Origin of the sequence: Mesorhizobium prunaredense, assembly GCF_900156895.1 — a bacterium.
Lineage (GTDB): Bacteria > Pseudomonadota > Alphaproteobacteria > Rhizobiales > Rhizobiaceae > Mesorhizobium > Mesorhizobium prunaredense.
In genome coordinates, this window is sequence record NZ_FTPD01000014.1 from 53,234 (window position 1) to 102,898 (window position 49,665).

The 49,665-nt window shown below is 62.1% G+C and carries 55 protein-coding genes, 1 tRNA gene and 1 pseudogene; 31 read left to right on the forward strand and 26 right to left on the reverse strand.

Features of this window, described 5'->3' with window-relative positions:
- The first annotated feature begins 162 nt into the window (after nucleotides 1–162).
- The 11 genes from eno (at nucleotide 163) to BQ8794_RS12670 (ending at nucleotide 10,474) form a co-directional block, all read left to right on the forward strand.
- Nucleotides 163–1,437, forward strand: a complete 1,275-nt coding sequence (gene eno, locus BQ8794_RS12620) for a phosphopyruvate hydratase (RefSeq protein WP_077377663.1) — start codon at nucleotides 163–165, stop codon at nucleotides 1,435–1,437.
- A 183-nt stretch (nucleotides 1,438–1,620) separates the two neighbouring features.
- The gene (locus tag BQ8794_RS12625; protein WP_077377666.1) at nucleotides 1,621–1,944 is read left to right on the forward strand and encodes an FtsB family cell division protein; all 324 of its coding nucleotides are present in this window, start codon (nucleotides 1,621–1,623) and stop codon (nucleotides 1,942–1,944) included.
- A gap of 172 nt (nucleotides 1,945–2,116) precedes the next feature.
- Entirely contained in the window at nucleotides 2,117–3,163 is a 1,047-nt protein-coding gene (gene pdhA / locus BQ8794_RS12630; RefSeq protein WP_077377669.1) for a pyruvate dehydrogenase (acetyl-transferring) E1 component subunit alpha, read from the forward strand.
- Nucleotides 3,164–3,178: 15 nt separating this feature from the next.
- On the forward strand, nucleotides 3,179–4,567 hold the full coding sequence (locus BQ8794_RS12635; RefSeq protein ID WP_077377672.1) for a pyruvate dehydrogenase complex E1 component subunit beta: 1,389 nt from the start codon (nucleotides 3,179–3,181) through the stop codon (nucleotides 4,565–4,567).
- Nucleotides 4,568–4,623: 56 nt separating this feature from the next.
- On the forward strand, nucleotides 4,624–4,866 hold the full coding sequence (locus BQ8794_RS12640) for a DUF5076 domain-containing protein (protein WP_077377675.1): 243 nt from the start codon (nucleotides 4,624–4,626) through the stop codon (nucleotides 4,864–4,866).
- A 9-nt stretch (nucleotides 4,867–4,875) separates the two neighbouring features.
- Nucleotides 4,876–6,288 carry a pyruvate dehydrogenase complex dihydrolipoamide acetyltransferase gene (locus tag BQ8794_RS12645; protein WP_077377678.1) on the forward strand — a complete coding sequence of 471 codons (1,413 nt, stop codon included), beginning with the start codon at nucleotides 4,876–4,878 and terminating at the stop codon, nucleotides 6,286–6,288.
- 146 nt (nucleotides 6,289–6,434) lie between these two features.
- The gene (locus BQ8794_RS12650) at nucleotides 6,435–7,073 is read left to right on the forward strand and encodes an SGNH/GDSL hydrolase family protein (protein ID WP_077377681.1); all 639 of its coding nucleotides are present in this window, start codon (nucleotides 6,435–6,437) and stop codon (nucleotides 7,071–7,073) included.
- 19 nt (nucleotides 7,074–7,092) lie between these two features.
- Nucleotides 7,093–8,556, forward strand: a complete 1,464-nt coding sequence (lpdA, locus tag BQ8794_RS12655; protein ID WP_077377684.1) for a dihydrolipoyl dehydrogenase — start codon at nucleotides 7,093–7,095, stop codon at nucleotides 8,554–8,556.
- Between the two features lie 96 nt (nucleotides 8,557–8,652).
- A complete protein-coding gene (locus tag BQ8794_RS12660) occupies nucleotides 8,653–8,910 on the forward strand; it encodes a GlsB/YeaQ/YmgE family stress response membrane protein (protein WP_077377687.1) in 258 nt (85 codons plus the stop codon).
- A 127-nt stretch (nucleotides 8,911–9,037) separates the two neighbouring features.
- Nucleotides 9,038–10,003 carry a lipoyl synthase gene (gene lipA / locus BQ8794_RS12665; RefSeq protein ID WP_077377690.1) on the forward strand — a complete coding sequence of 322 codons (966 nt, stop codon included), beginning with the start codon at nucleotides 9,038–9,040 and terminating at the stop codon, nucleotides 10,001–10,003.
- Nucleotides 10,004–10,015: 12 nt separating this feature from the next.
- Nucleotides 10,016–10,474 (forward strand): type II toxin-antitoxin system RatA family toxin, encoded by a 459-nt coding sequence (locus BQ8794_RS12670; protein ID WP_077377693.1) that lies wholly within the window; start codon nucleotides 10,016–10,018, stop codon nucleotides 10,472–10,474.
- On the opposite strand, the gene BQ8794_RS12675 is transcribed toward BQ8794_RS12670, so the two are convergent.
- Nucleotides 10,450–10,959, reverse strand: coding sequence for a CinA family protein (locus tag BQ8794_RS12675; RefSeq protein ID WP_077377696.1), 510 nt, complete (start codon nucleotides 10,957–10,959; stop codon nucleotides 10,450–10,452). The genes BQ8794_RS12670 and BQ8794_RS12675 overlap by 25 nt on opposite strands.
- On the reverse strand, nucleotides 10,956–12,185 hold the full coding sequence (locus BQ8794_RS12680) for a bifunctional 2-C-methyl-D-erythritol 4-phosphate cytidylyltransferase/2-C-methyl-D-erythritol 2,4-cyclodiphosphate synthase (RefSeq protein WP_077377699.1): 1,230 nt from the start codon (nucleotides 12,183–12,185) through the stop codon (nucleotides 10,956–10,958). The genes BQ8794_RS12675 and BQ8794_RS12680 overlap by 4 nt, the downstream gene beginning before the upstream one ends.
- A 219-nt stretch (nucleotides 12,186–12,404) precedes the next feature.
- On the opposite strand from BQ8794_RS12680, the gene dusB reads away from it, so the two are divergent.
- From dusB to hflX, 8 genes are all read left to right on the forward strand, one after another.
- Nucleotides 12,405–13,433, forward strand: coding sequence for a tRNA dihydrouridine synthase DusB (gene dusB / locus BQ8794_RS12685; RefSeq protein ID WP_077377702.1), 1,029 nt, complete (start codon nucleotides 12,405–12,407; stop codon nucleotides 13,431–13,433).
- Nucleotides 13,430–14,572 carry a two-component system sensor histidine kinase NtrB gene (locus BQ8794_RS12690; protein ID WP_023799225.1) on the forward strand — a complete coding sequence of 381 codons (1,143 nt, stop codon included), beginning with the start codon at nucleotides 13,430–13,432 and terminating at the stop codon, nucleotides 14,570–14,572. Before dusB ends, BQ8794_RS12690 begins: the two co-directional genes overlap by 4 nt.
- Complete coding sequence (gene ntrC, locus BQ8794_RS12695; RefSeq protein WP_023799224.1) at nucleotides 14,569–16,029, forward strand: nitrogen regulation protein NR(I); 1,461 nt, start codon at nucleotides 14,569–14,571, stop codon at nucleotides 16,027–16,029. The genes BQ8794_RS12690 and ntrC overlap by 4 nt, the downstream gene beginning before the upstream one ends.
- A 169-nt stretch (nucleotides 16,030–16,198) precedes the next feature.
- Nucleotides 16,199–18,484, forward strand: coding sequence for a sensor histidine kinase NtrY-like (locus BQ8794_RS12700; RefSeq protein WP_167378719.1), 2,286 nt, complete (start codon nucleotides 16,199–16,201; stop codon nucleotides 18,482–18,484).
- A complete protein-coding gene (ntrX, locus tag BQ8794_RS12705) occupies nucleotides 18,474–19,835 on the forward strand; it encodes a nitrogen assimilation response regulator NtrX (protein WP_027153990.1) in 1,362 nt (453 codons plus the stop codon). The genes BQ8794_RS12700 and ntrX overlap by 11 nt, the downstream gene beginning before the upstream one ends.
- 193 nt (nucleotides 19,836–20,028) lie before the next feature.
- Nucleotides 20,029–20,889 (forward strand): D-amino-acid transaminase, encoded by an 861-nt coding sequence (locus BQ8794_RS12710; protein ID WP_077377705.1) that lies wholly within the window; start codon nucleotides 20,029–20,031, stop codon nucleotides 20,887–20,889.
- Nucleotides 20,890–21,034: 145 nt separating this feature from the next.
- Nucleotides 21,035–21,280 carry an RNA chaperone Hfq gene (hfq, locus tag BQ8794_RS12715; RefSeq protein WP_006202172.1) on the forward strand — a complete coding sequence of 82 codons (246 nt, stop codon included), beginning with the start codon at nucleotides 21,035–21,037 and terminating at the stop codon, nucleotides 21,278–21,280.
- Nucleotides 21,281–22,672 (forward strand): GTPase HflX, encoded by a 1,392-nt coding sequence (gene hflX, locus BQ8794_RS12720; protein ID WP_077377711.1) that lies wholly within the window; start codon nucleotides 21,281–21,283, stop codon nucleotides 22,670–22,672.
- A 6-nt stretch (nucleotides 22,673–22,678) separates the two neighbouring features.
- Here hflX and mazG read toward each other — a convergent pair whose 3' ends face one another.
- The 3 genes from mazG to BQ8794_RS12735 form a co-directional block, all read right to left on the reverse strand.
- Entirely contained in the window at nucleotides 22,679–23,503 is an 825-nt protein-coding gene (mazG, locus tag BQ8794_RS12725) for a nucleoside triphosphate pyrophosphohydrolase (RefSeq protein WP_077377713.1), read from the reverse strand.
- Nucleotides 23,504–23,587: 84 nt separating this feature from the next.
- Nucleotides 23,588–24,772: an amino acid aminotransferase gene (locus tag BQ8794_RS12730; RefSeq protein ID WP_077377716.1), complete on the reverse strand. Its 1,185-nt coding sequence runs from the start codon at nucleotides 24,770–24,772 to the stop codon at nucleotides 23,588–23,590.
- A gap of 181 nt (nucleotides 24,773–24,953) precedes the next feature.
- Nucleotides 24,954–26,093 carry an OpgC family protein gene (locus tag BQ8794_RS12735; protein ID WP_244554928.1) on the reverse strand — a complete coding sequence of 380 codons (1,140 nt, stop codon included), beginning with the start codon at nucleotides 26,091–26,093 and terminating at the stop codon, nucleotides 24,954–24,956.
- Nucleotides 26,094–26,466: 373 nt separating this feature from the next.
- On the opposite strand from BQ8794_RS12735, the gene BQ8794_RS12740 reads away from it, so the two are divergent.
- The 3 genes from BQ8794_RS12740 to BQ8794_RS12750 are packed head-to-tail and all read left to right on the forward strand — an operon-like array spanning nucleotide 26,467 to nucleotide 28,505.
- Nucleotides 26,467–26,985 (forward strand): sigma-70 family RNA polymerase sigma factor, encoded by a 519-nt coding sequence (locus BQ8794_RS12740; RefSeq protein WP_244554929.1) that lies wholly within the window; start codon nucleotides 26,467–26,469, stop codon nucleotides 26,983–26,985.
- Nucleotides 26,986–26,993: 8 nt separating this feature from the next.
- Nucleotides 26,994–27,767: an anti-sigma factor family protein gene (locus tag BQ8794_RS12745; protein ID WP_077377809.1), complete on the forward strand. Its 774-nt coding sequence runs from the start codon at nucleotides 26,994–26,996 to the stop codon at nucleotides 27,765–27,767.
- Between the two features lie 21 nt (nucleotides 27,768–27,788).
- Nucleotides 27,789–28,505 (forward strand): Bax inhibitor-1/YccA family protein, encoded by a 717-nt coding sequence (locus BQ8794_RS12750; protein ID WP_077377724.1) that lies wholly within the window; start codon nucleotides 27,789–27,791, stop codon nucleotides 28,503–28,505.
- 334 nt (nucleotides 28,506–28,839) lie between these two features.
- Here BQ8794_RS12750 and BQ8794_RS12755 read toward each other — a convergent pair whose 3' ends face one another.
- A complete protein-coding gene (locus tag BQ8794_RS12755) occupies nucleotides 28,840–29,787 on the reverse strand; it encodes a homocysteine S-methyltransferase family protein (protein WP_077377727.1) in 948 nt (315 codons plus the stop codon).
- 243 nt (nucleotides 29,788–30,030) lie between these two features.
- Between BQ8794_RS12755 and BQ8794_RS12760 the strand changes: the two genes are divergently transcribed.
- Complete coding sequence (locus BQ8794_RS12760; protein WP_077377730.1) at nucleotides 30,031–30,684, forward strand: TetR/AcrR family transcriptional regulator; 654 nt, start codon at nucleotides 30,031–30,033, stop codon at nucleotides 30,682–30,684.
- An 80-nt stretch (nucleotides 30,685–30,764) separates the two neighbouring features.
- Here the strand turns inward: BQ8794_RS12760 and BQ8794_RS12765 are convergent, their stop codons facing one another.
- From BQ8794_RS12765 to BQ8794_RS12800, 8 genes are all read right to left on the reverse strand, one after another.
- A complete protein-coding gene (locus tag BQ8794_RS12765; RefSeq protein ID WP_077377733.1) occupies nucleotides 30,765–31,235 on the reverse strand; it encodes a YbaK/EbsC family protein in 471 nt (156 codons plus the stop codon).
- A 15-nt stretch (nucleotides 31,236–31,250) separates the two neighbouring features.
- Nucleotides 31,251–32,069: an MBL fold metallo-hydrolase gene (locus tag BQ8794_RS12770; protein ID WP_077377736.1), complete on the reverse strand. Its 819-nt coding sequence runs from the start codon at nucleotides 32,067–32,069 to the stop codon at nucleotides 31,251–31,253.
- Nucleotides 32,070–32,072: 3 nt separating this feature from the next.
- Nucleotides 32,073–32,867 carry a TatD family hydrolase gene (locus tag BQ8794_RS12775; RefSeq protein WP_077377739.1) on the reverse strand — a complete coding sequence of 265 codons (795 nt, stop codon included), beginning with the start codon at nucleotides 32,865–32,867 and terminating at the stop codon, nucleotides 32,073–32,075.
- The gene (gene metG / locus BQ8794_RS12780; RefSeq protein ID WP_077377812.1) at nucleotides 32,867–34,420 is read right to left on the reverse strand and encodes a methionine--tRNA ligase; all 1,554 of its coding nucleotides are present in this window, start codon (nucleotides 34,418–34,420) and stop codon (nucleotides 32,867–32,869) included. The genes BQ8794_RS12775 and metG overlap by 1 nt, the downstream gene beginning before the upstream one ends.
- Before the next feature lie 81 nt (nucleotides 34,421–34,501).
- The gene (locus tag BQ8794_RS12785; RefSeq protein WP_077377742.1) at nucleotides 34,502–35,557 is read right to left on the reverse strand and encodes a DNA polymerase III subunit delta'; all 1,056 of its coding nucleotides are present in this window, start codon (nucleotides 35,555–35,557) and stop codon (nucleotides 34,502–34,504) included.
- Nucleotides 35,554–36,225, reverse strand: a complete 672-nt coding sequence (gene tmk / locus BQ8794_RS12790) for a dTMP kinase (protein ID WP_077377745.1) — start codon at nucleotides 36,223–36,225, stop codon at nucleotides 35,554–35,556. The genes BQ8794_RS12785 and tmk overlap by 4 nt, the downstream gene beginning before the upstream one ends.
- A 63-nt stretch (nucleotides 36,226–36,288) precedes the next feature.
- Nucleotides 36,289–37,455, reverse strand: coding sequence for a D-alanyl-D-alanine carboxypeptidase family protein (locus BQ8794_RS12795; RefSeq protein ID WP_174654425.1), 1,167 nt, complete (start codon nucleotides 37,453–37,455; stop codon nucleotides 36,289–36,291).
- Nucleotides 37,456–37,562: 107 nt separating this feature from the next.
- The gene (locus BQ8794_RS12800; protein WP_077377748.1) at nucleotides 37,563–38,783 is read right to left on the reverse strand and encodes a septal ring lytic transglycosylase RlpA family protein; all 1,221 of its coding nucleotides are present in this window, start codon (nucleotides 38,781–38,783) and stop codon (nucleotides 37,563–37,565) included.
- 567 nt (nucleotides 38,784–39,350) lie between these two features.
- On the opposite strand from BQ8794_RS12800, the gene BQ8794_RS12805 reads away from it, so the two are divergent.
- From BQ8794_RS12805 to BQ8794_RS12820, 4 genes are all read left to right on the forward strand, one after another.
- A tRNA-Ser gene (locus BQ8794_RS12805) sits at nucleotides 39,351–39,440 on the forward strand.
- Between the two features lie 87 nt (nucleotides 39,441–39,527).
- Nucleotides 39,528–40,028: a hypothetical protein gene (locus tag BQ8794_RS12810; protein WP_143744533.1), complete on the forward strand. Its 501-nt coding sequence runs from the start codon at nucleotides 39,528–39,530 to the stop codon at nucleotides 40,026–40,028.
- Nucleotides 40,021–40,323 carry a hypothetical protein gene (locus tag BQ8794_RS12815; protein WP_077377753.1) on the forward strand — a complete coding sequence of 101 codons (303 nt, stop codon included), beginning with the start codon at nucleotides 40,021–40,023 and terminating at the stop codon, nucleotides 40,321–40,323. The genes BQ8794_RS12810 and BQ8794_RS12815 overlap by 8 nt, the downstream gene beginning before the upstream one ends.
- Complete coding sequence (locus tag BQ8794_RS12820; RefSeq protein WP_077377756.1) at nucleotides 40,320–40,514, forward strand: hypothetical protein; 195 nt, start codon at nucleotides 40,320–40,322, stop codon at nucleotides 40,512–40,514. Before BQ8794_RS12815 ends, BQ8794_RS12820 begins: the two co-directional genes overlap by 4 nt.
- 131 nt (nucleotides 40,515–40,645) lie before the next feature.
- Here BQ8794_RS12820 and BQ8794_RS12825 read toward each other — a convergent pair whose 3' ends face one another.
- From BQ8794_RS12825 to BQ8794_RS12835, 3 genes are all read right to left on the reverse strand, one after another.
- On the reverse strand, nucleotides 40,646–41,104 hold the full coding sequence (locus tag BQ8794_RS12825; protein WP_077377760.1) for a M48 family metallopeptidase: 459 nt from the start codon (nucleotides 41,102–41,104) through the stop codon (nucleotides 40,646–40,648).
- A gap of 167 nt (nucleotides 41,105–41,271) precedes the next feature.
- The gene (locus BQ8794_RS12830; RefSeq protein ID WP_077377762.1) at nucleotides 41,272–41,919 is read right to left on the reverse strand and encodes a hypothetical protein; all 648 of its coding nucleotides are present in this window, start codon (nucleotides 41,917–41,919) and stop codon (nucleotides 41,272–41,274) included.
- Nucleotides 41,916–42,317 carry a hypothetical protein gene (locus BQ8794_RS12835; RefSeq protein WP_077377765.1) on the reverse strand — a complete coding sequence of 134 codons (402 nt, stop codon included), beginning with the start codon at nucleotides 42,315–42,317 and terminating at the stop codon, nucleotides 41,916–41,918. The genes BQ8794_RS12830 and BQ8794_RS12835 overlap by 4 nt, the downstream gene beginning before the upstream one ends.
- Nucleotides 42,318–42,554: 237 nt before the next feature.
- Between BQ8794_RS12835 and BQ8794_RS12840 the strand changes: the two genes are divergently transcribed.
- Entirely contained in the window at nucleotides 42,555–43,280 is a 726-nt protein-coding gene (locus tag BQ8794_RS12840) for a recombinase family protein (RefSeq protein WP_077377768.1), read from the forward strand.
- 155 nt (nucleotides 43,281–43,435) lie between these two features.
- On the opposite strand, the gene BQ8794_RS12845 is transcribed toward BQ8794_RS12840, so the two are convergent.
- Nucleotides 43,436–43,759: a hypothetical protein gene (locus BQ8794_RS12845; RefSeq protein WP_077377771.1), complete on the reverse strand. Its 324-nt coding sequence runs from the start codon at nucleotides 43,757–43,759 to the stop codon at nucleotides 43,436–43,438.
- Nucleotides 43,760–44,111: 352 nt separating this feature from the next.
- Here BQ8794_RS12845 and BQ8794_RS34625 point away from each other — a divergent pair, with 352 nt between their 5' ends.
- Entirely contained in the window at nucleotides 44,112–44,330 is a 219-nt protein-coding gene (locus BQ8794_RS34625; RefSeq protein ID WP_143744534.1) for a hypothetical protein, read from the forward strand.
- Nucleotides 44,331–44,449: 119 nt separating this feature from the next.
- On the opposite strand, the gene BQ8794_RS37005 is transcribed toward BQ8794_RS34625, so the two are convergent.
- Nucleotides 44,450–44,578 (reverse strand): hypothetical protein, encoded by a 129-nt coding sequence (locus BQ8794_RS37005; protein ID WP_280174582.1) that lies wholly within the window; start codon nucleotides 44,576–44,578, stop codon nucleotides 44,450–44,452.
- Nucleotides 44,579–44,685: 107 nt separating this feature from the next.
- Nucleotides 44,686–45,123: a terminase small subunit gene (locus tag BQ8794_RS12850; protein ID WP_143744535.1), complete on the reverse strand. Its 438-nt coding sequence runs from the start codon at nucleotides 45,121–45,123 to the stop codon at nucleotides 44,686–44,688.
- Nucleotides 45,124–45,286: 163 nt separating this feature from the next.
- Between BQ8794_RS12850 and BQ8794_RS12855 the strand changes: the two genes are divergently transcribed.
- The gene (locus BQ8794_RS12855) at nucleotides 45,287–45,769 is read left to right on the forward strand and encodes a DUF992 domain-containing protein (protein WP_077377777.1); all 483 of its coding nucleotides are present in this window, start codon (nucleotides 45,287–45,289) and stop codon (nucleotides 45,767–45,769) included.
- A 61-nt stretch (nucleotides 45,770–45,830) separates the two neighbouring features.
- Here the strand turns inward: BQ8794_RS12855 and BQ8794_RS12860 are convergent, their stop codons facing one another.
- The 4 genes from BQ8794_RS12860 to BQ8794_RS12875 form a co-directional block, all read right to left on the reverse strand.
- Nucleotides 45,831–46,784: a class I SAM-dependent methyltransferase gene (locus tag BQ8794_RS12860; protein ID WP_077377780.1), complete on the reverse strand. Its 954-nt coding sequence runs from the start codon at nucleotides 46,782–46,784 to the stop codon at nucleotides 45,831–45,833.
- 114 nt (nucleotides 46,785–46,898) lie between these two features.
- Nucleotides 46,899–47,210, reverse strand: coding sequence for a hypothetical protein (locus BQ8794_RS12865; RefSeq protein WP_143744536.1), 312 nt, complete (start codon nucleotides 47,208–47,210; stop codon nucleotides 46,899–46,901).
- Nucleotides 47,211–47,295: 85 nt separating this feature from the next.
- The gene (locus tag BQ8794_RS12870; RefSeq protein ID WP_077377785.1) at nucleotides 47,296–47,574 is read right to left on the reverse strand and encodes a hypothetical protein; all 279 of its coding nucleotides are present in this window, start codon (nucleotides 47,572–47,574) and stop codon (nucleotides 47,296–47,298) included.
- 28 nt (nucleotides 47,575–47,602) lie between these two features.
- Nucleotides 47,603–47,815 (reverse strand): hypothetical protein, encoded by a 213-nt coding sequence (locus BQ8794_RS12875; protein WP_244554930.1) that lies wholly within the window; start codon nucleotides 47,813–47,815, stop codon nucleotides 47,603–47,605.
- A 248-nt stretch (nucleotides 47,816–48,063) separates the two neighbouring features.
- On the opposite strand from BQ8794_RS12875, the gene BQ8794_RS12880 reads away from it, so the two are divergent.
- Nucleotides 48,064–48,273, forward strand: coding sequence for a hypothetical protein (locus BQ8794_RS12880; protein ID WP_342188125.1), 210 nt, complete (start codon nucleotides 48,064–48,066; stop codon nucleotides 48,271–48,273).
- Between the two features lie 65 nt (nucleotides 48,274–48,338).
- On the opposite strand, the gene BQ8794_RS12885 is transcribed toward BQ8794_RS12880, so the two are convergent.
- A complete protein-coding gene (locus BQ8794_RS12885; RefSeq protein WP_077377788.1) occupies nucleotides 48,339–48,632 on the reverse strand; it encodes a hypothetical protein in 294 nt (97 codons plus the stop codon).
- Between the two features lie 74 nt (nucleotides 48,633–48,706).
- Nucleotides 48,707–49,527 (reverse strand): annotated as a pseudogene (locus BQ8794_RS12890) (ATP-dependent DNA ligase).
- Between the last annotated feature and the right edge of the window lie 138 nt (nucleotides 49,528–49,665).

Genomic DNA, 49,665 nt, shown 5'->3' on the forward strand with positions numbered 1-49,665 from the left:
GCCAAGGCCTGTGGCTGACATGACTTATGATGACAGCAATTTGTGCTTCGTGATTCGAAGTGGCGGAAGTGGCGGCACTATTTGCGGACGCCATGATTGCGTTTTGCAGCACTTTGGCTAAGAGGTGCGCGACGCTTCGTCAGATCAATCGGGGACATCGCAATGACTGCCATCATCGACATTGTCGGGCGTGAAATCCTGGACAGCCGCGGAAACCCGACCGTCGAGGTCGACGTCGTGCTCGAAGACGGCTCGATGGGCCGCGCTGCGGTGCCTTCCGGCGCCTCGACCGGCGCGCATGAGGCGGTCGAACTGCGCGACGGCGGCGCCCGCTACCTCGGCAAGGGCGTTCTCCGGGCGGTAGAGGCCGTCAATGGCGAGCTGTTCGAAGCTATCGGCGGCATGGAAGCCGAGAGCCAGATCCACATCGACCAGACCATGATCGAGCTCGACGGCACGCCCAACAAGAGCCGCCTCGGCGCCAATGCGATCCTTGGCGTGTCGCTGGCGGTGGCCAAGGCTGCGGCGGAAGCGGCTGGCCTGCCGCTCTACCGCTATGTCGGCGGCACCAAGGCGCATGTGCTTCCGGTGCCGATGATGAACATCATCAACGGTGGCGCCCATGCCGACAACCCGATCGACTTCCAGGAATTCATGATCCTGCCGATCGGTGCGCCGACACTGCGTGACGGCGTGCGCTGGGGCTCGGAAATCTTCCATACGCTGAGGAAGCGGCTGAAGGATGCCGGCCACAACACGAATGTCGGTGACGAGGGCGGCTTCGCTCCTAACTTGAAAAGCGCGCCCGCCGCGCTCGATTTCATCATGGAATCGATCGAGAAGGCCGGCTTCAAGCCGGGCGAAGAGGTTGCGCTCGGCCTCGACTGCGCCGCGACAGAATTCTTCAAGGACGGCAACTACGTCTATGAAGGCGAGAAAAAGACCCGCGATCCGAAGACCCAGGCCAAGTATCTGGCCAAGCTCGCCGCGGACTATCCGATCATTACCATCGAGGATGGGCTGGCCGAGGACGACTGGGACGGCTGGAAAACGCTGACCGACCTCATCGGCAGCAAGACCCAGCTGGTCGGCGATGATCTGTTCGTCACCAATACGGCGCGGCTGCGCGACGGCATCCGCATGGGCGTCGCCAATTCTATCCTGGTCAAGGTCAACCAGATCGGCTCACTGACCGAAACGCTCGACGCCGTCGAGACCGCGCACAAGGCCGGCTACACCGCGGTCATGTCGCACCGCTCGGGCGAAACCGAAGATTCGACCATCGCCGATCTCGCCGTCGCCACCAATTGCGGGCAGATCAAGACGGGGTCGTTGTCGCGCTCGGATCGCATGGCCAAGTACAACCAGCTCATCCGCATCGAGGAAGAGCTCGGCAAGCAGGCGCGCTACGCCGGCAAGTCGATCGTGAAGGGCTGAGCCGCAGAAAATCGGAAGACGAAGGGGCGGGGCATTCTCGCCTTTTTTGTTTCAACACCGCCAGATCCGGTCGGCCGTAACCGTCCATTAAGCACAATCGGGCGAGAAAGGGCGAGGTCGCAGAGTGGTTAGAGGCCCTTTGCGCGTCCAAGCGGGCGCGCGGCGCTCTAAGGGATTTGGATCATGTGGACACGTCAGCACAAGCAGAGAAATACCGGTCGGCTGATCATCCCCTCGCTCTGCGTGGCGTTCCTCGCCTATTTCGGCTTTCACGCCTACCACGGCGAATTCGGCATCTATTCCAAATACCGGTTGGAAGCCGAAGCCGTCGACCTGCAAGGTAAGCTCGATGCCGTCAAGGCGGGCCGGCTCGATCTGCAGCGGCGTGTTCAACTCATGCATCAGGGGACGCTGGAGAAGGACATGCTCGACGAGCAGGCGCGCAAGGCGCTCAATGTGTCCCACGCCGACGAAATCACCATCATGTTGCCGGCTACGGCAAGATAACCAAATTCAAGTTAATCGCCGATATTTTCAACGATTTTAATCGCTTAGATGCATGTCAGCCATGCATTTTTCAGCATGGCGAAACGCTTTCCCGCGTGTTAGCCTTTGCCAAATCGGTGGGGAGAACTGATCTCCCTCAGTGTCCGCAAGAGACGCCAACAGGGAGTGATGCATGGCCACCGCCGCCAGAAAAGCGCCTGCCAAAACCAAACCCAAATCCGACGGCAAATCGGCAGGGCTTTCAGCCCCCAAGCCTGTCGACTTTACCAAGGATGAGGAGCTTGACGCCTACCGGCGCATGCTGCTTATTCGCCGCTTCGAGGAAAAGGCCGGCCAGCTCTACGGCATGGGCTTCATCGGCGGCTTCTGCCACCTCTATATCGGCCAGGAAGCAGTTGTCACCGGCATGAAGATGGCGCTGATCGACGGCGACCAGATGATCACCGCCTACCGCGACCATGGTCATATGCTGGCGGTGGAACTGTCGCCGCGCGGCGTCATGGCCGAATTGACCGGGCGCCGTGGCGGCTTGTCCAGGGGCAAGGGCGGCTCCATGCACATGTTCTCCAAGGAGAAGCATTTTTACGGCGGCCACGGCATTGTCGGCGCGCAGGTTTCGCTCGGCACCGGCCTCGCCTTCGCCAATCGCTATCGTGGCAACAACAATGTGACACTGACCTATTTCGGCGACGGCGCCGCCAATCAGGGCCAGGTCTATGAGAGCTTCAACATGGCCTCGCTGTGGAAGCTGCCGGTGATCTACATCATCGAGAACAACCGTTATGCCATGGGCACCTCGGTAACGCGTTCGTCGGCCGAGACGGATTTTTCGCACCGCGGCGCCTCCTTCAAGATCCCCGGCATCCAGGTCGATGGCATGGACGTCCGCGCGGTCAAGGCAGCCGGCGATCTCGCCACCGAATGGTGCCGTGACGGCAAGGGGCCGCTGATTCTCGAAATGCAGACCTACCGCTACCGCGGCCACTCGATGTCCGATCCGGCAAAATACCGCTCCAAGGAAGAAGTGCAGAAGATGCGCTCCGAGCGCGACCCGATCGAGCAGGTCAAGGCACGGCTGCTCGACAAGAAGTGGGCTGATGAGGACGAGCTCAAGGCCGTCGACAAGGAGGTCCGCGACATTGTCGCCGACGCCGCCGAATTTGCCCAGAACGACGCAGAGCCGGATCCGTCCGAGCTCTGGACCGATATCGTACTGTAACGAGAGGGCAAGGCCATGCCGATCGAAATTCTCATGCCCGCTCTCTCGCCGACCATGGAAGAGGGCAATGTTTCCAAATGGTTGAAGAAAGAGGGCGATAAGGTTGTCGCTGGTGACGTCATCGCCGAGATCGAAACCGATAAGGCCACGATGGAAGTCGAGGCCGTCGACGAAGGCACGCTAGCCAAGATCGTGGTTCCTGCCGGCACCGAAGGTGTCAAGGTCAACACGCTGATCGCCGTGCTCGCCGTTGATGGTGAAGACATCGACAAGGCAGGCGAAGGCGTCGGCGAGGAACCTGCCAAGGCTGAAACAGCAGCGCCAGCGCCTGCTGCGGCCAAAAGCGAGGGCGCAGCACCTGTCGCCGCGGCGCCGAGAACCGAAATCGCCGCCGATCCCGACATCCCGGCCGGCACGGAGATGGTCTCGACCACGGTGCGCGAAGCGCTGCGTGACGCGATGGCCGAGGAAATGCGGCGTGACGGAGACGTCTTCGTGATGGGCGAGGAGGTCGCCGAGTACCAGGGCGCTTACAAGATCACGCAAGGGCTGCTGCAGGAATTCGGGGCGCGTCGCGTCGTCGACACACCGATCACCGAGCACGGTTTTGCCGGCGTCGGTGTTGGCGCGGCGATGGCCGGCCTGAGGCCGATCGTCGAGTTCATGACCTTCAACTTCGCCATGCAGGCGATCGATCATATCATCAACTCCGCCGCCAAGACGCTCTACATGTCCGGCGGCCAGATGGGCGCGCCCATCGTCTTCCGCGGGCCAAACGGCGCGGCCGCCCGCGTCGCCGCCCAGCATTCGCAGTGCTATGCCGCCTGGTACAGCCACATTCCCGGCCTGAAAGTGGTGATGCCCTACACCGCCGCCGACGCCAAGGGATTGCTGAAGGCCGCGATCCGCGACCCGAACCCGGTCATCTTCCTCGAGAACGAAATCCTCTACGGCCAGTCCTTCGATGTGCCGAAGATCGACGATTTCGTGCTGCCGATCGGCAAGGCGCGCATCCACAAGTCGGGCAAGGAGGTCACCATCGTCTCCTTCGGCATCGGCATGAGCTACACGGTGAAGGCCGAGGCCGAATTGCGCGGCATGGGTATCGATGCCGAGATCATCGACCTCAGGACCATCCGCCCTCTCGATTTCGACACCATTATCGCCTCGGTCAAGAAGACCAATCGGCTGGTGGTGGTGGAGGAAGGTTTCCCGCAGAGCTCGGTCGGCGACCATATCGCCAACCAGGTGTCGCAGCGCGCCTTCGATTTTCTCGACGCGCCGGTCATCACCATTGCCGGCAAGGACGTGCCGATGCCCTATGCGGCGAACCTCGAAAAGCTGGCCCTGCCCAATGTCGCGGAAGTCATAGAGGCGGTGAAAGCCGTGACGTACCGGGGTTAACGAGATGTCGCGCGAACTAGAAGTTCCCGCGGTGGTCGTCGAGAACAGCGAATTCGATGAAATACTCCGCGTCTGGATTGGTTCGGGACGCGGTCGTCACGATGCAAGACCTCTTTGGACCAAACGCTCACAACTGGGGCATGGTGCTCGCTGATGTCGGCATGCACATAGCCAGGATGAGACTGGAAAAAGATGGCATCCCTGAAATCGAGACGCTTCAGGCATTGGAAGAAGGCTATCGAGGCAGAATGTCGGAGCAGTTCGATATCCAGCACCGTTCGCTAACTGGGCGGAACTGAGGAGGAAAAATGCCGATCAACATCACCATGCCGGCCCTGTCGCCCACGATGGAGGAAGGCAATCTTGCCAAGTGGCTGGTCAAGGAGGGCGACAAGGTTTCGCCGGGCGACGTGATCGCCGAGATCGAAACCGACAAGGCGACGATGGAAGTTGAAGCCGTCGATGAGGGCACGGTGGCCAGGCTGGTGGTTCCGGCCGGCACCGAAGGCGTCAAGGTCAACGCGCTGATCGCCGTGCTTGCAGCCGAAGGCGAGGATGCGGCGGCTGCCGCGAAAAGCGGCGACGGCGCTGCCGCGCCGGCAAAAGCCGAGGCAAAACAGGAAAAGGCGCCCATCTCCCCACCCGTGGGGGAGATGTCGACGAAGTCGACAGAGGGGGGCGCTGTCCCGCCAGCCGCATTGAGCCAGGCGCCCCCCTCTGGCCTGCCGGCCATCTCCCCCACAAGGGGGGAGATCAGCCAGTCGGACGGCCGCACCTTCGCCTCGCCACTGGCCCGTCGCATCGCCCGGGAAGCCGGTGTCGATGTCTCCGCGGTGACCGGCTCCGGCCCGCATGGCCGCGTGGTCAAGGCCGATGTCGACGCAGCGATTTCCAGCGGCGGCGCCAAGGCGGCACCGGCCGCGAAAGCGGCACCTGCCGGCGCTCCGGCTCCGGCGGCCGCAGCCAAGCCAATGTCGGACGACCAGGTGCTGAAACTGTTTGCCGACGGCTCCTACGAGCTTGTCCCGCATGACAACATGCGCAAGACCATTGCGCGCCGGCTGGTCGAGGCCACGACCACCATCCCGCATTTCTACCTGACGCTCGACTGCGAGCTTGATGCGCTTCTGGCGCTGCGCGCGCAGGTCAATGCGGCCGCCCCGGTTAAAAAGACCGACAAGGGCGAGGCGCCGGCCTACAAGCTGTCGGTCAACGACATGGTCATCAAAGCCATGGCAATGGCGCTGATGGCTGTGCCGGATGCCAATGCGTCATGGACCGAGAGCGCCATGGTCAAGCACAAGCATGCCGACGTCGGTGTCGCCGTGTCGATCCCCGGCGGGCTGATCACGCCGATCATCCGGCGTGCCGACGAAAAGACGCTGTCGGTCATCTCCAACGAGATGAAGGATCTTGCCAGCCGCGCGCGCAGCCGCAAGCTGAAGCCGGAAGAATACCAGGGCGGTACCACGGCGGTGTCCAATCTCGGCATGTTCGGCATCAAGGACTTTGCCGCCGTCATCAACCCGCCGCATGCGACGATCCTGGCGGTCGGCGCCGGCGAGGAGCGCGCGGTGGTCAAGAACGGTGAGATCAAGATCGCCACCATCATGTCGGTGACGCTGTCGACCGATCACCGCGCCGTCGACGGCGCGCTCGGCGCCGAGCTCCTCGTCGCCTTCAAGCGCATGATCGAAAACCCGATGGGCATGCTGGTCTAGAAGGGAAACAAGGCGGTGCGGGAACTCTTCACCAGCCTTTTTGCCTTCAGCCTGTCCAGCGTTGCAACGATCGTCGTGCATTGGCTGTTCGTGGGTTGGCGGGTGAGGCGCGCGCGGGCAGATTTCGGCCGGAGTGGGGCAAACTCATGAAAACAGTCCTTTGCTACGGCGATTCGCTGACCTGGGGCTATGATGCGGCAAGTCTGGATCGCCACCCGCTCAAGGACCGCTGGCCGAGTGTGCTGCAGGCGACGTTGGGAGGCGGTATCGAGGTTATCGCCGAAGGCTTGAACGGCCGCACAACGGCTTTCGACGACCATCTGGCCGGCGCCGACCGTAACGGCGCAAGAGTGCTGCCGACGATCCTGATGACGCATGCGCCGATCGACCTGATCATCATCATGCTCGGCGCCAACGACATGAAGCCGTGGATTCACGGCAATCCGGTCGCCGCCAAGCAAGGCATGCAGCGCCTGATCGACATCGTGCGCGGTCACGACTACCCGTTCGATTGGCCGTCGCCGCAGATCCTGATCGTCGCTCCGCCCGCCGTCAGCCGCACGGAAAACGCCGAATTCAAGGAAATGTTCGCCGGCGGCGATGAGGCGTCGAAGCGGCTGGCGCCGCAATATGCTGTCCTTGCCGACGAGGTCGGCTGCGGCTTCTTCGATGCGGGCTCGGTGGCCGAGACCACGCCACTCGACGGCGTCCATCTCGACGCGGAGAACACGCGGAAAATCGGGCAGGCATTGGCGCCAATCGTGCGCGTCATGCTGGAACTCTAGAGAATCAGGGGAGAAATCCGTGGCTGAGAACTACGACGTCATCATCATCGGCTCCGGCCCCGGCGGCTATGTCACGGCGGTGCGTTCCGCCCAACTCGGATTCAAGACAGCGATCGTCGAGCGCGAGCATCTCGGCGGCATCTGCCTCAACTGGGGTTGCATCCCGACCAAGGCGCTGCTGCGTTCGGCCGAGATCATGCACTATTCGGATCATTTGAAGGACTACGGCTTGAAGATCGACGGCAAGGTCAGCGTCGATACCGCTGCCGTGGTCGACCGCTCGCGAAAGGTCTCGCTGCGGCTGAACGGCGGCGTCGCCTTCCTGATGAAAAAGAACAAGGTCGATGTCATCTGGGGCGAAGCCAAGCTGTCCAAAGCGGCTTCCGGCGACAGGCCGGGCGAGATCGTCGTCTCGAAATCGTCGAAGAAGCCGATGGAGCCACAGCCGCCGGCGCCCAAGGGCGTCAAGGGCGAGGGCACATACACTGCCAAGCACATCATCCTGGCGACCGGCGCCAGGCCGCGGGCGTTGCCCGGCATCGAGCCCGACGGCAAGCTGATCTGGACCTATTTCGAAGCGATGGTGCCGAAGGAGATGCCGAAATCGCTGCTGGTGATGGGTTCGGGCGCAATCGGCATCGAATTCGCCTCATTCTACCGCACCATGGGCGCGGAGGTGGCGGTGGTCGAGTTGCTGCCGGCGGTGATGCCGGTCGAGGACGCGGAGGTCTCGAAATTCGCGCAAAAGCAGTTCGAGAAGCAAGGCATGAAGATCATCCTCGATGCCAAGGTCACCAAGGTCGAAAAAGCTGCGAACTCGGTAACCGCGCATGTCGAGATGAAGGACGGCAAGGTCGAGAAGATCACCGCCGACCGGATGATCTCGGCCGTCGGCGTGCAGGGCAATATCGAGAATCTCGGCCTCGAGGCGCTCGGCGTGAAGACTGAGCGCGGCTGCGTCGTCGTCGACGGCTACGGCAACACCAATGTGCCCGGCATCTATGCCATCGGCGACGTTGCCGGCCCGCCTATGCTCGCCCACAAGGCCGAGCATGAAGGCGTGGTCTGCGTGGAAAAGATCGCCAACGTCCCCGGTGTGCACGCCACTGACAAACTGAAAATTCCGGGCTGCACCTATTGCAACCCGCAGGTTGCCTCCGTCGGGTTGACCGAAGCGAAAGCCAAGGCCGAAGGCAAGGACATCCGCGTCGGCCGCTTTCAGTTTGCCGCCAACGGCAAGGCCATCGCGCTCGGCGAGGACCAGGGTTTCGTCAAGACCATCTTCGACAGGAAGACCGGGCAGTTGCTCGGCGCGCATATGGTCGGCGCCGAAGTGACCGAACTGATCCAGGGCTTTGTCGTGGCGATGAATCTGGAGACCACCGAGGAAGAACTGATGCACACGATCTTCCCGCATCCGACGCTGTCGGAGATGATGAAGGAAAGCGTGCTCGACGCCTATGGCCGCGCGCTCAACGCATGATAAATTGACCGCGTAAGATTCAAAAGGTGAGAGCCAAGGAACTCAACGGCAAGGTAATTCGTTTCCGGATGCATTTACCACCAGAGGAGAGGGCATATGGACGTGAATGGCGTGGGCTGGATCGCAGCAATCATCGTCGGCGGGCTGGCAGGCTGGCTTGCCGAGATGTTCATGAAAAGCAACATGGGCATCTTGATGAACATCGTTCTGGGCATCGTCGGCGCGATCGTGCTGAATGCCATCCTTCAGGCGCTCAACATCGGCGCCTTCGGCGCCGGCTGGATCGCCTATCTGATCACCGGTTTCATTGGCGCCTGCCTGCTGATCTGGGTAGGGCGCCTGGTGCGCCGTTAGTTGCTGAACTCTTGCCATGCGAAAACGGCTGTGGCGGCATGCGCCGCCTCGGCCTTTTTCTTTGCAGCGAAAAGTCCTAGATGGAAAGTGAACGCCGGAAGGCGGTCGCGAACGAACTGGATTTCTGATGGTCACCGTCCTCGACACGATCGCCAATGCGCCGCGCCTGCGGCATCCTGAAAAGGCGCACAAGCCTGACCAGGATGTGCTGCGCAAGCCCGACTGGATCCGCGTCAAGGCGCCGATGTCGAAAGGCTATGCCGAGACGCGCGACATCGTGAAGTCGCACCGACTGGTGACGGTGTGCGAAGAGGCCGGGTGCCCTAATATCGGTGAGTGCTGGGAGAAGAAGCACGCCACCTTCATGATCATGGGCGAGATCTGCACGCGCGCCTGCGCCTTCTGCAACGTCGCTACCGGCATTCCGACCGCGCTCGATCCCGATGAACCGGCGCGCATCGCCCACGCCGTCAAGCAAATGGGTCTAACCCATGTCGTCATCACCTCGGTCGACCGCGACGATCTCGCCGATGGCGGAGCTCAGCACTTTGCCGAGGTCATCGGCGCCATCAGGGCGGCAACGCCTTCGACGACGATCGAAATCCTGACGCCCGACTTCCTGCGCAAGGAAGGCGCGCTGGAGATCGTGGTGGCGGCTAAGCCTGATGTGTTCAACCACAATCTGGAGACCGTTCCGTCGAACTATCTGACAGTCCGGCCGGGCGCCCGCTATTTCCATTCAATCAGGCTGCTGCAGCGGGTCAAGGAACTCGATCCCTCGATCTTCACCAAATCCGGCATCATGGTTGGCCTTGGCGAGGAGCGGAACGAGATCCTGCAATTGATGGACGATCTGCGTTCGGCCAATGTCGACTTCATGACCATCGGTCAGTATCTGCAGCCATCGAAAAAGCACCATCCGGTGATCCGTTTCGTCACGCCGGAGGAATTCAAGTCCTTCGAGACGATCGGCAAGACCAAGGGCTTCCTGCTGGTGGCATCGAGCCCGCTGACGCGTTCGTCGCATCACGCCGGCGACGATTTCGCCAAGCTGCGCGCGGCACGGGAAGCCTTTCTCAGGAAGTCCGCCTAACACACTGGTTTCATGCCACAATTCGAAGCCCATCGCCGCGTTGCGCATACGCCGGAACAGATGTTCGCTCTGGTCGCCGATGTCGAATCCTATCCGCAATTCCTGCCGCTTTGCGAGGCGCTGACGGTTCGCTCGCGCAAGGAACGCGACGGACGCACCCTCCTCGTCGCCGACATGAGCATCGGCTACAAGGCGATCCGCGAGACTTTCACCACGCAGGTGCTGCTAAAGCCCGACGAGAAGGCCATCGACGTCAAATACATCGACGGTCCGTTCAAATATCTGAGCAATGCCTGGCGTTTCGAGCCGGCCGACGGCGGTTGCAATGTATGCTTCTTCATCGACTACGAATTCAAGAGTCGTATTCTGGGTGCGGTGATGGGAGCGATGTTCGATCGCGCCTTCCGCATGTTCTCCGAGGCGTTCGAGAAGCGCGCCGACGTCATCTATGGCGCAACGCCGGCAGCCTGATCCGCAGCGAGCGCGCGCAAGCCCAGTTCGAGCGCATGCCTGACCGTCTTCCGGCGGATGAAATTGCGGCCTTTGTCGGCAAACAACTGGCATTCGCTGACGACCGGCCGGCCAGTCAAGGCGATACCGAACCAGACCAGGCCGACGGGCTTTTCCGTTGAGCCGCCGCCCGGACCGGCAATGCCGGTAACGGCAAGGGTTAGCCCGGCGCGCGAATCGGCCAAGGCGCCGGCCGCCATCTCCACCGCCGTTTCCCGTGAGACCGCGCCGTGCGCCTCAAGCGTGGCGGCGGAAACGCCGAGCATCTCCGTCTTGGCCTCGTTGGAATAGGTGATGAAACCCCGGTCGACCACCGTCGAAGAGCCGGCGATGTCGGTCAGGGCGGCGATGATCATGCCGCCGGTGCAGCTCTCGGCCGTCGCCAGCATGATGCCGCGCTGTTGGCAGGCTTGAAGCAGGGCATCTGCGAGATCGCTGTTGCTCATTCGGGGACATCGCCTGGAAACACGACACTGGCGGTCGCGATGGCGGCTATGCCTTCCTCGCGTCCGACAAAGCCGAGCTTTTCGTTGGTCGTCGCCTTGATCGAGATGCGGTCCCGGGAAATCGCCAGCATTGCCGAAAGGATCTCGGTCATTGCTTCGCGATGTGGGCCGACGCGCGGCGCCTCGCAGATCAGCGTGATGTCGGCATTGGCGATGCGCCCGCCGCGCGCGCGCACCAGTCTTGCCGCATGCTCGACGAAAATCCGCGAGGCCACGCCTTTCCACTGCGGGTCCGATGGCGGGAAATGCGTGCCGATGTCGCCCGCGCCGCAAGTGGCGAGCAGCGCGTCGGTCAAGGCGTGCAAGCCGACATCGGCGTCCGAATGGCCGGACAGTTTCTTGTCGTGCGGGATGGAGACGCCGCACAGGACGACATGGTCGCCGGGCTCGAAGGCATGGACGTCGTAGCCATTGCCGGTGCGGATGTCCGGAAAACGCGGCCGTTCGCCGGAAAGCCGCTGATCCGCCATCGAGATATCCCTTGCCCAGGTGAGTTTGACATTGTCCGGCGAGCCCGGGACGATTTTCACCGGAATGTTCGCCCATTCGGCAATCGCGGCATCGTCGGTGAAGTCCGCCTTGCCCAGATGATGGGCCTTTTCGTGAGCGGCCAGGATCGGCCAGAACGGAAAGCCCTGCGGCGTCTGGGCGGCATGAAGCCCGTTCCTGGAAACCGTCTCGTCGATCATGCCGGCGGCCGATTCACGTTTCAGCGTGTCGGCGACGGGCAGGGCAGGCAGCGCTGCCTGGCGCTCGCCGATGGCGGCGACCGTGCGGTCTATCAATTCCGCGTCGACGAACGGGCGGACGGCATCATGGACCAGAACCCGGCGCGGCGCATGGCCTCTCAGCGCAAGCAATCCGAGCCGGACGGAGTCCTGCCTGGACGCGCCACCCGTCACCGTGACCACCCGATCGGCGTTGGCGCCGGCGGCGCTGCGAAAAAGCCCGCTGTCGTCGGCATGAATGGCGACGACGACAGGACCGATTCGCGGATGCGCCAAAAACACGTCCAATGTGCGCGCGATGACGGCACGGCCGCCGATCCTTTGGTATTGCTTCGGCCCGTCGGCCTGACCGGCGCGCGCGCCGCGGCCGGCGGCGACGATAACGACGGCTACCTTGTCGTCCGCAGCCAAAGCCTGCTTTTCGCTTGCGTCTGTCATGCCGAGACGCTTAGCGCATCATCCCGAAAAGTGGAATCGCTTTTCGGAAGAGATCATGCGCAGATGCAAAGTGCCAAAGCGCCGCCAACTACGTACGGCGCTTTGGCTAGTGCCAGCATTTTTCCCAAATGCGCCTTAATGTGACGTCATTGCGCGTTGCACATTGCCGCCATTCTGGCTAGAGAATGTGCAGCTAATAAAAATGCTTGGTTTTTGTGCATGCTTGACCTGACCAAATTGGCATCTCCGCTGGACGTGGGTCGTGTGAGAATCCGCAATCGCGCTTTTCTCGCGCCCATGTCGGGCATAACAGATGAGCCGTTCCGGCAGCGTGCCTATGCGCATGGTGCCGGGTTGGTGGTGTCCGAGATGGTGGCGAGCGGCGAACTTGCCAGGGGCCGAGCCGGTTGCGGCCTGCGCATCCGCCATTCCGGGCTGCCCGTGCACATGGTCCAGCTTGCCGGCCGTGAGGCAGCGCATATGGCAGAGGGCGCCCGTATAGCCGCGGGCGAGGGCGCCGACATCATCGACATCAACATGGGCTGCCCGGCCAAGAAGGTGACGGGCGGCTATGCCGGTTCGGCGCTGATGCGCGATCTCGATCACGCTTTGTCGCTGATCGAGGCGGTGGTCGGCGCCGTCGAGGTACCGGTCACGGTCAAGATGCGGCTCGGCTGGGACGAAAGCGCGCTCAATGCGCCGATACTGGCGCGCCGCGCCGAGCAGGCGGGGGTTCAGATGGTGACGGTGCATGGCCGAACGCGCTGCCAGTTCTACCAGGGCAAGGCCGACTGGCGCGCCATCGCACGCATAAAGCAGGCTGTTTCGATCCCGGTCGTTGCCAATGGCGATGTCGGCTCGCCGGCGGAGGCAGCAATGATCCTCGACCAGTCGGGCGCCGACGCGGTGATGATCGGCCGCGCCCACTACGGCGCACCCTGGACGGCAGGCAGCATCGCGGCAGCCGCGGCAAAAGAGGCGACGCCCGGCGTGCCGGAAGGCCCGCAAGCGCTGGTCGACTACGTCATTGCTCACTACCAGGACATGCTATCGCTCTACGGCATCGAAAGCGGCGTGCGCCAGGCGCGCAAGCATCTTGGCTGGTATCTCGACCGCCACGCCGCTGGCGTCGTTGATGAGCAGCGAAAGGCCATCCTTACCTGCTTCGAGCCCGTTCGCGTCATTGCCGCGTTGCGTGAGGTGTTTTCAAGCGCTGCCGAGCCGATGAACCTGCGGATCGCAGCATGAATGCCACCGTTGCACAGAACATGGACATGGCGGACGCCGCCCACATCGTGCTCAACACAATCCGCCGCCCGGTGATTATGCTCGATGCGGAAGGGTTCATCACCTTCGCCAACGCCGATGCCGAAGATTTCTTCCGCTCGAGCGCGACCATGCTCGCCCGCAATACCCTGCCCAAGCTCATTCCCTTCGGCAGCCCATTGTTGACGCTTGTCGACCAGGTGCGCGAGCGCCGGGCACCCGTCAACGAATACCGGGTCGACGTATCGTCGCCGCGCCTCGGCATCGAGAAGGTCGTCGACCTCTATGTCGCGCCGGTGTCGGAATTCCCGGGCTCCGTCGTGGTGATGTTCCAGGAACGGTCGATGGCCGACAAGATCGATCGTCAGATGACGCACCGCGGTGCGGCACGCTCGGTGACCGGCCTTGCCGCGATGCTCGCCCACGAGATCAAGAACCCGCTATCCGGCATCCGCGGTGCTGCCCAACTGCTCGAACTGTCGGCTTCCGACGAGGATCGCGCGCTGACCCGGCTGATCACCGACGAAACCGACCGCATCGTCTCGCTGGTCGATCGCATGGAGGTGTTTTCCGACGAGCGGCCCGTCGATCGCTATCCGGTCAACATCCATGTCGTCCTCGACCATGTGAAGGCGATTGCCAAGAACGGTTTTGCCAAGCGGATCAAGATATTGGAGGATTATGATCCATCATTGCCTCCGGTTTTCGCCAACCGCGACCAGCTCATCCAGGTGTTCCTCAACCTGGTCAAGAATGCGGCCGAGGCCATTGGCGGCGATCCGCAAGGCGAGATCACCCTGTCGACCGCGTTCCGGCCGGGCATCCGTGTTTCCGTTCCGGGATCGCAGGGCCGCGTGTCGCTGCCGCTGGAATTTTGCGTGCGTGACAACGGTTCTGGCGTCTCCGAAGATATCCTGCCGATCCTGTTTGATCCCTTCATCACCACCAAGCCGAACGGGTCGGGGCTTGGTCTGGCGCTGGTCGCGAAAATCGTCGGCGAGCATGGCGGCATCATCGAATGCGATTCGACGCCGCGCGCAACCACCTTCCGCATCCTGATGCCAGCCTGGAAAGAAACGCCGTTCGGCACAGACGACGATGGCGAAGGAGACCGCAAATGACGGTTCGCGGCAATATTCTCGTCGCCGACGACGATGCGGCCATCCGCACCGTCCTCAATCAGGCGCTTTCGCGCGTCGGCCATGAGGTGCGCGTGACGTCCAACGCCTCGACGCTGTGGCGCTGGGTGGCGGCGGGCGAGGGCGATCTCGTCATCACCGACGTGGTCATGCCGGACGAGAACGCCTTCGATATGCTGCCGCGCATCAAGAAGGCACGGCCGGAACTGCCCGTCATCGTCATGAGCGCCCAGAACACGTTCATGACCGCGATTCGCGCCTCCGAAACCGGCGCCTACGAATATCTGCCGAAACCGTTCGACCTGACCGAGCTTCTCAACATCGTCAACCGGGCGCTTTCCGAGCCCCGACGGCCGAAGATCGATGCGCGGGCGGACGAGCCGCCGGAAACGATGCCGCTGGTCGGCCGCTCGGCCGCCATGCAGGATATCTACCGCATGCTGGCGCGCATGATGCAGACCGACCTGACGGTGATGATTTCAGGCGAATCGGGCACCGGCAAGGAACTGGTGGCACGCGCGCTGCACGAGTATGGCCGCCGCCGCGGCGGCCCCTTCGTTGCCATCAACATGGCTGCGATCCCGCGCGACCTGATCGAATCGGAACTGTTCGGGCACGAGAAGGGCGCCTTCACCGGTGCGCAGAACCGCTCCACCGGCCGTTTCGAGCAGGCCGAAGGCGGCACGCTCTTCCTTGACGAGATCGGCGACATGCCGATGGAGGCGCAGACCCGCCTGCTGCGTGTCCTGCAGCAGGGCGAATACACCACGGTCGGCGGCCGCACGCCGATCAAGACCGACGTGCGCATCGTCGCCGCCACCAACAAGGATCTGCGCACGCTGATCAATCAAGGGCTTTTCCGCGAGGATTTGTTCTATCGCCTGAATGTCGTGCCGCTAAGGCTGCCGGCACTGCGCGAGCGGTCCGAAGACGTTCCGGATCTCGTCCGGCACTTCTTCAAGCTTGGCGCCAGCGAAGGCCTGCAGACCAAGCGTATTTCCACGGGCGGCATCGAGTTGATGAAGCGCTATCCGTGGCCAGGCAACGTGCGCGAGCTGGAAAATCTTGTCCGCAGACTTGCCGCGCTCTATTCGCAGGACGAGATTTCCGCCGAAGTCATCGAGGCGGAACTGAAGACCGGCGAGAGGCCGGTCGTCCCCGGCGGCGGCAATCTCATTCCCGACGATCTGTCCATCGGCCAGGCGGTGGAACATTTTCTGCAGCGCTATTTTGCTTCGTTCGCCGGCGATTTGCCGCCCGCCGGCCTCTATCAGCGCATCCTTTCCGAGGTCGAATATCCGCTGGTGCTTGCGTCGATGACGGCAACCCGCGGCAACCAGATCAAGGCTGCGGAGCTCCTGGGGCTCAACCGCAACACGCTGCGCAAGAAGATTCGCGAACTCGGCGTCAACGTCTACAAATCGACCAGACAAGCTTAGAGCGCCGTTTTCTTTCAACAAATCGATCCCGATTTTCTGGCCGGTGTGACAGAGCGAAGCCTTTTCCGGGGATCGACCGCCGAAACAGTTCCGTCCAGGTCACACTTGTTGCATAATCGCCACAATGCGTTGCATACATCCGACGCAATCACTGGCTCTAGACGGCGACATGGCTCCACGGGCATCGAGACTGAGCGAAACGCTTTTCAGCGAACCCCGCGCAAGGGACGGGCGCCGGCTGCTTGCGCTGCCGGGTGTGGTGGCAATTGTCGGTGCGCTGGTTACGGCGGCGATCTCCTTCGCCATCCTCGTCGGCGCCACGCCGATCACGCCGGACGAGAGGACAACGCTGGCGCTTATCGCCGTCAATGCGGCGTTCATCCTGTTCCTGATCGCGCTGGTTGGCCGCGAAGTACATCGTATCGTGATGGCGCGCCGGCGCGGCAAGGCGGCGTCGCGGCTGCATGTGCGGATCGTCGCGATGTTCGCGCTGGTCGCCGCGATTCCCGCCATCATGGTGGCGATCATCGCCTCGATCACGCTCGATATCGGTCTTGATCGCTGGTTCGAAATCCGCACCAAGATGATCGTCAATTCGTCGCTGTCGATAGCCGATGCCTATGTGCAGGAGAACGCACGCAACCTCCAGGGAACGACCCTGTCGATGGCTTACGATCTCGACGCCTCCCGCACGCTCTACGGCCTCGATCGAACCGGCTTCCTCGATCTCATGAACAAGGAAGCCGTCGGACGCTCGCTGGCCCATGCCGCGCTGATCAGGCTCGACGGTTCGTTCGTCATGAGCGCCAAGACCGACGCCGATTTTGCCATGCCGGAGCCGCCGGAAGGCGCCATGAGCAGTGCCGCCGACGGCAGGCCGGTGCTGATCGAGCCGAAGACGCGCAACATCATGGGCGCCATCGTCAAACTGCGCGAGATCGAAGGGCTCTATCTCTACACCATCCGGCTCGTCGATCCCGAGGTGATCAAGGCGCGGCAGATTGTCAGGTCCAACAGCGACGAATATCGCGGCCTCGAAGACAATCGCCGCACCTCGCAGGTGGCCTTTGCACTTCCCTATCTGTCGCTGACGCTGATCATCATCCTGTCCGCCATCTGGACCGGCATCGCCGTGGCCGACCGCCTGGTGCGGCCGATCCGCCAGCTCATCGGCGCGGCCGACGAGGTCGCGACCGGCAATCTCGACGTTGCCGTGCCCGTTCGGCCCTCCGACGGCGACGTCGCCTCGCTCGGCGACACCTTCAACAAGATGCTGCTGGAACTGAAATCGCAGCGTAACGAGATTCTGTCCGCCAAGGATTTGATCGACGAGCGGCGGCGTTTTTCGGAAGCCGTGCTTGCCGGTGTCACCGCTGGCGTGATCGGCGTTGATCCGTATGGCATCGTCACCATCGTCAACCGGTCGGCCGAAACGATGCTGGCCATATCCGCCACCGCCGCACTCGGGCAAAACCTCTCCGCCGTGCTGCCGCATGTCGGCCGCGTCTTCGAGATCGGCCGCAAGTCGGGCAAGCCTGTCCATCGCGAGCAGGTGACCTTCTATCGCGCCGGTGCGGAGCGCACCTTCAACGTGCAGATCACGGTCGAGGCCGGCGATGACGGTTCGGAGGAGAAATCCTATGTCGTGACGGTGGACGACATCACCGATCTGGTCCAGGCGCAGCGTTCCTCGGCCTGGGCGGATGTGGCGCGGCGCATCGCCCACGAGATCAAGAACCCGCTGACACCGATCCAGCTTTCTGCCGAGCGCATCAAGCGCCGCTACGGCAAGGTCATCACCGAAGACCGCGAGGTTTTCGATCAGTGCACCGATACGATCATCAGGCAAGTGGAGGACATCGGCCGCATGGTCGACGAGTTCTCCGCTTTCGCACGCATGCCCAAGCCCGAAATGAAGGCCCTCGATTTGCGCGAATCGTTGCGCGAAGCCTCGTTCCTCGTCGAGGTGAGCCGCTCCGATATCACCTTCGAGCGCGTATTCGGCAACGAACCGCTCAAAGGCACGTTCGACAGCCGCCTGATGGCGCAGGCTTTTGGCAATGTCATCAAGAACGCAGCCGAGGCGATTGACGGACTTGATCAAAAGGACCGCTCGCACGGCATAATCCGGATTCAAGCCGGGCGCCAGAATGGTACGATTCGCATCGATGTCATCGACAACGGCAAGGGCTTGCCGCGCGAGAACCGCCAGCGATTGCTCGAGCCTTACATGACGACACGCGAGAAGGGCACCGGGCTCGGCCTCGCTATCGTCAAGAAGATAGTGGAGGACCATGGCGGCCGGCTCGAATTGCATGACGCGCCGGCGGATTTCCACGACGGGCGAGGCGCGATGATCAGCATCATCCTGCCGCTCGCCGCCACTGTGCCGTCGCGCGGCGAAGGCAGGACGGAACCCGAAAGAGAAACTGAAAAGGTCGGTAATGGCGTCTGACATTCTCATCGTCGATGACGAGGAAGACATCCGCGAGCTTGTCGCCGGTATCCTGAGCGACGAAGGTCACGAAACCCGCACGGCATTCGATGCCGACAGCGCCCTGGCGGCGATCGCCGACCGAGCGCCGAGGCTGATTTTCCTTGACATCTGGCTGCAAGGCTCACGCCTGGACGGACTGGCGCTGCTGGACGAGATCAAGACGATGCATCCGAGCTTGCCGGTGGTGATGATCTCGGGCCACGGCAATATCGAGACGGCGGTATCGGCCATCCGCCGCGGCGCCTATGACTTCATCGAAAAACCATTCAAGGCCGACAGGCTGATCCTCATCGCCGAACGTGCCATTGAAACCTCGAAACTGAGACGCGAGGTTTCTGATCTCAAGCTGCGCAGCGGCGAAACCTTCGACCTGATCGGCATGTCGTCGGCGATGAGCCAGTTGCGCCAGACCATCGAGCGCGTCGCACCGACCAACAGCCGTGTCATGATCATCGGGCCGTCCGGCTCGGGCAAGGAACTCGCGGCACGCGCCATCCACACGCTGTCGGCGCGCAAGGGCGCCCCGTTTGTCACGCTGAGCGCCGCCAACATCACGCCTGAACGCATGGAGGTCGAGCTGTTCGGCACCGAATCAAACGGTGTCGAACGCAAGGTCGGCGCGCTTGAGGAAGCCCATCGCGGCATTCTCTACATCGACGAAGTGGCCGACATGCCGCGCGAAACGCAAAACAAGATCTTGCGCGTGCTGGTCGAACAGCAGTTCGAGCGGGTAGGGGGCACCAAACGGGTCAAGGTCGATGTCCGCATCATTTCGTCGACGTCGCAGAACCTGGAGGCGATGATCGCCGACGGTCGTTTCCGCGAGGATCTCTATCACCGCCTGGCGGTGGTTCCGGTCATGGTGCCGGGATTGGCCGAGCGGCGTGAGGACATCCCCTATCTTGTCGACAATTTCATGAAGCAGATCGCCCGCCAGGCCGGCATCCGGCCGCGGCGCATCGGCGACGACGCGCTGGCGGTGCTGCAGGCGCACAACTGGCCAGGCAACGTTCGCCAGTTGCGCAACAACGTCGAGCGGCTGATGATCCTGGCGCGCGGCGACGATATCGACGCACCGATCACCGCCGATCTCTTGCCTGCCGAGATTGGCGATGTCATGCCGCGCACGCCGAACCAATCCGATCAGCACATCATGGCGCTGCCGTTGCGTGAAGCGCGCGAACAGTTCGAGAAGGACTATCTGATCGCCCAGATCAACCGTTTTGGCGGCAACATCTCGAAGACGGCCGAGTTCATCGGCATGGAGCGCTCGGCGCTTCACCGAAAGCTGAAGTCGCTGGGCGTCTGACAGCCAATCCAGTCGTGGCCTACGCAATTATCGGTTACGGCGGCGGTGGAATCACATAAGAAGCGCTACCGCGCCGCGCGTCTTTTGGGACGCGCAACGGACGCTGTAGCATTTTGTTTTTTGCGCATGACCCTTCCCGGAAAAATGGATTCCGATTTTCGGGGTCATGCGCCGACTTCTTCAGGGGTGACCCATGCCGCGCATTGCCTATGTGAACGGGCGCTATGTCGCTCACGCCGACGCTTTCGTGCATATCGAGGACCGTGGCTATCAGTTCGCCGACGGTGTTTACGAGGTTTGCGAGGTGGCGCGCGGCTTCATCGTCGATATGCCTCGCCATCTCGGACGGCTGAACCGCTCGCTGACCGAATTGTCGATCGACTGGCCGGTCACGCCGGGCGTGTTGCCGATTATCCTGCGCGAGGTGGTCCGCCGCAACCATGTCGCCGATGGCCTGGTCTATCTTCAGGTGACGCGCGGCGTCGCCAGCCGTGATTTTGCTTTCCCGGCGGGCACGAAGCCGTCGCTGGTGGTTACCGCCAGGAAAGCCGACCCCGCTGCTGCCGCCAAGAGGGCCGAAAGCGGAATCAAGGTCATCACCGTGCCGGAGAACCGTTGGGACCGGGTCGATATCAAGTCGGTCGGCCTGCTGCCAAATGTGCTCGCCAAGCAGAAGGCCAAGGAAGCCGGCGCCCAGGAAGCCTGGTTCGTCGATGCCGACGGCACCGTCAAGGAAGGGGGATCGTCGAACGCCTGGATCGTCACCAGGGACGGCGTGCTGGTGACGCGCCCGGCCGAGCACGGCATCCTGCGCGGCATCACCCGCACCACGCTGTTCGATGTGGCCGCCAAGCTCGGCCTGAAGATCGAGGAGCGGGGCTTTTCGGTCGCCGAAGCCAAAGCCGCGCGCGAGGTTTTCATCAGTTCCGCGACCACAATCGCCATGCCGATCGTGGCGATCGACGGTGCTTCCGTCGCCAACGGCCACCCGGGCTCGATAACACTTTCCTTGCGGCACGCCTTTTTTGACGTTGCGGAAAAAAGTCCAGCCTGATAACCGCACAGGTGGAATGAACATCAATATATCTCGTTCTGCTTGTCGTTATTGACGGCAAGACGGTGTTTGCGCGCTTGACATGTGCCAGGTAATTTGGCGCATTGGCCTGCAAACCGAAGGGGATCGGCGAAAGACAAGAACAATGGCGGAACGATCGCAAAATCTTCAGGACCTGTTCCTGAATTCAGTTCGCAAAAGCAAAAACCCACTCACGATCTTTCTCATCAACGGCGTGAAGCTGACCGGTGTGGTCACTTCCTTCGATAATTTCTGTGTTCTGCTGCGTCGGGACGGCCATTCCCAGCTCGTCTACAAGCACGCCATTTCCACGATCATGCCGAGCCAGCCGGTTCAGATGTTCGATGGCGAGGAAAGCCAGGGCGCCTGATTGGCACGTAAGAAAGACGCGGACCGCAGCGTTCGCGAAAAACCAGCATATCAGCCGGGGGCGGAAGCCGAAGGCCCGACCCGGGCCGTGGTCATCGTGCCGGTGCTTACCCGCCAGCCGCGCGGCGACGAAGACACGAATCGCCCGCGCCTGACGCGTTCTGCCGAGGCCCGCCACGACGAGGCGGTTGGCCTTGCCCAAGCCATAAACCTCGACCCGATCCATACCGCTGTTGTGACCGTCAACGATCCCCGGCCTGCCACCCTGCTCGGCAGCGGCAAGGTCGCGGAGTTCGCCGAGATCGTCAAAGAGGGCCGTGCCGAACTGGTCATTGTCGACCATCCGCTGACGCCGGTGCAGCAGCGCAACCTGGAAAAGGAATTGAACGCCAAGGTGCTGGATCGCACCGGTTTGATCCTGGAAATTTTCGGCGAGCGCGCGCGGACCAAGGAAGGCACGCTGCAGGTCGATCTGGCGCACCTCAACTATCAGAAGGGCCGGCTCGTGCGAAGCTGGACTCACCTCGAGCGCCAGCGCGGCGGTGCCGGTTTCCTCGGCGGCCCTGGCGAAACGCAGATCGAATCGGACCGCCGTGTCCTGCAGGACAAGATCAACAAGCTCAAGCACGAGCTGGAAACAGTGCGACGCACCCGTGATCTGCACCGCGCCAAGCGCAAGAAGGTGCCGTTCCCGGTTGTGGCCATCGTCGGTTATACCAACGCCGGCAAGTCGACGCTGTTCAACAGGCTGACCGGAGCAGGGGTGCTGGCCGAAGACATGCTGTTCGCCACGCTCGACCCGACACTGCGTCGGGTGCGGCTGCCGCACGGCACGCCGGTCATCCTTTCGGACACGGTCGGTTTCATTTCGGACCTGCCGACGCATCTGATCGCGGCCTTCCGGGCAACGCTCGAAGAGGTGGTCGAGGCCGATCTCGTCATCCATTTGCGCGATATTTCGGATCCCGACACGGCCGCCCAGGCCGAGGATGTCGAGCGCATCCTCGCCGATCTCGGCGTCGATGCCGGCGACGGCAGGCGCGTCATCGAAGTGTGGAACAAGATCGACCGGCTCGATGCGGGCAACCGGGAGCGGTTGCTCGCCGACGGCATCGACGGCAACAAGGCGCCGCCCATTGCCATATCGGCCGCCACCGGCGAGGGCATCGATGTGCTGAAGGCGATCATCGAGACAAGAGTTTCAGGCGAACTGGAAACGCTGACCGTCACGCTCAAGCCTGACCAGCTTGGGTTCGTCGACTGGCTCTACCGCAATGGCGACGTCGTCTCGCGCACCGACAATGAAGACGGCGGTATAACCGTGTCGCTCAAAGCGACGCGAAGCGCACACGAAGAGATAGAAACCAGATTGCACCGTAAAAACAACGGGTAATCGCCGTTACTTCGCGCTTTTGGCTTGCTGCCAAAGCGCCTCCATCTCGTCGAGCGTCGCCTTTTCCAGCGTGTTTCCGGACCTTTCCAGCGCGTGCTCGACATAGTGGAACCGCGACCGGAATTTTTCGTTGGTGCCGCTGAGCGCCGCTTCGGAATCAACCTTGAGATGACGCCCGAGATTGACGACGGCAAACAGCATGTCGCCGAACTCGTCCTTGATCGAAGCCGTATCGCCCTTGGCAAGGGCCTGGCGCAACTCGCCGATCTCTTCCTCGATCTTGTCGAGAATCGGCGTGGCCTCGCTCCAGTCGAAGCCGACGCGGGCCGCTTTTTCCTGCAGCTTGAGCGCCCGGGTCAAAGCGGGCAGGGCAACCGGAACGCTGTCCAGAAAACCCTTGCCATGATCCTCCGGATTGTGGCCGCGGGCGAGGCGGGCATTTCGCTTTTCCGCTTTTTCCTCGGCCTTGATCTTCTCCCACATGCCCTTGGCCATGCCGGCGCTGCGCGCCTCATCGTCGCCGAAGACATGCGGATGGCGGCGGATCATTTTTGTGGTGATGGCCTGGACCACGTCGCCAAAGGCGAATTCACCGGCCTCCTCGGCCATCTGCGCATGGTAGACGACCTGCAGCAGCAGGTCGCCGAGCTCGTCGCGCAGATCGTCCAGGTCGCCACGCGCAATGGCGTCCGCCACCTCGTAGGCTTCTTCGATCGTGTAGGGCGCGATGGTCGAGAAATCCTGCTCGATATCCCATGGGCAGCCGGTTTCCGGCGCCCGCAGCGCCGCCATGATCTCGATCAGCCGGGAAATATCTTTCGAAGGTTTCATCGGTCGAATGCTAGCCTGCGACCGACGCTGTAGCCAACGCCGTCGCAAGGCGAGGGGCGATTGTCCACAGCGCCGCTCAAAGCCTCAGTCGAGCACGGAGACGATCGCCTTGGCGAGCGCGTCCATGCCGTCCTCCGGCAGGCCGGCGACGTTGATGCGGCTGTCGCCGACCATATAGACGCCGTGCTCGGCGCGCAGCCGCTCGACCTGGGCTTCGGACAGGCCAAGCCGGGAAAACATGCCGCGATGGCTGGCGACGAAATCGAAGCGATCGGAATTGGACTGCCGCCGCAGCGCTTCGGCGAACTGCACCCGAAGCCGCAGCATGCGCATGCGCATCTCCTCGAGCTCCGCTTCCCAGTCGGCGCGCAGCGTAGCGTCTTCAAGCACGATGCGCACCGCGGCCGCGCCGTGGTCCGGCGGCATCGAGTACATGGCGCGCGCCGCCGACAGCATCTGGCTCATTGCCACATCCGCCTGCGCGCTGTCTTTTGCCAGGATCATCGCCGCGCCGACGCGGTCGCGATACACGGCAAAGTTCTTCGAGCAGCTCGAGGCAACGACCATTTCCGGGACTTTCGCTGCCAGCAGGCGCAAGCCGGCGGCGTCAGCGTCAAGGCCCTCGCCAAACCCCTGATAGGCAATGTCGACAAATGGCAGCAGGCCGCGCTCGACGACGAGGTCTGCTATTTCAGCCCACTGCGCGGTGTCCAGATTGGCGCCTGTCGGATTGTGGCAGCAGCCATGCAGCAGCATCACGTCGCCGCTCCTGGCGGTCGCCAGTGCGCTCATCATGTCCGCGAAGCGAACAGCACCTGAGGCTGCGTCGAAGTAGGGATATTCGCGTATCTGCAAGCCGGCGGCGCGCATCACCGGCATGTGGTTCGGCCAGGTCGGGTCCGACAGCCAGATCGTCGCGTCGGATCGCGTCCTCTTGAGCAGCTCGGCCACCAGCCGCAGCGCGCCCGAGCCGCCGGGCGCCTGCGCCGCACGGATGCGCGTCAGCTCGGCCGCCGGGCCAAAGACCAGCCTGGCCATCGCGGTGTTGAAGCCGGTATCGCCGGCAAGGCCGAGATAGGTCTTGGTGTCCTGACTCTGCAGCAATCGCTTTTCGGCTTCGCGCACGGCGCGCATCACCGGCGTCTTGCCATCGCGATCCTTGTAGACGCCAACGCCGAGGTCGACCTTGCCGGGGCGGGGATCGGCACGATAGAGGCCGATCAAGGCGAGGATCTTGTCGGCTGGGGCAGGCTGGAGGTTTTCGAACATCGGCGCGGCTCCGTTGGCGGCGGAGTGATACGCAAATCGGCTGTGCTGCGCCAGCGGTTTTCATTTGCGCCAGGCTGAAAACCGCCAACCGGGCGACTGGACATAGAAATCCATAGCGTCGCCGGGAGGCGAGGCTCGCACCCGGCGAAAGGCCTTTATCGCACGGCGTCGCGCCGTTCTATCATGCCGGTTTGAGAGCAGCAGACGGCAAGGCGGCCCCAGATTGCTGCTTCTTGCCGCCCCAACCGATCCGCGGCAACCATTCGAGGTAGTAGGCGAAGCCGAACTGCAGCGCGATGCCTGTCGAGATCAGGATCGCGTCGTAGAGGAGGCCGGCCGGGCTGACGACTTTCATGACCTGCGCGATCATGGCGAGGATCGTTCCGGCGACGAAGACCGGCAGCGAATGCTTGCCGAGAACCGCGAGCGGGTGTCCGGGCCTCGTCCTCGCCAGATTGGAAAGCGCCGGGATTGCCACGATCAGATAGGCGATCGCCAGAATGTGCATGAGGCGCGACAGCGACAGGAACGTCTTGTCGAAGCCGGTCAGCACGGTAGGCAGGCCGGAGGCCGTCTCGATGCCCCACAGCGGCAACCGCACCCAGATCAGCGCGCCGACCAGATACAGGACGGCCGCGCTCGCCATCATCCAGTTGAAGCGGATTTCGCAGCCGCGCTTGATATGCAGCATGCCGGCGATGCCGATGACGAAAAGAAACTGCCAGGAGAGCGGGTTCAGGAACCAGAAGCCGTCGCCGGGAAAATTCGAAGGCGCGATCTGGAAAATGCCGGCGATGAGCCAGAGGAGAGCGGACGCAGCAAGCATCAGGCGCAGGCTGAAAGTGCCGATCCACAGGAAAAGCGGCATCATCAGAAGCACGACGGCATACATGGAAAGAATGTTGTTATAGCCGATCTGATGCCCGAGCGCCGCGATGCCGAGCAGCGCTTCCGGCGTGTCCTCGATGATCATCTGGATGTTGATCAGCTTCAAAAGATCGGGCCGCGAGAAATGCAATGCAGCCGCCGAGAAGATCGCCAGCGTCGCGACAGTGGTCATGACGTGGGTGACATAGAGGACACCGGCACGCCGCCAGGCCTTCAGGGTGATGAGCAACCGATTACCCGGCTGGAACTTCAGTCCGTAGGCGAGCCCGACGGCAATCCCCGAAATCAGCACGAAGGCTTCGGCCGAATCGGAAAAGCCGAAATTCTTGTGCGTGGCATACTCGAAGATCGTCCCCGGCACGTGGTTGACGAAGATCGTCAGCAGCGCTAGCGCGCGGAAGACATCGATGCGGGTATCCCGCTGGGTTGGCATATTGCCTGTCATGTCGGGGCTTGTCATGTCGGGTCGATAATTCGTTGAACAGAAGCGGGCCCAAAGGGCCGTTGGCGAAGGGAAGATTCGGCGGTGAATGTTTCCTGCCTATAACTCGCAAGTGCCCCGTAAATGATGACACCTTCGCGATTTTTCGCGTCACAAATTAATTCAGGTGTAAACATCGAAATCCCCGTGGCGCTAAAACCGCGCGGCGAATTATGGCGGCCGCCGAGGAGGGCTGCGCGTTCGCGGACAAGGAAGCCGTACGCGCGATGGTGGCGTGTACCGCCTGACCTTCCCGGATCGCAAAAAACTCAAAGAGCGGGATTAAAAACCTGCCATGCTCCGTAAACAGGACATGAGAGGGTCGATGCCACGCTTCGATATCGTAGGACAGCTTGGTTCCCTGCGCCGCTACGCGCGTTCGCTGACGCGCGACAGCGCAGAAGCAGAGGATCTGGTTCATGACGCGCTGGTGCGTGCCTATGAGCGGCGCGGCACCTTTCGATCCGGCGGAAACCTGCGCGCATGGCTGCTGTCGATCGTCCACAACGCTTTCATTGACGGCTTGCGGTCCCGCAAATCCGAAGCGGCGCGCGTCGAGCAGGCCGGGTATCTTGCCGACGCCAGCACGCAGGCACCCCAGGAGCATTCCGTCCGCCTGGCACAGGTGCGTGAAGCTTTTTTCAAATTGCCGGATGAGCAGCGTTCTGCGCTGCATCTCGTCGCCATCGAGGGACTTACCTACAGCCAGGCGGCCGAGGCCAGCGGCGTACCGCTGGGAACGCTGATGTCGCGCATCGGCAGGGCGCGCGCAGCGCTCCGCGAGATGGAGGACAAATTGCCGGCACATGTGAAAAGCCACCTCAAGATCGTGGGAGGCCCGTGATGTCGATGATGAGTGAACTGCGCGACCCGGTGACCGATGCCGACCTCGACGCCTATGTCGACGACCAACTGGACGTTGCCCGCCGCATTGAGGTCGAGGCGTTTCTTTCCGCCCGTCCCGAGGCTGCCGCCCGCGTCATGTCCGACCTCAGGACGCGCGACGAACTGCGCGTGGCGCTTGCCGGATGCAAGGGCATGGCGCGGCCGGCGACGGCTGATGCGGCACGGCGGCTGGAACGGGGACTGGCTCGAGGGCGCGCCTTGTGCATGTTGCAGCGGGCTGCGGCGGTCGCAGTCCTGGTGGCTGCGGGCTGGTTTGCTAACGGGATCGTCGGGCCGATATCGGTGACGAAAGTCGTCGCCTCGACCCAGCCGCCCGTCTATCTGGAGGAGGCGATCCGGGCACACAGGACGACGATCATGCGCGAGGCGATGTCATCCCAGCCCGAAGCGCCGGATTACGATGCGGACGAAATCCGCGCCGCCACGGCGATCGTCATGCCGTCGCTGCCGAAGGACTGGAAAGTTCGTGACGTCCAGATATATCCATCGCAGTTCGGCCCGAGCGTCGAGATGGCTGTCGAAACAAGAGACCTGGGACTGGTCTCGCTGTTCGCGATCAGGCCCGGAACGTTCGACGTGGTCCAGCCGACCGTCGCCCCGTCGGGCGAAATTTCCTCGGCCTATTTCCAGATCGGCGAAGTTGCTTACGCAGTCGTCGCCCGAAGCGGTGTCCGCGATCTCGATCGCACCGCAGAAACGCTCGCCAACACGCTTTACTGACCTTCACAAAGGAGAACCCGCATGAACACCCCCAATCTAGGATACCGCACCGGCGTCGGAGCCCAAACCGGCGCCGTCTATGACGAAGGCCTGCGCCAGCACATGCTGCGCGTCTACAATTACATGGGCGTTGGCCTCGTCGTTACCGGCGTGATCGCCTTTGTCGTGGCTTCGACGCCAGCCCTCTACGTGCCGATCTTTTCCACTCCGTTGAAGTGGGTGGTGATGCTGGCACCGCTCGCCTTCGTGCTGCTGTTCTCGTTCCGGATACAGACGATGTCGGCGGCCGGCGCTCAGGCGATGTTCTGGGCATTCTGTGCGGTCATGGGCCTGTCGCTGGCGTCCGTGTTCCTGGTGTTCACCGGGACCAGCATCGCGCGCACCTTCTTCATCGCCGCCACCATGTTCGGCGCGACCAGCCTTTACGGCTACACGACCAAACGCGACCTGACCCAGTTCTCGTCCTTCCTGATCATGGGTCTGATCGGCGTGGTGATCGCCAGCATCGTCAACATCTTCCTCGGCTCGACCGCGCTCCAGTTCGCCATCTCGGTGATCGGCATCGCCGTGTTCATCGGCCTCACCGCCTGGGATACCCAGACGATCAAGGAGCAGTTTGCGGAAAACTTCGGTGCGGAATCGCAGCAGAAGCTCGCCGTCTTCGGTGCATTCTCGCTCTATCTGAACTTCATCAACATCTTCCAGTTGCTGTTGAACTTCACCGGCGAGCGCGAATAGCCGCGTTAAATCCATGCATGTCGCGGCAGCGTTTTTGCAGCAGCGACATGCGTGAACAGAGACTTGAAGCGCGTCGCGAAAATCTTTTGGAACGCGGCGCGCCTGGATGTCCGGAAAAAGTGAGGCGCAGGCAGCCCCGAGCCGGCGGCACAACAGGTAGAGGAGAGGATTTTTCGTCGGTTCACGCTGAGATTCCACTCATCAGAAAGTCGCATAAGATAGGTTATGGAACTGAGATGTGTTCTGATTGCTTGCTTTCGGCCCAACCGCAGTTCCTTTCCCTAAGCGGAACTGCGGTCGGTAGCGTTGCGTCTCCTGGGACGTACACAGCTTCCTACGCCGCTTGCGGCACGCAGGCCTCGCAGATCGCCGCGATGTGCCGGTGGTCGGTGCCGCAGCAGCCGCCCAGGATGCGCATCGTCGGAAACGAAGCTGTCAGCCTGCTGTAGCGCCGCCCGAGATCGTCCGGGTCGCCCGCGTCGAGCGTTTCCGATTCGTCCAGTTCGGCATGGCTTTTGCCCGAAGCATTCGCCTTCACGCCGTAGACGCGATCAAGCCAGCGCTCGCCCTTGTTCAGCGCCTGCATGAAATGCGTCGGATGGGCGCAGTTGATCATATAGTAGGCCGGCGCACCGTCTGTCGCGTCGTCGACCCTGTCGATCGCCTCGCCGAGCGCCATGCCGGTCACCAGCTTGCCGTCCGTCTCCACGGTGAACGAGATCATGCACGGCATCGCATGCGCCTTGGCCGCCCGCGCCACGCCGATTGCCTCGTGGAAATTGGTGAGCGTATAGGCCGCAACCATGTCGGCCTCGGTCCGCGCGAAACTCTCGATCTGCGCCGCGTGATAGGCTTCCGCCTCGTTGGCGTCCATCTTGCCGGCTTTGTAGCCGTCGCCGCGCGGCCCGATCGCGCCGCTGATGACGCATGGCGTTTCGGCGGTCTCGAACTCCTTGCGCAGGTCGAGAAGAAGCTCGATCGAGGCCTCGTTGACGGCGCGTAGCGCTTCCGGCCCGTAGCCGAGCAACGTTCCCCAATCCGGGTTGGCCCGCCACGTCGGCGTGTCGAGGATGAAGCCGGTCCCGCTTCTGCGCGCAATGGTCAGATAACGGACAAAATATTCCCTCAGCTTTTGCCGGCCTTCAGGCGTTGCCATCAGCGTGAATGAAGCAAAGTGCGGAAGCTCGAGGCCTTCGTGAAAGATGAGAGTCGTTTCCATGCCGCCATCGCTCAGGAATGTTCTGTTGGCGAGTTGCGGCAGATTCTGGCGGTACTTGGCCATGTTTGTCTCCAGTGGTAGGATGACACCGTGCCGCCCTGGTGGCGGCCGGTTCGCAATAGCCAAGTTCTAGCAGCACGTGCCGCCGGTGCGGTAGAAGGCTTGTGGTCCGGTACTCCACCGAATCGGAAACCGCAGCAATTACAGACGGATAGCCGCTCTGGGCCGGTCGTATTGCTATCGGTGCCGACGTTGGCGGGTGTGAAAACCATACCGCCGGTACAGTAGATTTGAGGGCATTCGGTCATGCGCAAAGGTGCGGAAACGCGCGAACGCATTCTGGAGATCGCCGAGGCCTCGGTGCTCGCCAAGGGGTTCGGCGCGACGTCCATCGAGGAGGTGATCGCCGAAGCCGGCATCACCAAGAGCGGCTTCTTCTATCATTTCAAGGACAAGAACGAACTCGCCCGCGCCTTGATGCTGCGCTACGTCGAGGAGAACGACCGCATCTTCGATGATGTGTTTCACCGCGGCCGGCAATTGTCCGATGATCCGTTGCAGTCGTTCCTGATCACGCTCAAGCTGCTTGCCGAGCTGATGGGTGATCTGCCGAACGGCCACCCCGGCTGCCTGATCGCGACGTTCACCTATCAGGAGCGCCTCTTCGACCGCAGCGTTCGCGACATCGCCACCGCCGCCGTCCGCTCCTGGAACGGGCGGTTTCGCGACGCGCTGAACGAGATCGCGGCCGTTTATCCTGCCCGCAAAGGCATGGACCTCGAAGACGTCGCCATCATGTTCTCCTGTGTGATCGATGGCGGCATCATCATGTCGCGGGGGCTCGGCGACCCGCGTGTCCTCGAACGCCAGATCCTCGCCTTCCGCAACGTCGTAAAGATGTTGTTCGCGCCGGCGGCGCCCGAAACCATGCTGCCGCCCACCGCCATCGCCGCCGAATAGGATTGCGCCGGGCGTACCTTGCAGCGCCGAGCTCCCATTGCCCGGCTGTTCGCCACGCTGCGATATCCGGCGCGTTCGATTCAGACTGCCAGCGTCGCCACGACAGCCTGCGCTGCCCTGACCATTGCGTGTGGCTCGGCGGCGAACACCGCGTCGTGCGCGCCGGCCGCAGCCCAAACGCGATCGAACCCGAGCAGCGTTTCGTCGGCGAACGCCGGGATCGCAATCAGATGGCCGATCGGCGCCACGCCGCCGATGGCAAAGCCGGTCTCGTCGCGGATCTGCCGCGGGTCGGCGCGCTTCAGCGGCTCGCCGGTCAGTGCGGCAGCCTTGCCTGGATCGAGCTGATTGGAGCCGGAAACCGGGAAGAGAAACAGCTTTCCGCTGGATTCTCCCTGAAACACCAGAGATTTGACAATCTGGGCGACTGTGCAGGCGCATTGCGCGGCGGCTTCCTCGGCGGTGCGTGTCGAGGTGCCCATGCGCCTGATTTCGATGTCGAGGCCGGCATCGGCCGCTGCCCTGGTCACACGATCAATGCTGCCAGCCATGAAGAACCGAACCTATCATGCAGATTCATAAGGGATTTCTATCATCATGCCGTCATAGGCCGGGTCGACGTCGGCCGGCGTCTCGGCCATCACCGCAGCGTAGTCGAGCGGCACATGCATGTGCGTCAGAACGGCCTTTTTCGGCGCCAGTTTTTCGATCCAGCCGAGTGCCTGGCCGAGCGACAGATGGCTCGGATGCGGCCTGTATTGCAGCGCGTCGATGACCAGCACGTCCAGGTCGCGCAGCCGTTCGGCGGTGGCGTCGGGGAACTCACTGACATCGGGGCAATAGGCGAGGCCGCCGAAGCGAAAACCAAGCGATATGATGTCGCCATGGATCTGCGGCAGCGGCTCGAGGGTGAGGGCACCCCCCTCGCCTTCGATCACGACCGGCCTGGCGTGGTCGATGATATGGGGCTCGACAATGGGCGGATAGGAACTGCCTAGCGGTGTTTCGAAGCAATAGCCGAACGCTTCCCGTAACCGCAGCATGGTGGGCTGGTCGGCGTGGATATCGATCCGATGACGCTGCTCGAGCACGAAGCCGCGCAAATCGTCGATGCCGTGGATGTGGTCGGCATGCGGATGCGTATAGACGACCGCATCTATGCGCTTGACCGACGCCAGCAGCATCTGCGCGCGAAAATCCGGCCCGGTGTCGATGACGACTGTGGTCCTGTCGCCGTTTGCCGCGATCCGCTCGATGAGCGCTGCGGTGCGCATGCGCCGGTTCCTCGGATTGGCCGGATCGCAATTGCCCCAGTCGCCGGTGATGCGCGGCGTGCCCGGCGATGAGCCGCAGCCGAGAATGGTGAGGCGCAGCCGGTCGCTCATGCGTCAGGCGCTCAGCGCGGTCGGGCGCGGCATCTTGCTGAACAGCCGGAAGAAATTGTCGGTGGTGACGGCGGCGATTTCGGCCCCGCTGACGCCGATGGTTTCGGCCAGCACCTTGGCCGTATGCGCGACATAGGCAGGCTCGTTGCGCTTGCCGCGAAACGGTATCGGCGCGAGGTATGGCGCGTCGGTTTCGACCAGCAGGCGGTCGTGTGGCACATCGGCGGCGATGGCGCGCAGCTCGGCCGAATTCTTGAAAGTCACGATGCCAGAAAAGGAAACATAGCCGCCGAGCGCCACGCCGATCTCGGCCAGCCTGCGCCCGGACGAAAAACAGTGCAGGACGAAGGAGAAGGCGCCCTTCCCTGTTTCGTCCTCGAGGATATCAGCCATGTCGCTGTCGGCATCACGCGCATGGATGACCAGAGGCAGGCCCGTCTCGCGCGCTGCGGCGATGTGCGTGCGAAAGCCTTGCGCCTGCGCATCGCGCGGCGCGTGATCGTAGAAATAGTCGAGCCCGGCCTCGCCGATCGCCACCACTTTGGGATGAGCTGACAGCTGGACAAGGGCCTCGACAGTCACGTCCAGCTCCTCGGCGGCGTTGTGCGGATGAGTGCCAACCGAGCAATAGACTTCGTCGAAAGATTCAGCGATCTCAATCACTTGCTGGAACCGCTTCACACGCGTCGAGATCGTCACCATGCGACCGATTCCAGCGGCCACGGCGCGGGCGACGATGGCCGCCCGCTCCTCTGCGAAATCCGGAAAGTCGAGATGGCAGTGACTGTCGACCAACATCAGATGTTCGCGTCCGGCTGCTCGACGTAACGCGGAAACACGCCCTCCGGTGCGGGCAACGCACCCCCTGATACCAGCGCATGGTCCGCGTGGACATGCGCGAAATCGCGGCTGTCCTGTGGCACAGCCAGCAGGTCGAGCAGCTTGGCGGCCGATCCCGGAATGAAGGGCTGGCACAGCAGCGCCACGCGTCGGACGACTTCCGCGGTCGTCCACAGCACCGTTTCCATGCGCGCCGGATCGGTCTTTCTGAGCGCCCAGGGTTCCTGCGAGGCGAAGTAGCGATCGGCCTCCGCCACGACGCCAAAAATCGCCGCCAGCGCCAGATGGATGCCCTGCTCCGCCATTGCCTTGCGTGCAGTAGCAAGCGCCTCCACCGTCTGGTCGAGGATCGCCCTGTCGGCCTCTGCCAGCTCGCTGCGTTTCGGCACCATGCCGCCGCAGTTCTTGGCGATCATCGACAGCGAGCGCTGCGCCAGATTGCCAAGACCGTTGGCGAGGTCGGCATTGGTGCGGTTGACGATGGCCTCGTGGCTGTAGCTGCCGTCCTGGCCGAACGGCACCTCGCGCATGAAGAAATAGCGTACCTGATCGAGACCGTAATGCTCGATCATCGCAAACGGATCGACGACATTGCCGACCGACTTCGACATCTTCTCGCCGCGGTTGAACAGAAAGCCATGCGCGAATACGCGCTTCGGCAGTTCGATCCCTGCCGACAGCAGGAAGGCCGGCCAGTAGACGGCATGGAAGCGGACGATGTCCTTGCCGATGACGTGGACGTTCGCCGGCCAGAAGGACCACCTGTCATCGGCCGCATCCGGATAACCGGCAGCCGTGATGTAGTTGGTCAGTGCATCGACCCAGACGTACATCACATGCTTGTCGTCGCCCGGCACCGGCACGCCCCATTTGAACGTGGTGCGCGAGATCGAGAGGTCCTTCAGCCCGGATTTGACGAAGCTGACGATTTCGTTGCGCCGCTCCGCCGGTCCGACAAATTCGGGGCTGTTCTCATAGAGCGCGAGCAACCTGTCCTGATAGGCGGAAAGGCGGAAGAAATAGCTCTCTTCCTCGGTCCATTCGACGGGCGAGCCGAGCGGTTCGCGACGCACGCCGTCGTCGCCGACCTTGGTTTCGGTCTCGTCGAAATAGGCTTCCTGCCGCACCGAATACCAGCCGCTATAGCGGTCGAGGTAAATGTCGCCATTTTCCGCCATGCGTGTCCAGATCGCCTGGCAGGCCTTGTAGTGGCGCTCCTCGGTGGTGCGGATGAAAACATCATTCGAACAGCCGGTCGTTTCAAGCATCGAGCGGAAGATCGCCGAATTGCGATCGGCAAGCGCTTTCGGCATCAGGCCTTCGGCGTCCGCCGTCTGCTGCATCTTCAAACCGTGCTCGTCGGTTCCCGAGACGAAGAAGACGTCCTTGCCGTCGAGCCGCTGAAAGCGGGCCAGCGTGTCGCTGGCGATGACATTGTAGGCATGACCGATATGCGGCTTGCCATTCGGATAGAAAATCGGCGTCGTGAGGTAGTATTTTTCGCGTGCCATGGATGAGCCGTCATGAATGTCTGAATGAAAGATGCCGGTGAGATATCGCATCGAAACGGCGATTGCCATCCCGATGGGCCGTCACATTCGCATTGCAGAATTCAGGCGGTCGATCATGGTCAAGGCATGCTGCTTCTTGTCGAGATTGTAGGTGTCGGTTTCAGATATAGCCTTCAAAGCCTCGTGCCAAGTGTCCGACAGCGTTTTGGCCCGCGCCAGATCGCCCGCCAGCGCGGCCTGGCTAGCGCCGGTCGAGAGCAGGTCGAGCGCACGGCGGTTGAAAATATCGAACTGGATCGCCCGGTCGCGCCCGGCGACCGCCTCCGCGAGGCGATAGGCTCCGGCAACATCGCTCTTTCCCGCTGTCGCCAGGGCGTCGAGCGTCTCGGCGATTTCCAGCCCGCCATACTGCGTCAACAGGATTGCGGTGCGCGCGCTGCCCCCTGCCCGCTTGGCCAGTGCCGCGCGCGCCGCGGGATCGTCCGGTGGCGGTGGTTCGACGCTCTCCAGGACCGTCATCAGGCTCTCGGCATCGAGCGGCGTCAGCCGCACCATCTGGCAGCGCGAGCGGATCGTCGGCAACAGGCTGCCCGGCGCGTGGACGATGAGGATGAACAAGGTGCGTGCAGGTGGTTCTTCAAGATTCTTCAACAAGGCATTGGCAGCATTGGTATTCATGTCGTCGGCAGGGTCGACGATCACCACCCGGTAGCTGCCGTCATGCGAGGTCAGCGACAGGAAACGGCTGACCTTGCGGATCTCGTCGACGGTGACGACCGTCTTGAAACTCTTGGTCTTGTCGTTCGGCGGGCGGGTCAGATGCAGCACCGAAGGATGCGCGCCGGTGGCGATCTGGCGAAACAGCGATGACGCCGGATCGGGAGCGGCAAAGACCTCCGGCGCCTGTTCGAACGCCGGATGCTTCAACAAATGATGCGCCAGATGAAAGGCGAGCGTCGCCTTGCCGATGCCGACCGGCCCGACAAAGATCAGTGCATGCGGCAACTTCCCGGAGCGATAGGCTGATGCCAGCATGTTCGCTGCCTGGTCATGTCCGACCAGACGCGGCGTCTCGGATGGCTCCGGTACGCCGTCAAGCGTGTCGTGCTGTTCTGGTGCGATCCGTTCGAAAATCATCCCGGCGCCTGCTTCCTGTGCCTCGGCGTCATCGTCTCCAGCGCCGCGAACACGGCGCCGGTGACGACATTCTCCACCGTGTCGGGGTCGGCGGACGCGTCGACGACGATGCAGCGCTCGGGTTCTGCCGCGGCGATCGCCAGAAAGGCTTCGCGGCGGCGCTGGTGGATATCAAGCGTTTCCTTTTCGAAGCGGTCGGCGCCGGCATCGGTGCCCCGCCGTGCGGTGGCGCGCCGCAGTCCTTCGGCCGGATCGATATCGAAGATCAGCGTCATGTCGGGCACCATGCCGTTGATGGCGACCTTCTCCAGCGCGCCCATGAAGGCTGGATCGAGGCCGCCGGTGACGCCCTGGTAGACGCGCGAGGAGTCCATGAAGCGATCACAAAGCACGATCGAGCCGCGCTCGACCGCCGGCCGGATGACCTGCTCGACATGGTCGGAACGGGCAGCGGCGAACAGCAGCGCCTCCATCCTGGGGCCGAATGGCTCGGCAGCGCCGGAGAGAAGGACATGCCGGACCGCCTCTGCGCCTGGCGAGCCGCCCGGCTCGCGCGTGACAAGGACATCGTATTGCTTGGCGCGCATCTTGCTGGCCAGTCGCTCGATCTGCGTCGACTTGCCTGCCCCTTCTCCGCCTTCGAAGGTGATGAAGAATCCGCTCACCAAAGCCTTTGTCCATGCTGCGGACCGTAATAGTCCTGACTTGAGAAAAGGTCCACGCCGCGGCTGCTAACGCAGCCAGCCGACCGCCAGTTCCTTGGCGGCGTCGAGCGCGCGTTGCGGCAGCGAGCCGACGCCAACCGTTTCGGCGGCGAAAAGCGGCGTCTCCTGGCTCAGCGTGTCACCGATCCAGACCCGCAGCGCGCCCACCGGCTGCCCCTCTTCCACGGGGGCTGCAACCGGTCCCTCATAGACGATTCTGGCGGTCAGCTTGTCGCGGTTGGCGATCGGCAGGAAGATGACCACGGGCGCTTTTGCCTTCAGCGCCACGCCGGATTTCGCACCGCCGAAAACCTGGGCCTCGCCGACCACCTCGTCCTTGGCGAAAATCTCGGTCTTCTGGAAGGAACGAAGGCCCCAATCGAGCAGCTTTCGCGCTTCCTCGGCGCGCTCGCGGTCGCTTGCCAGGCCGCTCATCGCCGCAATGACCCGCCTGCCACTGTGGCTGACCGAGCCGACGATGCCGAAGCCGGATGCCTCGCTCCTGCCGATCGCCAGGCCGTCGGCGCCAATATCCATCGCCAGCAGCGGGTTGCGGTTCCTCTGGGTGATCTTGTTCCAGGTGAAGTCCTTCTGGCCGTAGTAGCGATAAAGGTCCGGGTACTCGCGCCAGATATGCAGGGCAAGGAGTGCAAGCTCTCGAACCGTCGTCTGCTGGCCATCGGCCGGCAGACCGGTTGCATTGACGAATGTCGATTTCTCGAGGCCAATCTGCCTTGCACGCTCGGTCATCTCAGTCGCGAAATTCGCCTCCGACCCGGCAAAACCTTCGGCGATGATGATGCAGCCGTCATTGGCTGCCTGGACCGTCACGCCCTGGATCAGATCCTCAAGCCGGATCGTCGACTTGAGCTGGGCAAACATCGTCGATGTTCCGGATGGCGCGCCGCCGGTGCGCCATGCGTTCTCACTCACCACGAATGTATCGTCGAGCGTCACGCGCCCCGATTTGATGGCGTTGAACACCACCTCCATCGTCATCAGCTTGGCCAGCGACGCCGGCTGAATCGGCCTGTCGGCATCCTTGGAAAACAGCACCGTTCCGGTTTCGGCATCGATCATGAAGGCCTGCGCGGCCTTGGTTTCGAAAAGCTGCGCCGCAGCCGGAGCCAGCGAAAGCAGCAGGAGGCCAAAACCCAGGAGCCCGGCGAGAGGCGCGGCGAAGCGAAATTTCATGAGAAGTTCGACCTGTCAGCCGGTAGTTCCGGGCAAGCTCTATCAGGCTTTGACCCGGCCGAGCAACCGCGCGATGGACGACTGGCCAAAACTCCAGGTTTTGCCGGTCAATTCCGAACCACGAGCGCGTCCGGCGCGCCATGCGACCATGCCGCCTGCAGCATCTCGTCCAGGCTGCCATGGCCGTCCGGATAGAGATTGACCGAATACCAGTCCTTGCCCTCGAATTCGGAGCGCTGGATTTCGGTCTTGCCGAAGCCGGAAAGCTGGGTTGCCACCTGCTGCGCCTCGGCGGCGTCCTCGAACGAGCCCGCCGCGATATAGTCCGTGGGCGAAACGGCCGAAGGAACTTGCTGCTTCCACGATTGCAGGATTTCGGCGGGCGACATGCCGGCGCCATCCAGCGCGGCAAAGACAGTGGAAGGCACGCGTTCGTTGGCGTAAGACAGCGTCGCCACGTTGAACGGCGATTGCGGCGGCAGATTGATCTGCGGCCGTTCCGGCACGATCGGCCCGAAATCGGGCAGCGTCACGCTGCCAGCGGCCGGCATCTGCGCCGCCACGACAGGCTTTGTCGATGCGGAATTCGTCAACTGACCGGGAAAGGGAGCGGCCGCCAACGCCGTGCTCGGCGATGGTCCATTCATGGCGATCATGACGCCGGTGGGCAGGCCGTCCGACGGATCCGGCGCCCTGTTGCCGGGATGGTAAGAGGCCATCAGATATTGTTCGTCATTGCCGTGAAGCGGCGCCCGTCCGACATATTCGACCTTCACCTTGGCCGTGCCGATATTGGCATAGTCGAGCATTTCGGCGGCGCGCTTCGACACATCGATGATGCGCCCGTCATGGTAGGGACCGCGATCGTTGACACGCACGATGACCGAGCTGCCGGTCTTGAGATTGGTGACGCGCGCATAGCTCGGCAGCGGCATTGTCGGATGCGCGCCGGTCAGATGTGTCATGTCGTAGACTTCGCCGTTGGCGGTCAGCCTGCCGTGGAAGGCTTCGCCATACCAGGAGGCGAAACCCTTCTTGGCGTAGCGCCTGTCTTCCTTCGGATAATACCACTTGCCGCGCACTTGATAGGGTTTGCCGAGCTGATCGCGTCCGCCGCCACGCTGCAGGCCCGACATTTTGAAGGTAACGCGCGGGCTGGCTTTTACGCCATATTCGGATTCGGCAAAATATTCCTTGGAGCGAGGCTTCTTGTTGACCATTGCCTTCGGCTGTGGCGGCGCCGCGCAAGCCGCCAGCAAGGCAGCCGACAGGGCACACAACGCGAAAGCGGAAGCGCGACGAAGACGCGGGCGCGTCGTGCTTTGCATTTTTCGATTGTCCCCTCTCAACAAAGGCGCCGCAACTTGACCGTCGGCAGGGCCAAAACCTACCCGACAATGCCAGCGACACCTTGATTCCCAATCCCTTGTGCACAGGAATTGTTTATCACCGTATTAACCGATTATGGTCGGAACCGGGCGAGATTGTGGCGCAAACCGTCCCGGTGGTCGCTGTGAAAAATCACGGCTTTTCGAGCTTCGGCGCTGCGCTGTTCGTCCTGCTTCAGCCCCGACGTCAAGCGACCATGCCCTGCCCTTGGCAGGAACCGGCAACAGCCGGTTGACAGGACTTCGTTGGCCGCACTAGAGCAATGAAGCGCGAACGATCTCCGCGCAACGCAGCTGTGCCCACAGGGTACGCGTTGCGATCAGGACGAGCGTCCAAGTGGTTGAAAAATCACGATGGAGGGATGGCCGAGCGGTTTAAGGCACCGGTCTTGAAAACCGGCGAAAGGAAGCAGGACAGTCAAGTATTTTCAGGCACTTAACTGCACCGTTGGTGAAAAAATGCAGCACAAATGCAGCAAGAGCCCGAAAATGCGGCATAGAGCACTAGGAAGAGTGGCCGAGTGGTTTAAGGCACCAGTCTTGAAAACTGGCGTACGGGGAACCGTACCGTGGGTTCAAATCCCACCTCTTCCGCCAGCCCTCCCCTCCAATTGCCCCCGCTTGACGGCGGCTTGCCCTTAGAGGACCAACTTCACCACCAAAGTGGCATCAGGAGGAGGAACCATGCCGAGCCAGGTCTGGAACAAACCCAAATCGCATCGGCGGTCGTTTTCAGCGCCATTGGCGTTGCGACAAATGTCCCCGACGAGAGCCATCCTTCTCGCTGCCGGCTTCTCGTCCTTTGCCACTGCGACGTCGGGTGCAGAGTTGCAGACAAGCTGCATCGAACCGCCTGCGACAGTCATCGAGATCACCGGCGTTAACACCAAACATGCACGCGCCACGGCAAAATTCACGGAGCCGGATATCGTCAAGGCATGCCATGAAGGCTATGTGGCCCAAGGCGGATATGCCTCGCCCGAAGAGTGCATTCGCCAGACGAAAGCGGACCTTCTCGGCGATGCAATTCGTGCGGAAGCAAATTGCAGTAAGGGCACCATCAAGTTGGGGCAAATGTCCTTCAAAATGCCCGTTGAAAGTAACTGCGCCTCCGGCGGCATTTTTGCCGCGCCAGCTTTCACAATGCTCTGCCCTAAATATCGAGGCAAGGTTGTGAATGAATGAGCGAGCGTTAGCTTTCTTGAAAATGGGTGGAAGCTTACCGTGGGTTCAAATCCCACCTCTTCCGCCAATCCTCTTTGCGCTGGCCGCCCTCGTCGAGCGCTTCCGCTCAGATAGGGCTTGGCGCGACCAGGAAGACATTTTGCCGATTTTGCCGCCATCCACGGTGACGGAGATCATGGAGAAGGCTGGCCGCCACCGCGACGCTGATGGCAACTGGAGCCAAGTCGATCTCGACTGGCTGTGGGCGGAATGTGCCAAGCGCGTCACAGGCCCGGTTCCTGAAGGAAGCACATGATGCCCGTCACCAGCCGCATGGAATGGAACGGCAACAACTGGATCATCATCCTCGACAACGGCCCGCGTGGCCGCATCGAGATGACGCTCGACGACTTCGTTGCTCTGGCCATCGAACTCAAAACCGTTCTTTCCCTTGATTTTTCGGGGGAAGAGCCGCTGCCCCCAGACCAACCAGACCTGCAAGACTGAGCAGCGGGTTCTTTGCCCATCCTCATCGCTTATTTTGATCTGGTCGGCGGCCTGATCTCCCGATCGCTTCGCGCCTCGGCTGGCGACTAGCTCAGCGGGAGAGCACACCCTTCACACGGCTTGCTGAGCCATCATCTGCCGTCAAGGAACTCAGCACTCAGACTGCCCTGATTGGCCTCCAGCCAAGCTTTGGACGCCTCGAAGTCAGGCACGACGGTCCGAAGGAAATCCCAGAACGCAGGTCCATGCGAGCGATGCCGGAGATGGGCAAGTTCATGGGCAACGACATACTCCAGCACCTTCCTCGGCGCGAAAATGAGATGCCAGCTGATGAGGATGTTGCCCTCGGGGCCGCACGATCCCCAGCCGCTTGCAAAATCAGCGACGCGGATCGAGCGAGGCGCAAGCCCGAACCGGGTCTTGTAGCCTGCGGCGATCTCCGTCACGTCACGCCGAACGCGCCGCTTCAGCCACAGTTTGAGTTCGCTGGCGACGAGTTGGTCGGCGTCATCGTCTATCCCCGTCGCGGATGTAGCGGGCAAGCGACGTCGGACGCATGACCGGTCTGCGCCCTGAACTTGAATGTCGATGCGCCAGCCATCACGGCGCGCGTCTTAGTGGGGCTCCACAAAGCCACCCCCACCCCTTGCCTGCCGATGAAGCCGGGGGATATGCGTACCATTGTCTTCGGCGGGTTGGGCGAGACCTACATCGACACGATCATCGCGGCGCGGGACGCGGCAAAGAAAAAGGGCGGCTAGTTGCCGCCCTCCTGCCACCTGCCGAAAGCCTGCACCAGCGCCTTGACCACCGGAGCCCGGCGATCCCGCCGGGTGTCATGCACGCTACGCCACCGCTCGTTCTCCTGCGCCAGCCAGATCATGACCACCCGCTTGTCGTCCCAAAGCGCCTCGGTGCCTGCCAGCGGGTCGAGGCCGAGTTGCCGCTCAGCGCCGACGAGGTCGAGCGGCAGCACCATCATGCCGGGCAGGCCTTCCCATGCCGGGCGGCGCATCTGGTAGACAGTCGGATCGATGAGGAAGCTGTCGACCAACACCACCATGTGACCGGACCAAGCGACCGGCGTGTCGCGCGTGTCGCGCTTGTCGAGCGTCCGCATCCCCTTGTGATCGCCGACCCCCACCGAGTGCGTCTGGTTGCCCTCGGCATCGAGGCCGCGCACGATGGTGTAGACGGTCTGCAGCCGGGCGTCCTTGAAGCCGATGCGCCAGAGGAAGTCGCGCACCGCAAGCGAGGCCAGCACGCAACTCTCCTTCGACTTGCCGGGAACGATGTTGCTGACGGTGCTGTCGAACGCCGGGTGCAGTTTGTCGGCGATCACCGCCAGCGCCTTGACCAGCTTCGCCGGGGGCTCGCCGATGATCATGAGGTCGTCCGGCTTCATGTCCCGCCCCTCACAGGTGCTTTGACGGGCCGACCAACGCGCCGTTTTTTCGAAGGCTTCTGTCTCAAAAGCTTCGGTTGCCCGGCGGGCATTGGGTTGGCCAGGTCGGCCTGCGCTTTGACATAGGCCTCGCCGTCCGCGCGCTTCAGCATTGGGCGTTTGCCGCCGACGACGATGCGCTGCGGCCACCCCGGTTGATTGATGTGGTTGTAGTAGCTGACGCGGGAACGGAACCCCAGCATGCCCATCACGAACTCATCGATGGTGCACAACTCTGCTGGCTGTACGTATGCTGGGTCTGGTGACTGACTGGCCAACCGCTCGCGCAACGCCGCCAGTTCGGCCAGCACCCTTTGCAGCTGCCGGTCGATGTGATCTAGGCTGATCTCGTTTCTCATACTTCCCCTCCTGTTGCGCCATGCTGAGGAACTTCGCCAGATTGGCCTCTTGATATTGTCACTTTGTCCGTGACGCGGCGCTTCCTGACGCCGGGCAACCCGACAGTCAATTCCACGGTTTGCCATAGTTGCGTTCAATCAGCCGTCTCAATCTGTAAGCGCGCTACAGGACCTTTACAAGCGTGTCATCCGTCGCGTATACGATGTGCACGTTAACGCGCTTACAGGAACCGCACCATGACCGTTTACGCCTACGTCCGCGTTTCCACCGCCCGGCAGGTCGCCGAGGGCGAGAGCCTTGACGTCCAGCAGCGACAGATCGAGGGCTATGCCCTCATGCACGCCATGACGGTTGCCGAAACCATCGTCGAGGAAGGCGTGTCCGGTTCGGTGCCGCTGTCCGAACGCCCTGCAGGCGCGGCGCTGTTCGCCAAGCTGAAGGCAGGCGATGTCGTCATTGCCGCCAAGCTCGACAGGTTGTTCCGCTCGGCGCTCGACGCGCTGCAGATGGTCGAGACGTTGAAGGTCAGGGGCGTCAAGCTGCATTTGATCGACCTTGGCGGCGACATCGCCGGTAACGGTCTGTCGAAGCTGTTCTTCACCATCGCCAGCGCCTTCGCCGAAGCCGAGCGCGACCGCATCCGTGAGCGCGTCTCCCAGTCCAAGGCCGACCAGCGCGAGCGGGGGCGTTTTCTCGGCGGGGCGCGACCGTTTGGTTATCAGATCGCCGCCGACGGCGAACTGGTCGAAGATGCCGCTGAACAAAAGGCTATCGCCAGAATGTGCGAACTGCGTGGTCACGGGCTGTCTCTTCGCGCCATCGCCGAAGCTTTGGCCGACGACGGAATTGCGCTTTCGCATGTGGCCGTGAAGAAGGTTCTGGAGCGCAACGGCGGCAGCGAAAGGAGCGCGCCCGAAGAAAAGGCTTCAACGGGCCAGCCGGCTCTCGGAACGCGATGGTAGGCGATCCCGAAATCGGCCCGCGCCGGGCCAAGGAAGTCCGCACAGTTGATCAAACGCCCCGGTCGGCCTTCGGGACCTGACACACCGAACGCGCCTAAGCGGCCTTTCTAGTGGCGCATGTATATTTGGCAAACCCGCCAACCGGTTGAAGTTATTCATCTAGGCTTGTGCGGGGCGCTTGCACATTGGTGCGGGATGTCTGGATTGACTAGAATGGTGATCCGCGAGCCAGCCTCGGCCGGGCACGTAGGCACTAACGATGGGCTGGTTTCGATACGATAGCCTTTTCCGTCAAATACGTATTGCAACAGGTAGCGGTCGGGGCCTTCGCCGCCATCAATGCGCTTCAACACTTCAGCGGCTGCCGGGACCCAGTCCTTTGTATGGTCTCGTAGCCAAATGCTGTGCAGGAACGCAACGGCAAAGAACGCTCCACCACAGAGCAGGAAAGCGACCAGAAAGGCTGCGAAGTCGCTCATTTAGGCTTTCTACCGCTTTTGTTGTCGTCCGTTGCATTTGTCAAATATATAATCGCTTGTCTAGTTCACGCGCTTCGGCGCGAACTAGGCCTGCCACGCCTCAAGGTGGCTCCACATTTGACCCCCACCCCCGCCTGCCGAAGATGCCGGAAGGGGGCGGCAGGTACACTGTTGCTCTGCCAGCCGCCGATGTAAATATCCGGTCTCGGACGACGCGATCTGGATGCGATGACATTGACGGGATCACAGATCAGGCGCAAATTGAGCGCACCGACCGAGCCCGGGCAGGCCCGGCCGGGACCGCGTGTGCGATGAAAACCTCGAGCAGGACGGAGACTGACGGGAGGAAGAAATGAGCCGGGTCAAGGACGTTTGCGATCGAGCACGATCGCTATGGCTGCGGGTGGTGCGATCGACCCACCCAGTCGACGATGTCGAGAACGACGAGCTGTATCGGCTGATCGACGGCAAAAACCAGGTCATCACCGGCACCAACTTCGAGGCGTCCCGCTTCGACATCGAGACCCGTCTATCGCGGTGGGAGAGCTACAAGCCGCCGAACCGTAACTGAAAACTATTCCGGTTCGGAGTACTTTGGAGAGCCCAGCCACCGCGCTGGGCTTTTCCATTTCAGTGAACAATGCGATCGACCCAGCGAGCGCTGAGGCATGGGAGAAGGCACGCCTCCTGCTACTGGTGGTAGAAGAAGAGAAGCAGAACGATCGCAGTCAGAGGGGAGAGGGCCAGATCAAACTTACCAAGGATCAGAGGCAGCGCTTCGACGAACTGGTTGACGCGCTGCGCGCGGCGTATCTTCACCACCGTTGCCGGTCAAGGCTGGTTGGCGGGGCCGAAGCCCACTCTGGATGCATGGTCGAAGTAGCATGCGACGCGAGGGCGCAGCAAGATGCTGATGGCGAAAGCGGTCAGTTGGCTTTCGGCGCGAACCGGGCCTGCCACTCCTCCAAAGTCATTTGATGTCTGTCAGTCGGCTCGCGCATCGGCTTCCTGACCGTCGTAGTGACCTCCGACCGGTCGACGATCAAGCCGAGCAGTCGAGCCTTTGCCATGACCGCAGCAACACCCGCGCTCGCATTCTCAATCTCTTTGGCCATGAGCAACATCTCATCCAACTCGGCGACGAGGGTGTCGACCGTCGTTTCCGAGCGGTGAGCCGCCTCAGCCTGTAATGCGGAGAGACGGGCGGCCACCTTAGGCAATCTGACCATCTTCGAGGCCTCCACCTCTGCCGCATTGCCGCGCGCCGTGTAGCCAGCCTCGATATAGGCCCGCGATTGCGGCAGGCCCTCGACCAGGCCAAGACAGAAACGCTCCTGCCGTATGTTCAATTTGGCGTTGGGCATGGTGGTGTTAGGATACCGCAGCCGCTGAGCTAACGCCACAGAAAGTAAACTCAATCAGCTGGCCGCCAGAACAAAGCGCCGGGTAGTCTCCTTTTGTGGTATGCTAGGTGGCAACGCACACGCCTCCGGGGAAGTTTCGACCATCTCACAAGGAGAAACCACAATGCGTACACGTCTCGCAGCCATCAGTCTTGTCGCGATCGCCGCGTCCATTGTGCCCAGCGCGGCTCAGGAGGCCAACACGGCGTTCGGCGTGCTCGACTGCGTTGTCGAAGCGGGCACACGCTTCATAATCGGCTCGAAAAAAGCTCTGACATGCACCTTCACGTCGGCCAACCCGAAGGTCGCACCCGAAACATACATAGGGGTCATCACGAAGTTGGGGCTGGACGTCGGCCCGACGCCGAGGGCAGTGCTGCGGTGGCGGGTCCTTGCGCCAACTGGCAATGTCTATGCGCCCGGCGTGCTGGCCGGTGACTACAGCGGCGTCGGTGCCGAAGCAACGGTCGGGGTGGGCGCTGGTGCCAATCTTCTGGTTGGAGGATCCAACAGGACCTATACGTTGCAGCCACTCAGTGTCCAGGTGCAGACTGGCCTGAATGTGGCAGCCGGTGTGGTCAGTTTCCAACTTCGCGCCGCCAAATAGAGTTATTGCGCGCTCAGCGCGACGGGATGTGGTTCAACGCGGGTGGAACCTCGCCGCGTTGTCAGTGGCTATATCGATAAACCCGCGCCAGCTGGTTCGGTACCGTCAGAAGCTCGTCTACCCGCTTGAAACCGGCCTCACGCCCCATCGCCATCCATGTCGCCGAAGTTTCGGCATAATCCGACGCGCCACAGTGGCTATCAAAGGCAGCAAATTCCTCGTCAGTGACCATCGACCATTCGGGGCGCAGGCGACCGAAGCGTTCAAACCACCCCTCGCGGTCCTCGCCCTCAAGACAGGTTGGCTCCCAGATCAGGAACAGCCCGGTGCGCGGCAGCACAGCTTGAACCCGCTGCATCAAGGCCTGCTTTTCACTTGGGTAACGGAGATGGTGAAGGGACTGGCCAATCCACACGACATCGACAGGTTCGTCCCACGCGTCGAACGCCTCAACGAAATCCTGACAGCGGAGGTCAACCGGACAGCGTAGGTCGCTTAGCGCTTTCCGGGCTACGTCGAGCGATGGCTGTGAAATGTCGAGCCCAATGTAGCGCCCGACGTTGGTGCCCTTCAGTGCCTCTGCCGACGCGGTGGCGGTGCCGCAGGCGACATCCAGAAACACGAACTGATCAGGAGCTTCGGTCAACAGAACCTGCCGCAGGATGCCATAGACCTCCTTGTGCGCCATGTAATTCAAGCTCACGACCTTTTGGTAGGCGGCTAACCCTTTTGCGAAGAGTTCCTGATCGGACTGCATGTGCGCCTCCTCTTGCAGTCGCAAGCTTACTCCAACGGCGTGGCTGCGGCCAGCTTGGCGCGCCGTGGCATCAGACCTCCACGCCGCCGAACGCAGCACATTGGCGCGCTTGATGGTTCGCATGGTGTCCGGCGTTGAGAGCGCGAACAGCTTCATAAGGGCCGGCAAGGTATTTGGAACGCTTCCGACCGGCTTCTCTGCGAGCCAGTGGGCGGCCCGTTCGAGCGGCGTGATCGGCGACGCGGTGATCACCGGCATGGTGTGTCCTCCTCCTAGCTTTGCCTATCAAGACCTGTCGCGGTCGGGGCGCAAGACGGAAGACCAGGCAAACCGTTTTGTCGGACGGCCCTTGCAATGAGCGTCAGCAAGCGCTCAGCAACACGAGTTCCCAGTTGCTGCCTTGATTGGCGAGTTTAGCATTTCCTGACGCACCAATGCGATACCCGCGCCGGGCTCAGCGGCCTCGGCGGCGATAGCCTTAGCGCGACGATCCTCGTTGATCCACTCCATCACCGCGCCGAAGAACTTCTCGTCGCCTTGGAGCAGGTCTGCACTGAAACGCGCTTCGGCCTCGTTCTCCCGGCGCTGCTCGGCGGTGATGATTGGCCGGTCGAGGCGGGATGGCTTGGGAACGGCGCGGCGCTTGTCGGCCTCGGCATGCGCTGCGGCGATCAAGGCCGGCACCGGCGGCTCCAGTTGGCGTTCCCCGTCGAGAGGGAGGTCGGCGGAGGCCCGCCACCATGAGGCAGCGGGCTTGCTGGTGTGCGGGTTAGTGCTTGTCACTGCCGTCGCGATCGTTCCAAAGCCGTTCAGCCTCAGCCCATGTGTCGGCAGTCGGCCCCTGTGCGCCGCAGCGCTTGCACTTGACGTGATAGTCGCCGTTGAAGATGAGCGCCGGTTTATCGCCAATGCCGACGCAGGGAAAACCGGCATTTGGAGCGTCCAGCCGGGCAAGGGAAAAGTCGACACCACGGCCGCTCATGTTGAGATATCGAGGCGTGCAGTCCAGGCCCTTGAGGGGGTAATTGCCAAGATCGATCAGGACCATCTGGCAGAATAACCATGACCTTCGCCGGCTACCGACTAAAAGTGACTATCTGGGACAGCTCGGCGATGTCGCCATAGATCATCGAACCTTTGACGAGAAAACACTTGTCACCGAGGACTTCGAAGAGTGAGCTTGACGCGGTGCAAACCGGCAGGTTCTTCGAATTGGCGTACGTATCGAGTGTCGCGGTTTCGACCTTACGGTCCGCAGCTTCGGCATAGCTGATGCTGATCGCGAGCATAGCGATAGCAAGGTGGCTCGGGAGTAAGTAAGGTCGCGACATGCATCCAAATAGCACCGGCCCTTGATGGGCTTCGTCCATCGATTGAATGAAGCGGTCACCTATATTAGCAATCTCTTGACTAAGACGCCGGCCGCCCCAGACTCATGGAATGGCGCGGGGAATTGAGATTGGAGATCTGGTGGCGATCACGGCCATCGTTCGCAGATGGGTCACGGAGGACCGCGTCAGCGTGTCCATCCCGAGCTATGGCTCCCGCATTCGATCATCGATCATACCAAGGTGACGAAGGGCAGCACATCGAGCTTACCGGCGAGGTCACGCGCATAGACGAGGAAGGCGGCAGGGTCACAATCGCCATGGGACCGCTGGTGACGGTCGACATCGACAAGATCAGGCTCGTCGAGAAGTACAGGCCACCGAAGCGCAAAAAGCCGTTGCGTGACATGGTGGACTAGCATGGAAACGGGCATTGCTCTCGCAGCAAACATGAGGCACCGCTCCACAGTGGCGCCGGCCACTTTCAGCCCCCTCGTTCGAAAGTTGGCTTCCAGTCGCGATTGCGCGCCCGCTGCTGGCCTTCGTAGTCAGGAATGCATGTGAAAAACACCTGCCGGCGGTCACGGCCGGCAGCCTTGCAATCTGAGCAAACAAAGAGCCCGACCAGGTCGTCATGCATCGAGACGTGGTCACGGCCGAGCCTGTCAATCAGGGCCTGGATGTCGAGCTTCGTCGATTTGCAGCACATCGGGTGCGCACAATTGAAATAGATGGTTTCGCGGGCGGCCAGGGTGTCGGCGAGGGTCTTTTGGGGCATGGCGATCTCCGTTGAACGACTCGCCGCAACGGGGAGGAATATAATCCTGAATGCTGATCCCTTGCCACAGGTCGCTAACTCTCATCCCAAAAATCCTGCAGCGATGCGTGCCTCAGGTCTTTCTCGCCCCTGAGGTGCTTCACACGGGCTTTGATTCCCGGCTTGACCCTCTGTGTTGCCGGCCGTTTTGGCATTTCCTTGGGCGGCGGCCCGGCATGTTCCTGCACTCGTTTCCACAGCCGCTCCCGCATCTCGCGGTTGACGCTCACAAACGCACTGCCGACATATTTCCGAGTGCCTGGCTCGGCCATCAGAGCAAACGCCGGCTTGCCCCTCTCGCGTTCGACGCCAAGAAGCGCGACCTCGCTTTCGGTGAAGGACTTTGTTTTCAGCCAATTGGTGGTCGGGCCGCTGCGATATTTGCTGTCTCGACGCTTCGATACCATCCCTTCCAGGCCGTCCGCGTCGATCAGATGATAAATCGCATTAGCCTCGCCTGGCATCGTCTCGCTGAACTGGATGCGGCTATCAGACCCAATAAGGCCGGCCAGGATTTCCCGCCGATCCTCAAGCGCCATGTCGCGCATTTCGTGGCCGTTGAGATGCAGCAGATCGAACGCTGGCGCCTGGTGATTGCCTTGCGCAGTGCGGCAAAATCCGAAAGGCCAGCCTCATTCAGGACGACGACTTCGCCGTCGATGGTGGCGTTCTGTACGTTGAGAGCTTTGGCTGCCTCGACCAGATCGCGGTACTTCGATGTCCAGTCGAGTCTGCGGCGGGTGAAGATCCGCGCACCGCCGGCGTCGATGATGATCTGGGAGCGGTAGCCGTCGAATTTGACCTCGTGAGTCCACCCGTCTCCTTGGGGCGGCTTGGCCACCAAGGTCGGCATCATCGGAGGAATGAACTCTAGCCGGCCAGCACCGGCAGTCACTCGTTTACGCACAGGTTCGAGTCTAGGCTCATCCGATTTGATGGCTAGGAGAACGGACCATGACCATTTTACTAAATTAGCAATGATGCATGTAGCGGC

Bases quoted from the DNA above. Each gene is read 5' to 3' on its own strand.
- BQ8794_RS12730 (WP_077377716.1), bottom strand. From the start codon at position 24,772: ATGTTCGAAAACCTCCAGCCTGCCCCAGCCGACAAGATCCTCGCCTTG.
- BQ8794_RS12795 (WP_174654425.1), bottom strand. From the start codon at position 37,455: ATGAAATTTCGCTTCGCCGCGCCTCTCGCCGGGCTCCTGGGTTTTGGC.
- BQ8794_RS12660 (WP_077377687.1), top strand. From the start codon at position 8,653: ATGGACGTGAATGGCGTGGGCTGGATCGCAGCAATCATCGTCGGCGGG.
- BQ8794_RS12820 (WP_077377756.1), top strand. From the start codon at position 40,320: ATGATGCCCGTCACCAGCCGCATGGAATGGAACGGCAACAACTGGATC.
- BQ8794_RS12860 (WP_077377780.1), bottom strand. From the start codon at position 46,784: ATGCCGGTGATCACCGCGTCGCCGATCACGCCGCTCGAACGGGCCGCC.
- BQ8794_RS12870 (WP_077377785.1), bottom strand. From the start codon at position 47,574: ATGGTCCTGATCGATCTTGGCAATTACCCCCTCAAGGGCCTGGACTGC.
- ntrC (WP_023799224.1), top strand. From the start codon at position 14,569: ATGACGGTTCGCGGCAATATTCTCGTCGCCGACGACGATGCGGCCATC.
- BQ8794_RS12645 (WP_077377678.1), top strand. From the start codon at position 4,876: ATGCCGATCAACATCACCATGCCGGCCCTGTCGCCCACGATGGAGGAA.
- ntrX (WP_027153990.1), top strand. From the start codon at position 18,474: ATGGCGTCTGACATTCTCATCGTCGATGACGAGGAAGACATCCGCGAG.
- BQ8794_RS12650 (WP_077377681.1), top strand. From the start codon at position 6,435: ATGAAAACAGTCCTTTGCTACGGCGATTCGCTGACCTGGGGCTATGAT.
- BQ8794_RS12745 (WP_077377809.1), top strand. From the start codon at position 26,994: ATGAGTGAACTGCGCGACCCGGTGACCGATGCCGACCTCGACGCCTAT.
- BQ8794_RS12755 (WP_077377727.1), bottom strand. From the start codon at position 29,787: ATGGCCAAGTACCGCCAGAATCTGCCGCAACTCGCCAACAGAACATTC.
- hfq (WP_006202172.1), top strand. From the start codon at position 21,035: ATGGCGGAACGATCGCAAAATCTTCAGGACCTGTTCCTGAATTCAGTT.
- BQ8794_RS12885 (WP_077377788.1), bottom strand. From the start codon at position 48,632: ATGCCCCAAAAGACCCTCGCCGACACCCTGGCCGCCCGCGAAACCATC.
- BQ8794_RS12710 (WP_077377705.1), top strand. From the start codon at position 20,029: ATGCCGCGCATTGCCTATGTGAACGGGCGCTATGTCGCTCACGCCGAC.
- BQ8794_RS34625 (WP_143744534.1), top strand. From the start codon at position 44,112: ATGAGCCGGGTCAAGGACGTTTGCGATCGAGCACGATCGCTATGGCTG.
- BQ8794_RS12740 (WP_244554929.1), top strand. From the start codon at position 26,467: ATGCCACGCTTCGATATCGTAGGACAGCTTGGTTCCCTGCGCCGCTAC.
- BQ8794_RS12830 (WP_077377762.1), bottom strand. From the start codon at position 41,919: ATGAAGCCGGACGACCTCATGATCATCGGCGAGCCCCCGGCGAAGCTG.
- BQ8794_RS12670 (WP_077377693.1), top strand. From the start codon at position 10,016: ATGCCACAATTCGAAGCCCATCGCCGCGTTGCGCATACGCCGGAACAG.
- lipA (WP_077377690.1), top strand. From the start codon at position 9,038: ATGGTCACCGTCCTCGACACGATCGCCAATGCGCCGCGCCTGCGGCAT.
- BQ8794_RS12735 (WP_244554928.1), bottom strand. From the start codon at position 26,093: ATGCCAACCCAGCGGGATACCCGCATCGATGTCTTCCGCGCGCTAGCG.
- BQ8794_RS12785 (WP_077377742.1), bottom strand. From the start codon at position 35,557: ATGATTTTCGAACGGATCGCACCAGAACAGCACGACACGCTTGACGGC.
- BQ8794_RS12770 (WP_077377736.1), bottom strand. From the start codon at position 32,069: ATGAGCGACCGGCTGCGCCTCACCATTCTCGGCTGCGGCTCATCGCCG.
- metG (WP_077377812.1), bottom strand. From the start codon at position 34,420: ATGGCACGCGAAAAATACTACCTCACGACGCCGATTTTCTATCCGAAT.
- BQ8794_RS12800 (WP_077377748.1), bottom strand. From the start codon at position 38,783: ATGCAAAGCACGACGCGCCCGCGTCTTCGTCGCGCTTCCGCTTTCGCG.
- BQ8794_RS12635 (WP_077377672.1), top strand. From the start codon at position 3,179: ATGCCGATCGAAATTCTCATGCCCGCTCTCTCGCCGACCATGGAAGAG.
- BQ8794_RS12690 (WP_023799225.1), top strand. From the start codon at position 13,430: ATGAATGCCACCGTTGCACAGAACATGGACATGGCGGACGCCGCCCAC.
- BQ8794_RS12845 (WP_077377771.1), bottom strand. From the start codon at position 43,759: ATGAGCGACTTCGCAGCCTTTCTGGTCGCTTTCCTGCTCTGTGGTGGA.
- BQ8794_RS12640 (WP_077377675.1), top strand. From the start codon at position 4,624: ATGAAATACTCCGCGTCTGGATTGGTTCGGGACGCGGTCGTCACGATG.
- BQ8794_RS12675 (WP_077377696.1), bottom strand. From the start codon at position 10,959: ATGAGCAACAGCGATCTCGCAGATGCCCTGCTTCAAGCCTGCCAACAG.
- BQ8794_RS12875 (WP_244554930.1), bottom strand. From the start codon at position 47,815: ATGCTCGCGATCAGCATCAGCTATGCCGAAGCTGCGGACCGTAAGGTC.
- dusB (WP_077377702.1), top strand. From the start codon at position 12,405: ATGCTTGACCTGACCAAATTGGCATCTCCGCTGGACGTGGGTCGTGTG.
- BQ8794_RS12850 (WP_143744535.1), bottom strand. From the start codon at position 45,123: ATGCCCAACGCCAAATTGAACATACGGCAGGAGCGTTTCTGTCTTGGC.
- mazG (WP_077377713.1), bottom strand. From the start codon at position 23,503: ATGAAACCTTCGAAAGATATTTCCCGGCTGATCGAGATCATGGCGGCG.
- eno (WP_077377663.1), top strand. From the start codon at position 163: ATGACTGCCATCATCGACATTGTCGGGCGTGAAATCCTGGACAGCCGC.
- BQ8794_RS12815 (WP_077377753.1), top strand. From the start codon at position 40,021: ATGAATGAGCGAGCGTTAGCTTTCTTGAAAATGGGTGGAAGCTTACCG.
- BQ8794_RS12880 (WP_342188125.1), top strand. From the start codon at position 48,064: ATGGCTCCCGCATTCGATCATCGATCATACCAAGGTGACGAAGGGCAG.
- BQ8794_RS12760 (WP_077377730.1), top strand. From the start codon at position 30,031: ATGCGCAAAGGTGCGGAAACGCGCGAACGCATTCTGGAGATCGCCGAG.
- BQ8794_RS12835 (WP_077377765.1), bottom strand. From the start codon at position 42,317: ATGAGAAACGAGATCAGCCTAGATCACATCGACCGGCAGCTGCAAAGG.
- BQ8794_RS12750 (WP_077377724.1), top strand. From the start codon at position 27,789: ATGAACACCCCCAATCTAGGATACCGCACCGGCGTCGGAGCCCAAACC.
- BQ8794_RS12625 (WP_077377666.1), top strand. From the start codon at position 1,621: ATGTGGACACGTCAGCACAAGCAGAGAAATACCGGTCGGCTGATCATC.
- BQ8794_RS12840 (WP_077377768.1), top strand. From the start codon at position 42,555: ATGACCGTTTACGCCTACGTCCGCGTTTCCACCGCCCGGCAGGTCGCC.
- BQ8794_RS12810 (WP_143744533.1), top strand. From the start codon at position 39,528: ATGCCGAGCCAGGTCTGGAACAAACCCAAATCGCATCGGCGGTCGTTT.
- BQ8794_RS12765 (WP_077377733.1), bottom strand. From the start codon at position 31,235: ATGGCTGGCAGCATTGATCGTGTGACCAGGGCAGCGGCCGATGCCGGC.
- BQ8794_RS12680 (WP_077377699.1), bottom strand. From the start codon at position 12,185: ATGACAGACGCAAGCGAAAAGCAGGCTTTGGCTGCGGACGACAAGGTA.
- BQ8794_RS12855 (WP_077377777.1), top strand. From the start codon at position 45,287: ATGCGTACACGTCTCGCAGCCATCAGTCTTGTCGCGATCGCCGCGTCC.
- BQ8794_RS12700 (WP_167378719.1), top strand. From the start codon at position 16,199: ATGGCTCCACGGGCATCGAGACTGAGCGAAACGCTTTTCAGCGAACCC.
- pdhA (WP_077377669.1), top strand. From the start codon at position 2,117: ATGGCCACCGCCGCCAGAAAAGCGCCTGCCAAAACCAAACCCAAATCC.
- BQ8794_RS12775 (WP_077377739.1), bottom strand. From the start codon at position 32,867: ATGTTGGTCGACAGTCACTGCCATCTCGACTTTCCGGATTTCGCAGAG.